A 57,671-nucleotide genomic window follows, 5' to 3' on the forward strand; every position below is an offset into this window, starting at 1 on the left:
GACGGCGCCGACGCCCGGTGCGGAGCCGTTCAGCGGGGCGAGCCCGTGCGGTGCGGCGGCCTCGATGACCTGGCCCCAGGTGACGCCCGCGCCGATGCGTGCGGTGCGGCGCACCGGGTCGATCTCGACGGAGTCCATCCGGCGGGTGCTGATCAGCAGCCCGCCCTCGACGGCCCCGGACAGCCCGTGGCCGGTGGCGTGGACGCGGACGGGCAGGCCGCGCGCGGCGGCGTCGGCCACGGCGGTCCGTACGTCCTCGGCATGGGCGGCCTCGACGACGAGGTCGGGACGGACGGAGAAGCCGGTCTGGAAACCGGTGGGGACGCGGGCGGGGGCGGATGTCATGAGGAGGCTCTCCGGTCGTTCGCTCGGTGGCGTTACGACGGAGAGCCTCCCCGCTATACCTGACATCTGCCGTCAGGTATGGATACGGCCGACGGCCTCAGGCACGTGCCTTCCGCTGACGGACCTCACGCACCAGCGAGATCGCCACCACCAGCGCCGCGACGAGCAGGGAGAGCAGCACCTGCTCGCGTCCGCCGTCGTCGGTCAGCATGTAGACGAGGACGAACGAGATCATCGCGATGGTCGCCCAGGTCAGATACGGGAAGAGCCACATCCGCACGACCAGCTTCTCCGGCGACTCGCGCAGGATCATGCCGCGCATCCGCAGCTGCGTGAAGCAGATGACCAGCCAGACGAACAGGGCGACCGCACCGGAGGAGTTCAGCAGGAACTGGAAGACGGTGTCGGGCCACTGGTAGTTGAAGAACACGGCGACGAAGCCGAAGACGACGGACGAGAGGATCGCCGCCTGCGGCACGCCCCGCTTGTTCACCCGGGCGAAGGCCTTGGGAGCGTCCCCGCGGCCACCGAGCGAGAAGGCCATCCGCGAGGCGGTGTAGAGGCCGGAGTTGAGGCAGGACAGCACGGCGGTGAGGACGATGACGTTCATCACCTGGCCGGCGTGCGGAATGCCGATGGAGTTGAGGGCGGCGACGTAGCTGCCGTCCTTCACGATCGACTTGTCGTTCCACGGCAGCAGGGTGAGCACGATGAAGATCGAGCCCAGGTAGAAGACGGCGATCCGCCAGATCACGCTGTTGGTGGCCTTCTGGACGGCGCGCTGCGGGTTCTCGGACTCGCCGGCCGCCAGCGTGACGATCTCACTGCCCATGAAGGAGAAGACGACCATCAGCACACCGGTGAGGATGGCGCCGGGTCCCTGGGGGAAGAACCCGCCGGTGTCGGTGAGGTGCGCGAGCCCCGCGCCGGGGTTGTCCGAGCCGGGCAGCACCCCGAAGACGGCGAGCAGTCCGACGACCACGAAGGCGCCGATCGCCACGACCTTGATCCCGGCGAACCAGAACTCGAACTCGCCGTACGAGCCGACCGAGACCAGGTTCGTCGCGGTCAGTACGACCATCACGATCAGCGCCCACGCCCACTGCGGGACGCCCGGCACCCAGCCCTCCAGGATCTTGGCACCCGCCGTCGCCTCGACGGCGAGCACCACGACCCAGAAGAACCAGTACAGCCAGCCGATCGAGAAGCCGGCCCAGCGGCCCAGCGCCTGGTCGGCGTAGGCGGAGAAGGAGCCGGAGCTCGGGCGGGCCGCGGCCATCTCGCCGAGCATCCGCATCACGAAGACGACCATCAGGCCGACCAGGGCGTAGGACAGCAGGATGGCCGGTCCCGCGGCGGCGATACCGGCGCCGGAGCCCACGAAGAGGCCCGCGCCGATCACCCCGCCGATGGCGATCATCGAGAGATGGCGGTTCTTGAGGCCTGCCTGGAGTCCGTCGGATGAGCCCGTTGTGTCCGGCCCGTTCGGCCGGTCCGGCTTCTCGGGCTGGTGGCCCGGCTCGGCCAGAGTCGTCTGCGACGTCATGGATCGAATCCTTACGTTCTCGGATCACGCGGTGCGTGACTCGCCGCCGGAGTGGGGTGCGGCGGCAAGTGATGCATTGAAGCCCGCCGGACCGTAAAAGCGGAACCCCTTCTTCCGAATCTGCCCGAGTGGCGTCGGCCACACGGCACCCGCACAGGAGGCCCGCACGCGGCTCCCGCCGCCCGCCGGGGCGGACGGGCCGGAGGGTCCCGACCCCGATGACGGTTACCCGGCGACGCTCGTGCCACACTCGGAACATGCGCGTGTACCTCGGCTCGGACCATGCCGGCTATGAACTCAAGAACCACCTCGTCGAGTGGCTCACGGCCCATGGCCACGAGGCCGTCGACTGTGGCCCCCACATCTACGACGCCCAGGACGACTACCCGCCGTTCTGTCTGCGTGCCGCCGAGAGGACGGCCGCGGACCCGGACAGCCTCGGCATCGTGATCGGCGGCTCCGGCAACGGCGAGCAGATCGCGGCCAACAAGGTCAAGGGAGTGCGCGCGGCACTCGCCTGGAGCGAGCAGACGGCCGCGCTGGGCCGCGAGCACAACAACGCCAATGTGGTCGCCATCGGTGGCCGGATGCACTCGGTGGAGGAGTCCACCAAGTTCGTCGAGGTCTTCCTCGCCACCCCGTACTCGGGTGAGGAGCGTCACACCCGCCGGATCGAGATGCTCACGGCGTACGAGACGACCGGCGAGCTCCCCCCGATCCCGGCCCACCACCCGCAGCAGGGCTGACCGGCTTCCGTCCCTGTGCCGCCGGTACTCCCGGCGGCACAGCCGTTTGCGCACGTCACCACGTCCGCACGCCATCGAGGAGAGCAGCCGTCGTGCCCGAGGGACACACGATCCACCGCCTGGCGGCGGACCACCGGGACAGGTTCGCCGGGCGGCCGGTGCGGGTGAGCAGCCCGCAGGGCAAGTTCTCCGACAGCGCCGCGCTGCTCGACGGCCGGACGTTCACCGGCGTCGACGCCCACGGCAAGCACCTCTTCCTCGGGTTCGAGGACGCCGGCTGGGTCCACATCCACCTGGGCCTCTTCGGCAAGCTCGGCTTCGGTACGGCCCCGGCACCGCCGCCCACCGACACGGTCCGGCTGCGCCTGGTGAACGACGACCACCACGCGGATCTGCGCGGTCCCACCACGTGTGCGCTGATCACCGATCCCGAGAAGCGCGCGATACACGACCGGCTCGGCCCGGACCCTCTGCGGACGGACGAGGACGGTGAGCGGGCGTGGCGGCGGATCTCCCGCAGCCGGATCACCGTCGCGGCCCTGCTGATGGACCAGAAGGTCATCGCGGGGGTCGGCAATGTGTACCGGGCCGAGGTGCTGTTCCGGCACGGGATCGACCCGTACCGGCCGGGCAAGGACCTCGGGCGTGCGCAGTGGGACGCGATCTGGGCCGACCTGGCGATGCTGATGCGCGAGGGCGTGCGGAACAATCGGATCGACACGGTCCGCCCCGAGCACACGCCGGAGGCGATGGGGCGTCCGCCACGGGTCGACGACCACGGCGGCGAGGTGTACGTGTACCGCAGGGCCCGGCAGGCCTGCCACATCTGTGGCGGCGAGATCCGCACCGCCGATCTCGCCGCCCGCAACCTCTTCTGGTGCCCGGGATGCCAGAAGGCCTAGAGAGCCCCTAGAACCCCCGCGGCAGCCACGGCGCCGCGTCCGACGAGAAGGCCAGCGACGCCTCCGCCAGCGCGCCCGCACGCAACTCCCGCACCCGCCCGGCCAGGGCGAGCGAGCTGAGGGATTCGCCGCCCAGATACACCGAGCCCAACTCCCTCACCGAGAGCGCCAGGTCGGCCGCCTCGTCGGTCCGACGGCAGGTCGCCGTCCCCTGCGCGTCGGACGTGAGCCGCCAACGCCCCTCGTTCCAGGGGCAGAACGCGTCCTCGACCTCGAACACCACGTCCACCGGCGCCCGGTACGCCCGCGCCTCCAGCGCCGCCCCCAGCTCCACCAGCCGCACGTGCAGACAGTCCCGGATCAGGATGTTGCACCGTCGCACGTCCGACACCAGGTGCAGCACCGCGTCGTCGACCGGCCGGTTGCGCGCGTCGATCGTCGAGGTCAGATCGATCTCGAAGAGGAACCGCCACAGCGCCGCGTACGCCGCCGGGTCGAGCGCGGCCAGGTCGTTCACCTTCACCTGGCCCTTGGGGCCGGACGGCTCCCACTCGGGCTTGATGTGGTACGTCACATAGCCGACGATCTGCCCGTTCAGCTCCGCCAGCACGCACTGCTGCGCCGAACCGCCCTGCCGTGCACTCACCGGGTCCACCATCGGCTTGCGTTCCCAGCCGGGGCCGTGGGCCGGTGTGCCGGGCCGGCCGGCCACCAGCCGGTCGTACACGGCCTCGCACGCGGCCATCGCCTCGTCCGGCTTCGCGTGACGCAGCCGGACCTCGTCCGTGCCCTCCGGAACCGTCAGCCGCACCCGGTCCGTGTCGATCGTCAACGACATCTGACGCGAGGCCGCGCCGTACCCGAACCGGCCGTAGATCACCGGTTCCGAAGCCGTCAGGACGGCGATCGGCTCACCCAGTGCCCGGAAGTCGTCGAGCTGCCGACGCATCATCGAGGTCAGCAGCCCGCGCCTGCGATGGGTGGACGCGACACTCACCATCGTGACCCCTGCGGCGGGCACCAGCGTCCCGCCGGGCACGGCGAGCCGGAAGCTGAACGCCCCCGCCGTGGCGACGACGTCGGAACCGTCCCAGATCCCGATCGACCGCTCGTGCTCGGTCAGTTGTTCGTCCAGCTCGCGCTGCTCGGGAGGCTCTGCCACACCGCCGAATGCGAGCTCCAGACACTCGAACCATTCGTTCCATTCGGACGGTTGCAACACGCGAAGCTCAGTAGTCATGGGCCATCCCTATCAGGGGCGCGGCGGCCGGTCGACCCGATTTCGAACGCATTGTCACGGGGTCCCCCTGCACCGGAGGCCGTCGGGTGGATAAAGTCCCCGCAATGGCCCGACGTGCAGGAGCAGAGTCGTACCCGGCCCGATTGCGGAAATCGGCGCACCGGGCACGCATCGCGCTGCGCAAGTCCGGTGTCGACTACTTCCGCGGCGACGGTTCGGACTGGATCGCGCTGGCCGGTCTGCTGCTCACCATTCCTGCCATCACCTGCGCGACTCTGTTCGACCCGGTGTGGTGCTCACCGGCCGCGCTCGTCCTGCCCATCGTCGCGGGCGGTCTGCTGCTGCGGCCCGCGAGTCTGCTGGGTCTGTACGCGACCGCGGCCACCGCCCTGATCGTGGAGTCGCTCGCACTCGGTCCGTACGAGGACGGGCCGGCCCGGGTGACCCCCGGCATCGTCCTGGTGGTCGCGGCCTGCGGCTTCTTCGGGCTGGTCCTCGCCCAGTTCCGGGCCAGGGTCGGCGTGCCGTGGCGACGCGGCGGCACCATGCTCTTCGACCTGCGCGAACGCATCAGGGTGCAGAGCGCCCTGCCCCGGCTGCCGCAGGGCTGGCACCGCGAGATGGCGCTGCGCCCGGCGGGCGGGCAGTCCTTCTCCGGTGACTTCGTCGTCGCCGCCCGTACCAACGGCGGACGCACCCTGGAGGCCGTCCTCACCGACGTCTCCGGCAAGGGAATGGACGCGGGCTCCCGCGCCCTGCTGCTGTCCGGTGCCTTCGGCGGGCTCCTCGGCTCGCTGCCCCCGCACGGCTTCCTCCCGGCGGCCAACGGCTATCTGCTGCGCCAGGACTGGGACGAGGGTTTCGCCACCTCGATCCATCTGGTCCTGGACCTCGAATCGGGTGACTACGAACTCCTCTCGGCGGGACACCCGCCGGCCCTGCAACTGCACTCGGGCAGCGGCCAGTGGGAGGAGAAGGTCGCGGAGGGTCCGCTGCTCGGGGTGTACGACGGGGCGCAGTTCGACGCCGTGAAGGGTTCGTTGGCCCCCGGCGACGTGCTGATGCTGTTCACGGACGGCCTGGTGGAGGCGTCCGACCGCGACATCGCGGAGGGCATCGACCGGCTGACCGGTGAGGCCGACCGCTATGTCGCCACCGGTTTCGAGGGCGCGGCCTGGCATCTGATCGAGGCATGCGCCAAGGACGTCAACGACGACCGGGCGCTGCTGCTGCTGTCACGTCGGTCCTGAACCCCGCGCAAGCGGCTCGGACCGGGCGTACGCCGGTGGACGCCGGCCATTCACCGGATCCCGGCCCCCGGCCGGTCCGGGTACCCGGCGTGGTACCGGGACCCGGACCTGCCGGCCGTCGTCTCAGGCAGGCACCGAGATCTGTCCGGCGCCGGTGTCGCTGTCACTGCCCTCACCCCGGCCCCGCCCGCCCGGCAGGACGCGGGCCAGCCAGTGCGACCGTCCGGCGGCCAGCGGTGCGAGGACCGCGAGGAGGAGTACGTATCCGGCGATGAACGGGGAGAGCCGCTCGTCCAGCCCCGCGGCCGCCGCCATCGTGGCGAGGATCAGGGCGAATTCACCGCGGGCCACCAGGGTGGTGGAGATGTTCGCGGTGGCCTGCGGGCCGAACGCGTACACCTTGGCGGCGGCGATCCCGGCGAGGACGTTCATGGCGAGAGTCGCCGCGACGGCGGCCAGCACCGGCCACAGGACGGTCGGCAGGTCGCCCGGGTCGATGGAGAGGCCGAAGGCGAAGAAGAAGATCGCGCCGAAGGCGTCCCGCAGCGGGTGGACCAGCTTGAGGATGCGGGCGCCGGAGGACGTGCTGCCGAGCATCAGGCCGACCATGAAGGCGCCGATCGCGTCCGCGACCCCGAACCACTCCGAGACTCCCGCCACGAGCACCGCGGCACCGAGGAAGGAGATGACGAGGAGTTCGTCGTCACGGGTGTTGATCAGCTTGCCGATGACCCGGGTGCCGTACCGGGCGATCACGGCGAGCAGCAGCAGGAAGCCGAAGGCCTTGCCGCCGTCGACCGCCGCGGCGGAGAGGCTTTCGGCGCCCGACAGGATCGGCTGGAGAGCGGCCAGGTAGAGGGCGAGGAACACGTCCTCGACGACGATGATGCCGAGGATCGGCTTGGTCTCCGGATTGCCGATACGGCCCAGATCGACCAGGACTTTGGTGACGATGGCCGACGACGAGATGCCGAGCACACCGGCGAGGACCAGCGCTTCGGAGGTGCCCCAGCCCAGCGCGAAGCCGAAGCCGAGCCCGGCGCCGACGTTCAGGGCGAGATAGGTGCCGCCGGCGACGGCCATCTTGCGGCCGCCGGCCTTGAGGTCGTCGAGATGGAATTCGAGGCCGAGATAGAAGAGCAGCAGCACCAGGCCGAGCGCGGAGAGCATCTCCAGGTCGTGCGGGTCGGCGACGAGCACGATGCCGGGTGTGTGCGGGCCGAGCAGGATTCCGGCCAGGATGAACAGGGGGATGGTCGGCAGTCCGATGCGGCTGCCGACGCGGGCGAGGACGGCGGCGGCGAGGAAGGCGCCGCCCATGGCGATGAGCGTGTCTGCGTGTCCGATGAGCCTGTTCCTTCGATGAGTCAAGAGAGCGTCAAGGAATCGTCAGTAATTAGTTTACCGAACGATTGACGTTGCAACTATGACTCCGGCAACCCGAGGACCGGTTCCTCCCGCAGTGCCCGGGATCCACCCGCGTACCCCCGACCGCTGTCCCGCCTCCGACAGCGCCCCGAAGCCCGTCCGCCCGTTCGACGGCCCCGGGGCCCGCCCGCCCCCGGCAGCACCCTGGGGTTTCCCCCACCTCCGATCCGCCAGCAGCCGCCATGGTCCCGACCCGCCCGTGATCCGTACGTTCGGGATACCGGCCGGAAGACCGGCCGGGAGCAACCGAAAGGCAGGACACCATGGGGCTGCGACGCACCAGGCAGGGCGCGCAGGACAGGCAGTCGACGGCGGGCATCCCTCACGGGCCCGGCCCCTCGGACCTCGCCGTCGAACTGCGCGGCGTCCGTCGGCAGTACGGCCGCGGCGGCTCCGCCGTCCACGCCCTGAGGGGCATCGACCTCGCCCTCCCGCGCTCCAGCTTCACGGCGGTCATGGGTCCGTCCGGCTCCGGGAAGTCGACCTTCCTGCAGTGCGCGGCGGGACTCGACCGTCCCACCGAAGGCTCCGTACGCCTCGGCGGCACCGAGATCACCGGCATGAGCGAGAACCGCCTCACCGAGCTGCGCCGCACCCGCCTCGGCTTCGTCTTCCAGGCATTCAACCTGCTCCCGTCCCTCACGGTCGAGCAGAACGTCGTCCTGCCCATGCGCCTGGCCGGACAGCGCACCGGCTCCGCCCGCAGCCGCCGCGAAGCCGCCGAGATGCTCGGCCGGGTCGGTCTCGGCGACAAGGGCGACCGCCGCCCCGGCCAGCTCTCCGGCGGCCAGCAGCAGCGCGTCGCCGTCGCCCGCGCCCTGGTCACCCGCCCCGACGTGGTCTTCGCCGACGAACCGACCGGCGCCCTCGACACCACCACCGCCGCCGAGATCCTCGCCCTTCTCCGGCACGCGGTGGACAGCCTCGGCGCCACCGTCGTCATGGTCACCCACGACCCGGTGGCCGCCGCCTATGCCGACCGGGTGCTCTTCCTCGCCGACGGCGCGATCGCGGACAGCCTGCCGCGCGCCGGCGCCGCACAGATCGCGGCCCGGATGACCGCTCTGACCGCCAAGACCGCCCCCGCCCACGCAGGAGCAGCAGCCTGATGTTCAGCCCGCGCGTCCCCAACGGCCTCGCCCGCGCGGCCGTCCGCTTCAAACCCGCGTCGTTCGCCGGGACCTTCGTCGCGCTCCTGCTGGCCGCGGCGATCGTCTCCGCCTGCGGCATCCTGCTGGAGACCGGCCTGCGCGCCTCCGTACCGGCGCAGCGCTACGCGAAGGCGCCCGTGGTCGTCGCCGCCGACCAGCAGGCCCATACGACGGTCGGCAGGGGCGACGGGAAGTACGACGCCGCCACACCCCTACCGGGGACCGCGAGGCTCCCCGAATCCCTGGTGGGCAAGGTCGCCTCGGTCCCCGGCGCCGCAGCCGCGATCGGGGACGTTGGCTACCCCGTACGACAGGACGACACCCTCCTCACCGCACACGGCTGGGGTTCCACCGCCCTCACCGGCACGCGGCTGCTCACCGGCACCGCACCCGGGGCCGACGAAGTCGTCGTCCCCACCGGCACCGGCACCGGCACCGGGGCCCGGGTCGGCGAGAAGATCACCCTCGACACCCCTGCGGGCGTAAGGGAGTTCCGTGTCGCGGGCACCACCGCCACCGAAGCCACCGTCTGGTTCGCCGACCGGCAGGCCGTACAGCTCTCCGGCCACCCCGGCCGGGTCGACGCCATCGCCGTGCTCGCCGCCCGTGGCACCTCCACCGACGCCCTCGCCGAGCAGGTACGCAAGTCCGTCGGCCACACCGCCGGGGCCAAGATCCACACCGGTGACGGCCGGGGAGGCGTCGAGGACGCAGGTCTCGCGGGCGCCCAGGAAGTCCTCGCGGGCCTCGGCGGCTCCTTCGGCGGCGTCGCGACCACGGTCGCCGTCTTCACCGCTGCCGGTACGGTCGCCCTCTCCGTCGGCCAGCGCAGCCGCGAGTTCGCCCTGCTGCGCGCCATCGGCGCCACCCCGCGCCAACTGCGCCGCACCATCGCCACCGAATCCCTGCTCGTCGCACCGCTCGCCGGAGTGCTCGGCTGCCTGCCCGGAATCGCCCTGGCCCACTGGTGGTTCGGGCAGCTCCAGGACAAGGGCGCCATCCCCGAAGCCGTCGCGCTGCGGGTGTCCTGGCTGCCACTGACCGTCACCGCGGCCGCCACGATGCTCACCGCGCTGGGCGCCGGATACTTCGCCGCCCGCCGACCGTCGAAGACCAAGCCGGGGCTGGCCCTCGCCGAGTCCGCGGTGGAACGCCCGCCGTTCGGCTGGATCCGCACCCCGCTCGGCCTCGCCGCTCTCGGCGGCGGCGTGGCCTTCGCGGGCGTCGCCGCGTCCACGAGCGGCGAGGACGCGGCGAACGCCGCACTCGGCGTCGTCATGTTCTTCATGCTCGCGGTCGGCCTGCTCGGCCCGCTGATCGCCCGGATCTGCGCCGCCGTCATCGGCTTCCCACTGCGCGCCGCCGGCGCGTCGGGCTCGCTGGCCGCCGCCAACTCCCGGACGAACTCGCGCCGCCTGGCCTCCGCGATCACCCCGATCGTGCTCGCCATGGCCTTCTCCTGCACGCTCGTCTTCATGCACACCAGCGAGGAGCGGGTGATCGCACACCAGCAGCGCGACGCCATCACCGCCGACCACATCGTCTCCGCGCCGGCCGGACTCGCTTCCGACGCGACCGAGCGGGCCGCCGCAACACCCGGTGTCACGACCGCCGTCGGGCTGCTCCGCGGCTCCGTCCTGGTGCCCACCGGATCGGGCGGGGAACGGCGGCTCCAGACCACCTCCGTCCAGGGGATCATCGGCTCCGGCCGGGACCTCACCGAGGTCCAGGACCTCGACGTCCGGTCCGGATCGCTGACCGGCCTGCGCCCCGGCACCGTCGCCATCGACACCACGCTCGCCGGATCCGCGAAGGTCGGCACCGGCGACCGGCTGGCCCTGCGCCTCCCGGACGGCACCAAGGCGGCTCCGAAGATCGTCGCCGTCTACGGCCGCGGCCTGGGCACCGGTCTGGTCACACTGCCCGCCGCCGACCTCGGCGCCCATGTCACCTCGCCGTACGCCACCGACCTGCTGGTACGGGCCACACCCGCCGCCGCACGGAAGCTCACCGCGCTCGGTACGGTCACCGACCGGACCGGTTACGCCGCCGCGCAGGACCAGAACCGTGAACTCAACGCCTGGGCCAACACCACCATGGCCGCGGTTCTCGGCGGATTCGCCGCCGTCGCCGCGGTCAACACCCTGGTGATGACCGTCCTCGACCGGCGCCGCGAACTGACCATGCTGCGGCTCGTCGGCTCCACCCGCCGCCAGGTCATGGGGATGATCCGCTGGGAGGCGCTGCTCGTCACGGTCGTCGGCGCCGCGCTCGGCACCGCCATCGCACTGGCCACTCTGGTCCCGATGGTGAAGGGACTCACGGGCGAATCGCCTTACATCCCACCGGCGTTGTACATGTCCTTCCTCGCCGCGACCATCGGACTCGGCCTGGCCGCCGTGACGGTCCCGGCCCGGGCCGCCCTGCGCGGGACGGCCGCGCGTCCGTAGAGTCGGGCCATGCCCACACCACGCGCACGGCTGACCTTGGCCGAAATCGAGGCGATCGCCCGCGAGGCCCACGCCGACCAGCGGGACAAAGCGGGACGCCCGTACACCGAGCATCTCGCCGCGGTCGCCGAGGGCGTGCGGATCAGGGGCGGCAGCGACGAACAGATCGCCGCGGCCTGGCTGCACGACGCGGTCGAGGACGACGCGCTGTCGCAGGAGTGGCTGGCCGGTGCCGCGCTGCCGCAGCGGGTCAAGGACATGGTCCTCGCCGTCACCAAACGTGACGGCGAGGACCTCGCTTCCTACACCCGGCGCATCCTCGACACCCCGGGCGCACTGCTGATCAAGGAGTCCGACCTGGCGCACAACGCCGACCCGGACCGCCTCGCCGTGCTGGAACCGGCGACCCGTACCCGGCTGACCGAGAAGTATGCGCAGGTGCGGGGGGCTGCTCGGGCTCACCCCGGGTGGATCGCCCGCCGAGCAATCGGTTCAAGCCAACACGGGGCAGGACTGAGCCACCGGATCAGCGCCGGGCCGCGTCCCGTCGGAACGCCCAGTCCATCTCCGGCTCGGTCACCGGACGCAGCACCCGCCGTACAGGCGGCGTACACATCAGCGTCACCGCCCCGGCCGCGACCAGGGAGACCAGGGCCAGCCCGCCGGGCGCCGAGAGCCAGTCGTAGGTGTCGAACAGCCCGGCGTATTCGGCGCCCTTGATCAGGAACCCGTGCAGCAGATAGCCGCAGATCGTCCCGGCGCCCAGCACGGTGAACCACATGGGGCGCCGAGGCACCCAGGACAGGAACCCGATGGTGAGCAGCAGGGCGCAGCCGAACATGGCCAGCGTCATCACGGCACCGGACCACCACGGGGCGCCCATCTCCTGCGCGCTGTTGCTGCGGTAGAACCAGCCCAGCTGCATCCGCGACGCCGCCCAGTACGCGAACACCAGGGCCCCGGCGAACAGCGGGAGCGCGAGCATCCGCACCTCACGCCGGCGGACCATCTCGAAGTGCTTGGGCCTCAGCCGGAGCCCCAGGACGAAGAACGGCAGGAACTGCAGAACGCGCTGGAGATCGAGATCGTCGCCGATCGTCGGGGAGAAGGAGGCGAACACGGCGATGACGAGCGCCACCGGCAGCGGATGGCGCAGCGACTGCCAGAGCGGTGTGGTGATGCGCCAGATGAACAGCGCGACCAGGAACCAGGTGAGATACCAGGGGTCGATCAGGCTGATCGGATGATCGGGCGAGTCGTCCGCGTACCGCTTGAACAGTGAATACGCAGTCTCGAACACCACGTAGGGCACGGCGACGCCGGTGACCAGGCGTTTTACCTTGGCGGCGGACATGTCGAACGAGCGGGAGAAATAGCCGGAGATGATGATGAAGGCCGGCATGTGAAAGGTGTACGCCACCATGTACAGCGCACGGGCGGTCCGGCTGCCGTCCATCACCGGTTCCCATGAGTGCGCCACCGCGACGAGCACGATGGCCAGATATTTGACGTTGTCGAAGTAGGCGTCCCGCCTCTTCGCCGACGAGGTCGCCGGAGGCTTGTTCGCCACCGTTGCGGGGGGCGCCGCGGTGGTGGTCATCGTCCCTTGGTGTCTGGGCTCCGACTCCCGGGTCGCTGATGGGAGCGGGGCCCTCTGAAATACGTTCGGAGCGGGGAACATCTAAAGCACCCTAGACGCCCCGATTGCAATTCGTAAAACCGCTCACGGATATCTGGTGTTCGCGTCCAATCAAAAGCGAAACCGCCGAGAACCGCCCGCCATGCCCAGATTCATCCCTATTAAATAGGGCATATCGTCGGGTTATTGAGGGGTGCCAATTCTGCCGCACGCTCGTCCTGGAATTGCATGTGAATGAAGTGTGTGGATATGGGAACCGTCACAGTCGCACGCCGTTGTGATTGTTTGATTCACAGCTCGCTCACAGGGTGTGCGGGGCCTTGCCCGGGGTCCGTGGCGCCCCCCTTGTGCGGTTGTGCGCCCCCGGCGCACGTGGGGCGCAAGGATGGCGCGATCCCGTCACTTCGATCCGTCACCTGGCAGCGACCACAGGGGAGTTGGTGGCACGATGGACCGAACGGAGGAGTGCTCGGCCGGACACCTCCGGGCCGGCAAGGCGGACCGACCAAGGGTGTGATCAGTTGTGGCCATTTCACTGTCTGTGGTGCTGATGTTGGCGATCATCCTGGTGGTCCTGATCCGAGGCGGCTCGATCAAGCCCGGTCCCGCGATCGTCGCGGTGCTCTTCGGTTTCTTCCTGGCGTCGACGGGCATGGCGCCGTCGATCAACAGGTTCATGAACTCCATAGCGGAGACCATCAACCAGATCAGCTTCTGATCCGGCCGAACCGGCTGCCCCGCGCCCCGGTGCGGGAGGTCGCCCGGCGGAGCGCGCCCGACGGAACCCGGGCACGACGCAAAGGGCCCGGTCCGACGGGCAATTCGTCGGACCGGGCCCAAGCATGGAGCGGGCGACGGGAATCGAACCCGCGTAGCTAGTTTGGAAGACTAGGGCTCTACCATTGAGCTACGCCCGCAAGCAACGCACCGCAGGTCCGGGGACCGCGGTACGAGAAGCATCGTAGCGGGTCGCGGGCGCTGCCCGCACACCCGATTGCGGCCACCCGGTGTCGCGTTCGGTGCCGCCCGGGCAAAGCGGCCGATGCGCCGCCTTTCTGCATGTACCCTACGTGTCGCACCGACGGGGTGTGGCGCAGCTTGGTAGCGCGTCCGCTTTGGGAGCGGAAGGTCGTCGGTTCGAATCCGGCCACCCCGACCACCGGCACGATCACGGACCACTCGCGGGACCGCGGACCACCGGCACGATCGCATTGTGGGAGTCCGTCTCCTTGCCGTTACTATGCAAAATGCGTGCCCGTGTGTCTGATGTACCGGGCTCGGTCCGCGAAGCCGCCTCCCGTGCGGCGGAGCAGAACCCCAAGAAGTCAGCCACAAGGAGACCGAACCGTGAAGAGCGCCGTGGAGACCCTGAACCCGACCCGGGTTCGGCTCACTGTCGAGGTGCCCTTCGAGGAGCTCAAGGACAGCCTCGACGCGGCGTACAAGAAGATCAACCAGCAGGTCACGGTGAAGGGCTTCCGCAAGGGCAAGATCCCTGCCCGGGTCATCGACCAGCGCTTCGGCCGCGGTGCGGTGCTGGAGGAGGCCGTCAACGACGCCCTCCCGAAGTTCTACACCGAGGCCGTCAACGAGGGTGAGCTCAACGTCCTCGGTCAGCCCGAGGTCGACATCACCGAGCTGAAGGACGGCGAACTGCTGGCCTTCACCGCCGAGGTTGACGTACGCCCCGAGATCGAGATCCCGGACTACTCCGGCATCGAGGTCACCGTCGACGCCCTCGAGGTCAGCGACGAGGACGTCGAGAAGGCCGTGGAGCAGCTCCGTGAGCGCTTCGCCTCCACCAACCCGGTCGAGCGCGCCGCCGCCGAGGGCGACGTCGTGACGATCGACCTGCAGGCCAAGGTCGACGGCGAGGTCCTGGAGGACGGCGTGGCCGAGGGTGTCTCGTACACCATCGGTTCCGGCGAGCTCCTCGACGGCATCGACGCCGCCGTCACCGGCCTGGAGGCGGGTGGCGAGGCCACCTTCACCTCCGAGCTGAAGGGCGGCTCGGCCGAGGGCAAGGAGGCCGAGGTCACCGTCAAGGTCACCGCGGTCGCCGCCCGCGAGCTCCCCGAGCTGGACGACGAGTTCGCCCAGATGGCGAGCGAGTTCGACACCCTCGACGAGCTGAAGGCGGACAGCCGCAAGCGCCTGGAGACCACCAAGCAGTACGACCAGGCGACCCAGGCCCAGGAGCGTGTCCTGGACGAGCTGCTCAAGCTCGCCGAGGTCCCGATCCCGGAGAAGCTGCTCGCGGACGAGGTCCAGACCCGCAAGCACAACCTGGAGCACCACCAGCTCGGTCAGATGGGTCTGACCCTCGACAAGTACCTGGAGATCCAGGGCAAGACGGTCGAGGAGTTCGAGGCCGAGACCTCCGAGCAGGCGATCAAGGGCATCAAGACCCAGTTCATCCTGGACGAGCTCGTCAACAAGGAGAAGCTGAACGTCAACCAGGAGGAGCTCACCGAGCACCTCATGCGGCGTGCTGCTTCCTCCGGCATGAGCCCCGACCAGTTCGCCCAGGCAGTCGTCGAGGGCGGCCAGGTGCCGATGCTCGTCGGCGAGGTCGCCCGCGGCAAGGCGCTGGCCGTGGTCGTCGAGGCCGCCAAGGTCGTCGACACCAACGGTGAGGTCGTCGATCTGGAGGACGACGAGGAGGAGGCCATCGAGACGGTCGAGGCCGCCGAGGGCACCACCGAGGCAGCGGCCGACGCCGCCGAGGAGAAGAACGAGGCCTGAGCCTCGCGCTGAACCCGCACGACGGGCTCCGGACGCTGTGCGTTCGGAGCCCGTCGTCGTATGGCGTACGGTGCCCCACAACCCTTGTGCGGACTGCGGACCTTGCGCTCCCAGCGAACAGTTGCGGAAGCGGGATGGCGTTGTCCTACCTGCGCGTTAGGGTCCATGAATAGGAAGGGCAGGGGAGTCCCCGCCCACCCGGTACGAAGACGCTGAGACGGCCGGAGCCGTCAGAGACGAGCAGGTGGATACGTGACGAATCTGATGCCCTACGCCGCCGGAGAGCCGTCCCTCGGTGGAGGCCTCGGTGACCAGGTCTACAGCCGACTGCTCGGCGAGCGCATCATCTTCCTCGGTCAGCAGGTCGACGATGAGATCGCCAACAAGATCACGGCGCAGCTGCTTCTCCTCGCCGCCGAGCCGGACAAGGACATCTACCTCTACATCAACAGCCCCGGCGGCTCGGTGACGGCCGGCATGGCGGTCTACGACACCATGCAGTACATCCCGAACGACGTGGTCACCATCGGTATGGGCATGGCGGCCTCGATGGGCCAGTTCCTGCTCACCGGCGGCACCGCGGGCAAGCGCTTCGCGCTCCCGAACACCGACATCCTCATGCACCAGGGTTCGGCCGGCATCGGCGGTACGGCCTCGGACATCAAGATCCAGGCTCAGTACCTGCTGCGCACCAAGCAGCGGATGGCGGAGATCACCGCCCGCCACTCCGGCCAGACGGTCGAGACGATCATCCGCGACGGCGACCGCGACCGCTGGTACACCGCGGAGGAGGCCAAGGAGTACGGCCTCATCGACGAGATCATCACGATCGCATCGGGCGTTCCGGGCGGCGGCGGCACCGGCGCCTGATCCGGTACCCACCGGTTCGGGCTCCACAGCCCCGCGCACCTCTCGTACGCCGAGACACCCAGCCACAGAACGCCACCAGGATGGTGAACACCCACATGAACAACTTCCCCGGCGCCTCCGCGAGCGGCCTCTACACCGGCCCGCAGGTGGACAACCGCTACATCGTGCCGCGCTTCGTGGAGCGCACCTCGCAGGGCGTGCGTGAGTACGACCCGTACGCGAAGCTCTTCGAGGAGCGCGTGATCTTCCTCGGCGTGCAGATCGACGACGCCTCGGCCAACGACGTCATGGCGCAGCTGCTGTGCCTGGAGTCGATGGACCCGGACCGGGACATCTCGATCTACATCAACAGCCCCGGCGGCTCGTTCACCGCGCTCACCGCGATCTACGACACGATGCAGTTCGTGAAGCCGGACATCCAGACGGTCTGCATGGGCCAGGCGGCCTCCGCCGCGGCCGTGCTGCTCGCCGCGGGTACGCCCGGCAAGCGGATGGCGCTGCCCAACGCCCGTGTACTGATCCACCAGCCGTCCTCGCAGACCGGCCGTGAGCAGCTCTCCGACCTGGAGATCGCGGCCAACGAGATCCTGCGGATGCGTACTCAGCTGGAGGAGATGCTGGCCAAGCACTCCACCACGCCGCTGGAGAAGATCCGCGACGACATCGAGCGCGACAAGATCCTGACCGCCGAGGACGCCCTCGCCTACGGTCTCGTCGACCAGATCGTGTCGACCCGCAAGCAGGCGGCCACGGCCGTCTGACGTCGGCCTTCACCCCTTGGCACGGCGGGTTCGCACCGCATCGGCGGTGTGAACCGTGCCAAGGGGGGCCCGAACGGGGGGCAAGGCAAGGTACCGTCGGATAGAGGCACCAGGAGCCGCTGAACCAGGCTGCTCCCAGGCGAAGGGGAAGCACCTCGTGGCACGCATCGGTGATGGCGGCGATCTGCTCAAGTGCTCGTTCTGCGGAAAGAGCCAGAAGCAGGTGAAGAAGCTCATCGCGGGACCCGGTGTGTACATCTGCGACGAGTGCATCGATCTCTGCAACGAGATCATCGAGGAGGAGCTCGCGGAGACCTCCGAAGTGCGGTGGGAGGAACTCCCCAAGCCGCGCGAGATCTACGAGTTCCTCGAGGGCTACGTGGTCGGGCAGGAGCCCGCCAAGAAGGCTCTCTCAGTCGCTGTGTACAACCACTACAAGCGGGTCCAGGCCGGCGAGAACGGCGGCGCGCAGGGCCGGGACGACGCCATCGAGCTGGCCAAGTCCAACATTCTGCTGCTGGGCCCCACGGGCTCCGGCAAGACGCTTCTCGCGCAGACCCTGGCCCGCATGCTCAACGTCCCGTTCGCCATCGCCGACGCGACCGCGCTGACGGAGGCCGGCTATGTCGGCGAGGACGTCGAGAACATCCTGCTGAAGCTGATCCAGGCCGCGGACTACGACGTCAAGAAGGCCGAGACCGGGATCATCTACATCGACGAGATCGACAAGGTCGCCCGCAAGAGCGAGAACCCGTCGATCACCCGCGATGTCTCCGGCGAGGGCGTCCAGCAGGCCCTGTTGAAGATCCTGGAGGGCACCACGGCCTCCGTACCGCCGCAGGGCGGCCGGAAGCACCCGCACCAGGAGTTCATCCAGATCGACACGACGAACGTGCTGTTCATCGTGGGCGGTGCCTTCTCCGGTCTGGAGAAGATCATCGAGTCGCGGGCGGGCGCCAAGGGCATCGGCTTCGGCGCGACGATCCGCTCCAAGCGCGAGATCGAGGCGAGCGACCAGTTCCAGGAGGTCATGCCGGAGGACCTGGTGAAGTTCGGGATGATCCCGGAGTTCATCGGCCGGCTGCCCGTCCTCACCTCGGTCCACAACCTGGACCGTGAGGCGCTGCTGCAGATCCTCGTCGAGCCGCGCAACGCGCTGGTGAAGCAGTACCAACGACTGTTCGAACTCGACGGTGTGGAACTGGACTTCGACCGCCCGGCGCTGGAGGCCATCGCCGACCAGGCGATCCTGCGCGGCACCGGCGCGCGTGGCCTGCGGGCCATCATGGAAGAGGTCCTCCAGTCCGTGATGTACGAGGTGCCGTCCCGCAAGGACGTCGCCCGGGTGGTCATCACGGCGGACGTCGTCCGCAACAACGTGAACCCGACGCTGGTCCCGCGCGAGCCGCGGACGATCGGGAACAGCGACGGCGGGCGGCACGAGAAGTCCGCGTAGCGGCATGTGAACACAGACGGAAGGGGCGCCCGGCCAGGTGGACTGGCGGGGCGCCCCTTCCGACGTCGTGACGCGATCAGATCTTGGTGCGGGACGTGTTGTAGAGCTTGGCGGTCAGGGCGGCCACGTCGTCCTGGTTCATGCCTTTGCCGGCCACGGACTGCGCCACGTCGATTCCGACGAGCACACCGACCGTGCTGTAGTCGGCCCATACGCAGATGGGCGCCGTGAACTCCTTGGGGCCGCCCTTCACGGTGCCGTCGCCCTTGCTGTTGGTGATCTTCATGTCCTGACACTTCATCAGCGCCCCCTTGAACCCGGACGGTGTCACTGCCCTGGGGCTGCCGACGAGGGAGTACTCCATGCCCTCGTTGTTCTTCTGCATGCTGTTCTCGGTGTTCGTGAACGAGTTGTCGATGACCTTCGCGGGGTCGGTGACATCGCCCCAGATGCCCTCGAACGTCAGGGTCTTCACGGTGAGCGGGTTCTCCTGGGAGCCCGAGTTGTACACGGCCGCGGTCTGCTGGGGATCCTTGATCCCCAGCTTTTCGGCCTCCGCCTTGCCGCTGCCGGTCAACGGCGCCGACGGAGTGGAGCCCGCCGAGTTGCTCTTGTACTCGTCCACCGAGGCGGCCGGCGTCAGCTTGTACCCCTTGGTGGAGTCCGCCACGTCGCTGTTGCTGGCACCCCCGCCCGACGTCAGGAAGTACACCCCGCCCGCGATGACCGCCAGTGCCACGACCGCGCCGCCGATGATCAGGCCCGTCTTCTTCTTCGGCTGGGCCGGGGGCATCGGCATCTGGCCGCCGTACTGCGGGCCGCCGTACGGGGGAGGGGGCGGCTGCTGGCCGTAGGGGCCCGGCTGCTGGCCCTGCGGGTAGCCGTAGCCCGGCTGGGGCTGCTGCGGCGGGACACCCTGGGGGGCCTGCTGCGGGTACCCGTAACCGGGCTGGCCCTGCGGCGGCTGACCGCCGTACGGGCCCGGCTGCTGGCCGTACGGGCCGGGTTGACCCTGGGGCGGCTGGCCACCGTACGGTCCGGGCTGGCCCTGCGGAGGCTGGCCGCCGTACGGGCCCGGCTGGTTGTAGCTCATCTGCGGTGTCCCCTGTTCGGAAGCGCTCATCGGAATGCTTATGCGTTCCGAACATCCTGACGGAAGGTCCACCCGCGTGGACCACCGGGAGGCACACCGTTACTCAACAATCCCGTTTCAGTGCACGACTGTGACGGCCCTAAACTGTCCCCCGTGACCGAGAACACTCAGCAGACGCCAGCCAGCAACCCCGAACTGCCGACCCAGTACGCACCGGCCGAGGTGGAGGGGAAGCTGTATGAGCGCTGGGTAGAACGTGGTTACTTCGAGGCCGACGAGCACAGCGAGAAGCCGCCGTACTCCATCGTCATCCCGCCGCCCAACGTCACCGGCAGCCTGCACCTGGGCCACGCCTTCGAGCACACGCTGATCGACGCCCTCGTCCGCCGCAAGCGCATGCAGGGCTTCGAGGCGCTGTACCAGCCGGGCATGGACCACGCCGGCATCGCCACCCAGAACGTCGTCGAGCGCGAGCTCGGCAAGGAGGGCAAGTCCCGCCACGACCTGGGCCGCGAGGCGTTCGTCGAGCGCGTCTGGAAGTGGAAGAACGAGTCCGGCGGCCAGATCTCCGGCCAGATGCGCCGGCTCGGCGAGGGCGTCGCATGGTCCCGTGAGCGCTTCACCATGGACGAGGGGCTGTCCACCGCCGTCCAGACCGTCTTCAAGAAGATGTACGACGACGGGCTGATCTACCGCGCCGAGCGCATCATCAACTGGTGCCCGCGCTGCCTGACCGCGATCTCGGACATCGAGGTCGAGTACCAGGACGACGACGGCGAGCTCGTCTCCATGACGTACGGGGACGGCGACGACACCATCGTCGTCGCCACGACCCGCGCCGAGACGATGCTCGGTGACACCGCCGTCGCCGTCCACCCCGACGACGAGCGCTACAAGCACCTGGTCGGCAAGCAGATCAAGCTGCCGCTGACCGACCGCACGATCCCCGTCGTCGCCGACCACCACGTCGACCCGGAGTTCGGTACCGGCGCCGTGAAGGTCACGCCCGCCCACGACCCGAACGACTTCGAGATCGGCAAGCGCCACGACCTGCCGTTCCTCACGGTCATGGACGAGCGCGCAGTCATCACGGTGCCCGGCCCCTTCGAGGGCCTCGACCGCCTGGAGGCCAGGTCCGCCATCGTCGGCGCGCTGCGGGCCGAGGGCCGGATCGTCGCCGAGAAGCGTCCGTACATCCACTCCGTCGGCCACTGCTCGCGCTGCAAGACCACCATCGAGCCGCGTCTGTCACTCCAGTGGTGGGTCAAGGTCGCGCCGCTCGCCAAGGCGGCCGGTGACGCCGTCCGCGACGGCAGCGTCAAGATCCACCCGCAGGAGATGGAGAAGCGCTACTTCGACTGGGTCGACAACCTCCACGACTGGACGATCTCGCGCCAGCTCTGGTGGGGCCACCGGATCCCCGTCTGGTACGGCCCGAACGGCGAGGTCGTCTGCGTCGGACCGGACGACGAGGCCCCCACGGGCGAGGGCTGGACGCAGGACAGCGACGTCCTGGACACCTGGTTCTCCTCCGGCCTCTGGCCGTTCTCCACGCTCGGCTGGCCGGAGCGGACCGACAGCCTCGCGAAGTTCTATCCGAACTCCGTCCTGGTCACCGGCTACGACATCCTCTTCTTCTGGGTCGCCCGGATGATGATGTTCGGCCTGTACGTCAACGACGGCGTCCCGCCGTTCCACACCATCGTCCTGCACGGCATGGTCCGCGACGAGTTCGGCAAGAAGATGTCGAAGTCCTTCGGCAATGTCGTCAACCCGCTCGACTGGATGGACAAGTACGGCTCCGACGCGCTGCGCTTCACCCTGGCGCGCGGCGCCAACCCGGGCGTCGACGTCCCGATCGGTGAGGACTGGGTCCAGGGCTCCCGCAACTTCGCCAACAAGATCTGGAACGCCACGCGCTTCGCGCTGATGAACGGCGCGACGGTGGAGGGCGAACTGCCGCCCGTCGACCAGCTGTCGGTGACCGACCGGTGGATCCTGTCGCGGCTCAACAAGACGGTCGCCGAAGTCGACGCGTTCTACGACGACTTCCAGTTCGCCAAGCTCAGCGAGGCGCTCTACCACTTCGCGTGGGACGAGGTCTTCGACTGGTACGTCGAGCTGTCCAAGACGACGTTCTTCGCGGGCGGCGAGCAGGCCAGGGTCTCCGGCCGGGTCCTCGGCGAGGTCCTCGACGTGATGCTGCGACTGCTCCACCCGGTGGTCCCGTTCGTCACCGAGACCCTCTGGACCACGCTGACCGGCAAGGAGTCCGTCGTCGTCGCCGACTGGCCGACCGCTGTGTCCGTTCCCGGGGCCGACGCCCCGGGCGGCTTCCGCGACGACGCCGCGGAGCGGGAGATCGCGCTCGTCCAGCAGGTCGTCACCGAGGTCCGACGGTTCCGTTCCGACCAGGGTCTGCAGCCCGGCCAGAAGGTCCCGGCCGAGCTCACCCTGACGGGCACCGCCCTCGCCCCGCACGAGGCGGCCATCCGTCAGGTGCTGCGCCTGCAGCCCGCCGAGGAGGGCTTCCACGCCACCGCGTCGCTTCCGGTCGCCGGGGCCACGGTCGCCCTCGACCTGTCCGGCACGATCGACGTCAAGGCCGAGCGCAAGCGCCTGACGAAGGACCTGGGCGCCGCCGAGAAGGAGAAGGCCCAGGCCAACGGCAAGCTCTCCAACGAGGCGTTCCTCGGCAAGGCACCGGACAACGTGGTCGACAAGATCCGTGGCCGGCTCGCCAAGGCCGAGGCGGACATCGAGCGGATCACCAACCAGCTGGCGAACCTGCCGAAGGCCTGATCACTCGCTGACGGCCAGGCCCCCGTACCCCGCTGCCGGGCGTACGGGGGCTTCGCCGTTCCGCGCACGATCGAGGTCGGGGCTCCCGCACCGCCGGGCGCCGCGCACGATGTCCGTGCCCATCCGTAGACTGGCCCCGTGAGTGAGCCCCGCCCTTCCGACCGGCACGACGACTCCGATCCCGACGAGACCTTCGCGGAGATCGTCGACGAAGCGACCCAGCGCGACCCCGACCTGGCGGTGATCGAGGCCGGGAGCCGTACGCTGCGCACCAGCTCGGGGCCGCCGCAGGGCCAGGAGGTCCCGGCCCGCCCCGCCGACCCCGAGGTGGACAAGGCGCTCCGCGCGGTGGAGCAGGAGCTCGCCGGCCGCTGGGGCGAGACGAAGCTGGAGCCGTCCGTCGCGCGGATCGCCGCGCTGATGGACGTGCTCGGCGAGCCGCAGCACGCCTACCCCTCGATCCACATCACCGGGACCAACGGCAAGACGAGCACGGCCCGCATGATCGAGGCGCTGCTCGGCGCCTTCGATCTGCGTACCGGCCGTTACACCTCGCCGCACGTCCAGTCGATCACCGAGCGGATCAGCCTCGACGGCTCGCCGATCGACCCCGAGCGGTTCATCGAGGCGTACCAGGACATCAAGCCGTACGTGGAGATGGTCGACGCCCAGCAGCCGTACCGGCTCTCCTTCTTCGAGGTGCTGACGGGCATGGCGTACGCGGCCTTCGCCGACGCGCCGGTCGATGTCGCCGTCGTCGAGGTCGGCATGGGCGGCAGCTGGGACGCGACGAACGTGATCGACTCCTCGGTCGCCGTCGTCACCCCCATCTCGCTGGACCACACCGACCGGCTCGGCGCCACGCCCGCCGAGATCGCCGGTGAGAAGTCCGGGATCATCAAGCAGGGGGCCACGGTCGTCCTGGCGCAGCAGCCGGTCGACGCCGCGCAGGTCATGCTGAAGAAGGCCGTCGAGGTCGACGCCACGGTCGCCCGCGAGGGCATGGAGTTCGGTGTCCTCTCCCGCGAGATCGCCGTCGGCGGACAGCTGTTGACGCTGCGCGGTCTCGGCGGTGAGTACGAGGAGGTCTTCCTCCCGCTGTACGGCGCCCACCAGGCGCACAACGCGGCGGTGGCGCTCTGTGCCGTGGAGGCGTTCTTCGGGATCGGCGCCGAGCAGCCCGGCGCACTCGACATCGACACGGTCCGCCGGGCCTTCGCCTCGGTGATCTCGCCCGGTCGCCTCGAAGTGGTCCGCTCCAGCCCGACCGTCGTCCTGGACGCGGCCCACAACCCGGCGGGCGCCCGCGCCACCGCCGACGGGATCTCCGAGGCGTTCGGTTTCTCCCGGCTGATCGGTGTGGTCGGCGCCAGCGGCGACAAGGACGTCAAGGGGCTCCTCGAAGCCTTCGAGCCGATCTTCGCCGAGGTCGTCGTCACCCAGAACTCCAGCGGCCGCGCGATGGACGCCGACGAGCTGGCCGCCGTCGCGGTCGAGGTCTTCGGTCACGACCGCGTCCAGGTCGAACCGCGTCTGGACGACGCGCTGGAGGCGGCGATCACCCTCGCCGAGGAAGAGGACGAATACGCGGGCGCCGGAGTCCTGGTGACCGGTTCCGTGATCACGGTCGGCGAGGCCCGGCTGCTCCTGGGGAGGCACTGACCGACGTGCGTACGCTCTGTGCATCGACGCTGATCGGCGAGTTCTTCGTGATCGGCTTCGCCGGTCTCGTCGCGATGAAGTCCGACGACCTGACGAACACCACGGTCTGGACGGTCTGCGGCATCGGCATGCTGCTCTCCGTGCTGCTCTGCGGGATGATCACCCGCCCCGGCGGGATACAGCTCGGCTGGGCGCTGCAGATCGCCCTGGTGCTGAGCGGCTTCGTCGTCCCGATGATGTTCATCCTCGGCCTGGTCTTCGGGGGCCTGTGGTGGGCCTCGGTCCACTACGGCCGCAAGGTCGACGAGGCGAAGGCCCGCTGGGCGGCCGCGCAGGAGGCCGCCGAGGCCGCGGCCGGTGGCTGATCTCGTACCCCGTGGCCTTGGACCGACCCGCGATTGAGGGGCCCCGATCGCCGGTCGGTCCAACCCGGCCGTGGGACTGTTCCCGTACCCCTGTAGCCTCGCCTCACCGCACCCGCATGCCTGCAAGGAGCCGCACACCATGACCCAGCGCACCCTCGTTCTGCTCAAGCCCGACGCCGTCCGGCGCGGACTGGTCGGCGAGATCGTCGGGCGGATCGAGCGCAAGGCCGGCTGGCGGATCACCGCGCTGGAGCTGCGTACCCTCGACCGCGCCACGCTGGAGCAGCACTACGCCGAACACGTCGGCCGCCCCTTCTACGAGCCGCTCGTCGAGTTCATGCAGTCCGGCCCGATCGTGGCACTGGTCGCCGAGGGCGAGCGGGTCATCGAGGGCATCCGTACGCTCGCCGGACCCACCGACCCGATCGCCGCCGCGCCCGGCTCCATCCGTGGTGACTTCGGCACGATCACCCGGGAGAACCTCATCCACGCCTCGGACTCCGAGGAGTCCGCGGAGCGAGAACTGAAGCTTTTCTTCCCGGGCCTTTCCTGACCTCGGATCAGCCGAACAGCGCTCATGACCTGGGGCGACCGAATTAATTCGGTCGCCCTTCGGCATAGGGTTCCGGATCGCGGGAACGCATCACCCCGACGTAACGTCACCATGAGTGGAACGGCCACCCGTTCCGCCCACAAAGGCGAAGGACCCTCGCGCGGTGTCCGTGCATACGGCACTACGATGGAATCTTCCACGCCCGCAGCGCCCACCTCGCCGACCAGAACAAGCCATCATCGCTTGTCCGGAAGGCCCGACGCATCCTCATGGGGAACAAGGGGAACTCAATGTCGTTCATCGGCCGTGACATGGCTATCGACCTCGGGACTGCCAACACGCTGGTGTACGTCAGGGGGCGCGGCATCGTTCTCAACGAGCCGTCCGTCGTGGCCATCAACACCAACACCGGCGGCATTCTCGCGGTCGGCTCCGAGGCCAAGAAGATGATCGGCCGCACACCGGGCAACATCGTTGCCGTGCGGCCACTGAAGGACGGCGTGATCGCCGACTTCGAGATCACCGAGCGGATGCTCCGCTACTTCATTCTGAAGATCCACAAGCGCCGCTACCTGGCCCGCCCGCGGGTCGTCGTCTGTGTGCCCTCCGGCATCACCGGGGTCGAGCGACGCGCCGTCATCGAGGCGTCGACGCAGGCCGGCGCGCGCCAGGTGCACATCATCGAGGAGCCCATGGCGGCGGCCATCGGTTCCGGGCTGCCGGTCCACGAGGCCACCGGCAACATGGTCGTCGACATCGGTGGCGGCACCACCGAGGTCGCGGTCATCTCGCTCGGCGGAATCGTCACTGCCCAGTCGATCCGGGTCGCCGGTGACGAGCTGGACAACGCGATCATCCAGCACATCAAGAAGGAGTACTCGCTCCTCCTCGGTGAGCGCACCGCCGAACAGATCAAGATCACGATCGGTTCGGCGTACGACATGGACAAGGACGAGCACACCGAGATCCGCGGCCGGGACCTGGTCTCCGGGCTGCCCAAGACCGTGGTCGTCTCGGCCGCCGAGGTCCGCAAGGCCATCGAGGAGCCGGTCAACGCGATCGTCGACGCGGTGAAGACCACGCTCGACAAGTGCCCGCCGGAGCTCTCCGGCGACGTCATGGACCGCGGCATCGTCCTCACCGGCGGCGGTGCGCTGCTGCGCGGACTGGACGAGCGGCTGCGCCGCGAGACCGGGATGCCGATCCATATCGCCGAGGACCCGCTGGACTCGGTGGCGCTCGGGTCGGGCAAGTGCGTCGAGGAGTTCGAGGCACTCCAGCAGGTGCTGGACGCCCAGCCCCGCCGGTAGCGGGCACGGGCCGGCCCGCAGAACACATCAGTCCGCTGTACGGACCACTGCGGCTCCGTACGCCGGATCGTTGATATACAGGCACGAACATTCCGACGAGGAAGGCACGGCCGCCGCACGTGAGGGACACACGAGAGAGCCGGCTGCTCCTGGTGCTGCTGATCGCCATCGCATTCGCACTGATCACGGTGGACATCCGCGGCGGCGAGGAGTCACCGGTGGACGGCGCCCGGCGGGCCGCCGCCACGGTCTTCGGGCCGGTCGAGAACGGCGTCGCGGCGGCCGTCGACCCGGTGGGCAACGCCATAGGAGCGGTACGCGACTCCGGCACCCGGCACAACCGGATCGCTGAACTGGAGCAGCAGAACACCGCGCTCAAGACGAGGCTCGGCAGCGACGACCGGAACCGCAACCGGGTGCGTGAACTGGACCGGATGCTGAAGAAGTCGGCCGCCGGACAGTACGGCATCAAGGGCGCCGAGGTCATCGCCATAGGAGCGGCCCAGGGCTTCTCCTGGACGGTCACCATCGACGCGGGCTCCAACGACGGCATCAAGCGCGACATGACCGTCATCAACGGCGACGGGCTCGTCGGCCGGGTCACCACAGTCGGCCCGGACACCGCCACGGTGCTCCTCGCCAACGACCCCGACTTCACCGTCGGCACCCGTATGGAGAAGACCGACGAACTGGGCTTCGCCACCGGCCAGGGCTCCCGACCGCTGTCCGTCCAGTTCCTCAACGGCAAGGCCAAGGTGAAGAAGGGCGACCGTCTGGTCACCTTCGGCTCCAGCAAGGACAAGCCGTTCGTGCCCGGCGTCCCGGTCGGCGAGGTCGTCCGCGTCGACCCGTCGGGCGGCGGCCTGACCCGTACCGTCTACGTCCGCCCGTACGTCGGTTTCACCAAGCTGGACATCGTCGGCGTCGTCGTCCAGGCCCCGCGCGAGGACCCCCGCGACATGGTCCTGCCGAAGGCGCCGGCCAAGCCCGCCAAACCGAAGCCCACTCCGACCGTGACCGTGACCATCTCGCCCAACGGAGACATCGTCGACACCAACGGCAACGTCGTCGGGAACATCCACGAGAGTCCGGACCCCAGCGGAAGCCCGAACCCGAACGGCAGTCCGGGCGCCACACCGAACACCGGCACCGCGGTCAACGAGCAGAGGTAGAGCTGATTCCCATGCGTCTGAACCGGATTCTGCTCTCCGTCGTGCTGGTCGTGGTCGCCCTGGTCGTCCAGGTCTCGGTCCTCGCCCGGCTCCAACTCCCCGGCGCCGTGCCCGACCTGCTGCTCCTCGTCGTCCTCGCCCTCGCGTTCGTGTACGGGCACGTCAGCGGCGCACTCATCGGCTTCGGCGCGGGACTGCTGGCCGACCTGGCGCCGCCGGCCGACCACGCCGCCGGGCGCTACGCCCTGGTGCTCTGCGTCATCGGCTACCTCGCCGGACTCGTCAAGCCGGAGACCGGGCAGCTCAAGTCGGCGTTCGTCCCGATGGTCGCGGTCGTGGCCGCGGCGATCGGATCGACCCTGCTGTACGCGCTCGTCGGCGCGCTCGTCGGGGACACGGCGGCCCGTCATGTCGGGCTCGGCAGCCTGCTGTTCACGGCCGCCGTCTACGACCTGCTCCTCGCGCCGTTCGTCGTGCCCCTGGTCATGGCGGTCGCCAGACGCACGGTGAACGACCCGCTCGCCGAATCGTCCGGCGGCGGCGACGTCGCCGCGGGCTGGCTGTCCTCCGGCACCGGACTGCGGATCGGCGGCCAGCGCGGCGGACTGCGCGTCAAGGTCGCCCGCAACCGGGCCGCACGCGCTGGACGGATCAAGGGAGTCAAGCGACTGTGAGGCCGCATCACCGGGAGGACATCCCCCGTACCTCCGGCCCGACCACCACCGGGGGCGCCCTGTGAGCAACATCCCCGAGACCGGCCGGACCCAACGGGTCCAGATCCGTCTCGTCGTCATCCAGGTCCTCGTCTTCTCCCTGCTGCTCACGCTCGGCGGGCGCCTGTGGTACCTCCAGATCCGCAATGGCCAGGAGTACAGCGACGAGGCGAGGAACAACCATGTCCAGCAGGTCGTCCAGCCCGCCGTCCGCGGCTCCATCCTCGACGCGCGCGGCGTGCCTCTCGCCGACAACGAGACGCGCCTGGTCGTCTCCGCCAGCCGCACCGAGCTGCTGAAGATGAAGGACGACGGCAAGGGCGTCCTGACCCGGCTCGCCGACGTCCTCGGCATGGAGCCCAAGGAGGTCCTCGACAAGGTCCGGCTCTGCGACGCGAAGACGCCGCAGCCCTGCTGGAACGGTTCGCCGTACCAGCCGATCCCGGTCACCGACGAGGCCACCACCCAGCAGGCCCTCCAGATCCGCGAACGTGCCGAGGACTTCCCCGGCATCACCGCCGAGCCCACCGCCGTACGCCGCTACGCCGCGCCCGGCAAGGCCAACACCGCCCAGGTCCTCGGCTACCTCTCGCCCGTCACCGACGAAGAGATCACCAAGGCCCAGGACTCCGACTCGCCGTACCTGCGCTCCGACCAGGTCGGCCGCTCCGGGCTGGAGCGCACCTACGACAAGGAACTGCGCGGCAAGGCCGGTGTCACCCGCTACGAGGTCGACAACCTCGGCCGGGTCATCGGCGAGGCGAAGAACGACGAGGCGGAGCCCGGATCCAGCGTCGTCACCTCCATCGACGCGAGGGTCCAGGCCGTCGCCGAGTACGAGCTCAACGAGGCGATGAAGACGGCCCGCCAGTCGTTCGACAAGAACACCGGTGAGAACTACAAGGCCGACTCCGGCGCCGTCGTCGTCATGGAGGCAAAGACGGGCCGGGTCGTCGCGATGGCGTCCCTGCCGAACTACGACCCCAATGCCTGGGTCGGCGGCATCTCCGCCAAGGACTACGCCAAGCTCACCGGCAAGAAGTCCAACTTCCCGCTGCTGAACCGGGCCATCCAGGGCCAGGCCGCCCCCGGCTCGATCTTCAAGGTCATCTCCTCGACCGCGGCGGTCAACGCCGGCTACCCCTTCGACGGCCACTACCCCTGCCCCAGCTCGTACAACGTCGGCGGGCAGACCTTCAAGAACTTCGAGTCCCAGGGCTACGGGGACATCACGATCGGCCGGGCCCTCGAAGTCTCCTGCGACACCGTCTACTACGGCATCGCGCACAAGGAGTGGCTGAAGGACGGCGGCATGAACCCGAAGAAGCACGCCAAGGACTGGTTCTACAAGACCGCCCACCAGTTCGGCCTCGGCAAGGAGACCGGCATCGACCTCCCCAACGAGGTCAGCGGCCGCGTCCCCGACCGCAAGTGGAAGCAGGACTTCTACAAGGCGAACAAGGACGCCTGGTGCAAGCAGGGCAAGAAGGACGGCTCGTACGTCGAGAAGATCGCGTACGAGAACTGCCTCGAAGGCGACAAGATGCGCGCCGGTGACTCCGTCAACTACTCCATCGGCCAGGGCGACACCCTCGTCACCCCGATCCAGATGGCCACCATCTACGCCGCGATCTCCAACGGCGGCACCCTCTACAACCCCACCGTCGGCAAGGCGATCGTCAGCGGCGACGGCAAGAGCGTCAAGGAGATCGCGCCCAAGTCGCACGGCAAGCTGCCGTTCTCCCGCAAGACCCGCAACGAGATCGACGGCGCCCTCGCGGGAGTCGCGACCCGCGGTTCGGCGGCCTGGCGGTTCGGGGGCTGGCCGCAGGACAAGATCCCGATGCACGCCAAGACGGGCACGGCGGAGGTCTACGGCAAGCAGACGACCTCCTGGTTCGCCACGTACACCAAGGACTACTCGATCGTCATGACGATCTCTCAGGGCGGTACGGGCTCCGGCGCGTCCGGGCCCGCCGTGCGCAACATCTACGACGCCCTCTACGGTCTCGACGACTCCGGCAAGCAGGATCTGAAGAAGGCGCTGCTGCCCACCCCGCAGAAGTCCCTGCCGAAGATCCAGCGCGACGGCTCGATCGACGCCCCGGAGATCAAGCCGTACGACCCGAACTCGCAGAAGACCCCGGAGGAGCAGACCCTCGCGGCGGCCCTGGGGAGGCGCGACTGATGGCCGGCTTCTCCGTCTCGCGGTACGCCCCCGAGCGCTCCGCCTGGGGCAAACTCATCGCCCGCGACTCCGTCGTGCGCAGACTCGACTGGCCGCTGCTCGGGTCCGCGATCGCGCTCTCCTTCATCGGCTCGCTGCTGGTCTACTCCGCGACCCGGGGCCGTGACTCGCTCACCCACGGCGACCCGTACTACTTCCTCTTCCGGCACGTACTCAACTCCGGCATCGGCTTCGCCCTGATGATCGGCACGATCTGGGTCGGCCACCGCACCCTGCGCGGCGCCGTCCCGATCCTCTACGGCCTCTCGGTGATCCTCGTGCTGGCGGTCCTCACCCCGCTCGGCGCCACCGTCAACGGCGCGCACGCCTGGATCATCATCGGCGGCGGCTTCTCGCTCCAGCCGTCCGAGTTCACCAAGATCACCATCATCCTGATCATGGCGATGCTCCTCGCCGAGCGCGTCGACGCGGGTGACCAGCTCCACCCCGACCACCGGACCGTCGCCAAGGCGCTGGGCCTGGCGGCGGTGCCGATGGCCGTCGTCATGGGGATGCCGGACCTCGGCTCCGTGATGGTCATGGTCGTCATCGTCCTCGGTGTGCTCCTCGCCTCCGGCGCTTCGAACCGGTGGATCCTCGGCCTGCTCGGTGCGGGCGTGGCGGGCGCCGTGGCCGTCTGGCAGCTCGGTCTGCTCGACGAATACCAGATCGCCCGCTTCGCCGCCTTCGCCAACCCCGCGCTCGACCCGGCGGGCGTCGGCTACAACACCAACCAGGCCCGCATCGCGATCGGCTCCGGCGGCCTCACCGGAACCGGCCTCTTCCAGGGCACACAGACCACCGGCCAGTTCGTCCCCGAGCAGCAGACCGACTTCGTCTTCACCGTCGCGGGCGAGGAGCTCGGCTTCCTCGGTGCCGGGCTGATCCTCGTCCTGCTCGGCGTCGTCCTGTGGCGCGCCTGCCGGATCGCCCGCGAGACGACCGAGCTGTACGGCACGATCGTCGCCGCCGGAATCATCGCCTGGTTCGCCTTCCAGTCCTTCGAGAACATCGGGATGACGCTCGGCATCATGCCGGTCGCCGGGCTTCCGCTGCCGTTCGTGTCGTACGGAGGGTCCTCGATGTTCGCCGTCTGGGTGGCCGTCGGACTGCTCCAGTCGATCAGGGTGCAACGGCCGATAAGCGCCTGAGCCGGTGCGGGAGCACTGCCCATCCTCGGACAACACGTCTAGATTCGGTTCATGACGGACTCGAAGCGTGAGATCGAGCGGAAGTACGAAGCCACCGCTCAGACCCGGCTCCCGGATCTGAGCCGCGTGGCCGGGGTCTCGGCCGTCGTCCACCGGGGCGTCGGCGAGCTGGACGCCGTCTACCACGACACCGAGGACCTGCGGCTGGCCGCCGGCTCCCTCACCCTGCGCCGCCGCACCGGGGGGAGCGACGCCGGCTGGCACCTCAAGTTCCCCGTCGCCTCCGGTATCCGGGACGAGCTCCAGGAACCGCTCTCCGACACCCTGCCGCGCTCCTTCGCCGGTCTGCTCCGGTCCCGGCTCCGGGGGAGCGAGCTCGTCCCCGTCGTCCGGCTGCGCACCGCCCGCGACGTCCACCACCTGGTCGACGCCGAAGGCGCGACGCTCGCCGAGGTCGCCGTCGACACCGTGCGGGCCGAACGGCTGACGGGCGGCGACGGCACGGCCGCCTGGACCGAGATCGAGGTGGAGCTCGCCGAGAACGGCGACCCCGCCCTCCTGGACGCCGTCGAACGACGGCTGCGCAAAGCAGGTGTCCGCCCGTCCGCACTGCCGTCCAAGCTGGCCAGGGCGCTCGCCGAGACCGCGCCGGAGCGGAACCGGAAGGAAGGGACCGGCGGGACCACCGCACGGCGCACCGCGGGCGACCACGTCCTCGCGTACATCCGCCGGCAGGCCGAGGCGATCGTCGCCCTCGACCCCGCCGTACGCCGTGACCTCCCCGACTCCGTGCATCAGATGCGGGTCGCCACCCGCCGGCTCCGCAGCGCGCTGCGGACGTACCGCAGGATCCTCGACCGGAGCGTCACCGACCCGGTCGGCGACGAGCTGAAGTGGCTGGCCGCCGAACTCGGCATCGACCGCGACCAGGAGGTTCTCGACACCCGTCTGCTCGCCCGCCTCGCCGCTCTGCCCCGCACCCTGGTCCTCGGGCCCGTCCACAGCCGGCTCCGGATCTGGTCGGTGACCCGCCGGGGCGGCTCCCGGCACCGGACCGTCGCCGTGCTCGACGGGGAGCGGTACCTGGCCCTCCTGGAGTGCCTCGACACCCTGCTCGCCGCCCCGCCGCTGCTGCCCGACGCGTCCCGCGCCCCCGAGCGGGCACTGCCCCGCGCCGTGCTGAAGGAGTACGCGCGCCTGGCGGCCCGCGTCGGCCGCGCCCTGGAGCTCCCTCCCGGTCACGACCGCGATCTCGCCCTGCACGACGCCCGCAAGGCCGCCAAGCGCGCCCGTTACGCGGCGGAGGCGGCCCGGCCCGCGCTCGGGAAGCCCGCCAAGCGGTTCGCCGCACGGATGAAGGCCGTGCAGACCCTCCTCGGCGACCACCAGGACAGCGTGGTGGCCCGCGACGCCCTGCGCACCCTGGCCGCCCAGGCAGACGCGGCGGGGGAGTCCGCGTTCACCTGGGGACTGCTGTACGGGCGCGAGGAGGCGGCGGCCGCCGCCGGTGAGCAGGAGCTGCCGGGGGTCTGGGAGCGGGCGTCCCGGCCGCGGGTGCGGGCGGCGCTGGAAGGCTGAGCGCCGGGGTACGCTGGATGGTCACCCTTGCCGGCTCTCGAAAGTTCGCGATGTCTGTCGATTCGGTCTTCCCACAGCTCGAAGCTCTGCTCCCGCATGTGCAGAAGCCCATCCAGTACGTCGGCGGTGAGCTGAACTCCACCGTCAAGCCGTGGGACGAATGCGATGTCCGCTGGGCGCTGATGTACCCCGACGCGTACGAGGTCGGACTCCCCAACCAGGGCGTCATGATCCTCTACGAGGTGCTCAACGAGCGCCAGGGCGTCCTCGCCGAGCGCACCTACAGCGTGTGGCCGGACCTCGAAGAGCTGATGCGCGAGCACCAGGTCCCGCAGTTCACCGTGGACAGCCACCGCCCGGTCAAGGCGTTCGACGTCTTCGGACTGAGCTTCTCCACCGAGCTCGGCTACACCAACATGCTCACCGCTCTGGATCTCGCGGGCATTCCGCTGGACGCCAGGGACCGCACCGTCGACGACCCGATCGTGCTGGCCGGCGGCCACGCGGCGTTCAACCCCGAGCCCATCGCGGAGTTCATCGACTGCGCGGTCATCGGCGACGGCGAGCAGGCCGTCCTGGAGATCACCGAGATCATCCGAGCCTGGAAGGCCGAGGGCCGGCCCGGCGGCCGTGAGGAGCTGCTCCTCCGCCTCGCGAAGACCGGCGGCGTCTACGTCCCGGGCTTCTACGACGTCGAGTACCTCCCGGACGGTCGCATCGGCCGTGTCGTGCCCAACAAGTCGGGCGTGCCGTGGCGGGTGTCCAAGCACACGGTGATGGACCTCGACGAGTGGCCGTACCCGAAGCAGCCCCTCGTGCCCCTCGCCGAGACCGTCCACGAGCGGATGTCCGTCGAGATCTTCCGCGGCTGCACCCGCGGCTGCCGTTTCTGCCAGGCCGGCATGATCACGCGCCCCGTGCGGGAGCGAAGCATCACCGGCATCGGCGAGATGGTCGAGAAGGGTCTCAAGGCGACCGGCTTCGAGGAGGTCGGCCTGCTCTCGCTCTCCTCCGCGGACCACACCGAGATCGGCGAGATCGCCAAGGGCCTCGCCGACCGGTACACCGAGGACAAGATCGGCCTCTCGCTGCCCTCCACCCGCGTCGACGCGTTCAACGTGGACCTGGCCAACGAGCTGACCCGCAACGGCCGTCGCTCCGGTCTCACCTTCGCCCCCGAGGGCGGCTCCGAGCGCATGCGCAAGGTCATCAACAAGATGGTCTCGGAAGAGGACCTCATCCGTACCGTCGCGACCGCGTACGGCAACGGATGGCGCCAGGTGAAGCTGTACTTCATGTGCGGTCTGCCCACCGAGACCGACGAGGACGTCCTCCAGATCGGTGACATGGCGGTCAACGTGATCGCCAAGGGCCGTGAGGTCTCCGGGCAGAACGACATCCGCTGCACCGTCTCGATCGGCGGCTTCGTGCCCAAGCCGCACACGCCGTTCCAGTGGGCCCCGCAGCTCGGCGCCGAGGAGACCGACGCGCGGCTGGCCAAGCTCCGCGACAAGATCCGCGGCGACAAGAAGTACGGCCGTTCCATCGGCTTCCGGTACCACGACGGCAAGCCCGGCATCGTCGAGGGCCTGCTCTCGCGCGGCGACCGCCGTGTCGGCTCCGTCATCCGGGCGGTCTACGAGTCCGGCGGCCGCTTCGACGGCTGGCGCGAGCACTTCAGCTACGACCGCTGGATGACCGCCGCCGAGAAGACGCTGCCCGAGTACGGCGTGGACGTCGACTGGTACACCACCCGCGAGCGGACCTACGAGGAGGTCCTGCCCTGGGACCACCTGGACTCCGGTCTCGACAAGGACTGGCTCTGGGAGGACTGGCAGGACTCGCTCGACGAGACCGAGGTCGAGGACTGCCGCTGGACCCCGTGCTTCGACTGCGGCGTCTGCCCGCAGATGGACACCAGCATCCAGATCGGCCCGACCGGCAAGAAGCTGTTGCCGTTGTCGGTCGTGAAGTAGCCGCCTCGGGTGAGTCCGTCCGGGTGACAGCTCGGTGACGAAGGCCCGGACCGGGAAACCCCGGTCCGGGCCTTCGCGTCGTGCACGGCATGGAGTACGGCAAGCATCAGGCCCCCGCGCGGTACGAAGCCGGAGAGGGCTGTCCGACCACCCTGATCAGGATCCCGGTACGGATCGTGGTGCTGGTGATCGTCCTGCCCGTGTGGTTGGTCCGGGACGCCCTGGTGGCGGGCGCCCGCGCCGCCGACCGCGTTCTGCTGCGTCCCCTGGGCCGGGCCGTGTCCCGGCTGTTCCGGACCGCGGTGCTGATCCCCGCGGCGTGGCTGTACGGGGCGGTGCTCACCCCGCTGGGCCGTGCCCTGCTGTGGCTGGCCGCGGCCGGTCCTCGTGCGGCCGTGGGTCGCGCTCTGGCGGCATGTGCTGGTATCGGCGGTGCGCCACGGGCTCGTGGTGCCGGTGGCGTGGCCGTACGGGGCGGTGCTCACCCCGATCGGTCACGGGCTGCGCCGGGTGTACCGGGAGTTGCTCGTCCCGGCCGGGCGGGGGATCGGCGTCGCGGTCGGCCGGGTGCTCACCGCCGTGCTGGTCCGTGGCCGGCCGTCGGTCTGTGGCGGTACGTCCTGACGCCCCTTGCGCTCGCCGCCTCACGGCTGGTGGAACACCTGCTCGTACGGCCGTCGGTCTGGACGTACCGGCACCTGCTCACCCCGCTCGGCCACGGGATCAGCCGGCTGCTCGAAGGGACGGCGCGCGCAATCGCGGCCCTGGGGAGCGGACTGTGGGCGGCGGTGGTGTGGCTGGTTCTGACGCTGATCGTCGCACCGCTCGGATGGTTGTACCGGCGGGTCCTCGCCCTGGTCGGCCGGGAGGTCGCCGCCGCGTTCGGTGTCGCCCGGCGCATCGCGGGATTCATCTCGCGGGCCGTCGGCAGAGCCGTCGCCTGGCTGGCGTGGCACCTCGTCGGGGCGCCGGTGACCTGGGTCTGGCGCACGGTGTGCACGCCGGTGGGGCATTTCGTGCGTGACGCCGTATGGGCTCCCGCCGGGCGGGCCGCGGTCGGGACGGGACGCGCGGTCCGGGCGGCGCTGCGCTCGGCACGCGAGACGGTGGCCCAGGCGCGCCGTGACGTCCGGCGGACACTGGTCGGCGGGCCGGGGGCGCCCGAGCCCCGGGAACCGGGAAGCCCCCTTGCGCGTACTCTGGGTGTTACGCAACAACCGACGACTGTGCCCTGTGCGGCGCCCGAACCAGAGATCTCCTCGCTCGGAGAGAAGAACGCCGAGCGGGGGTGAGCCGGACCGGACACCCCGGGCCACCCGCATTTCGAGGGCGGCGTGCCACCGCGTCCGCCCCGCACCGAGGAGAAGAACCACTGGGCAAGCGACAGCCCGAAGGCCCGCCGCCCGCACCGGCGGTGCAGCGCATCCGACTGCGCTACACCAAGCGCGGCCGCCTCCGGTTCACCAGCCACCGTGACTTCCAGCGTGCCTTCGAGCGGGCACTGCGCCGCTCCGAGGTGCCGATGGCCTACTCGGCCGGCTTCACCCCGCACCCGAAGGTGTCGTACGCCAATGCCGCCCCCACCGGCACGGGCAGTGAGGCCGAGTTCCTGGAGATCGCCCTCACCGAGGCCCGGGATCCGGGCGTCCTGCGCGAGCTGCTCAACGACTCGCTGCCGGACGGTCTCGACATCACCGACGCCGTCGAGGCCCGCACCTCGGGCCTCGCCGAGCGGCTGACCGCCTCCGTCTGGGAGCTGTGTCTCGACGGAGTCACCGCCGAGGAGGCCGTCAAGGCCGTGGCCGCCTTCAACGGGGCCGAGACCGTCGAGGTCCAGCGCCGTGCGAAGAACGGCATGCGGACCTTCGACGCCCGTGCCGCCGTGGTGGACCTGCAGGCCCTTGATCCGCAGGCTGATAGGCCCGAGGACGAGCCCTGTGCGATACTGCGGCTGGTTGTTCGGCACGTGACACCTGCCGTGCGACCTGACGACGTCCTGTCCGGTCTCCGCGTTGTGGCCGACCTGGCGCCGCCGGTCCCCGCAGCGGTGACCAGGCTGGCGCAGGGGCTCTTCGACGAGGAGTCCGGCACGGTGACCGACCCGCTCGCGCCCGACCGCGAGGCAGCCCCGGCCGCTCCACCCACGGCCGTCGGGACCGCCGTCGCGACGGCGCCGGAAGGTGCAGGTTCCGCGTAAGGCGGTCGTTGCAGCGCAGCCCTCCGACTCGGGAGCCACCTGGGCCGGGCCGCGCGATGACCCATAAGACTTTCGCCAGGCCGTACGCACGGAGCGTACGGAACCGGCGAGCCAGACATTGAGTTCCCGTGCGGCGCCCGCGCCCCGGACGGCGGTCCCGCGTACATCACGCGGACCGTGCCGGACCGGAATCAGACGCGGCGCCCGGGAGCCTGACGGGAGAACCGCCCGCATGCCCCAGTCCAACGAACCCGGCACGACCGGGAACGGTGAAGAGAACAACGCACCCGGCGACAAGCTGCCGCCGCGCCGCAGGCGTCGCGCCGCGTCCCGCCCGGCCGGTCCGCCGGTGGCGGAGGTCCAGGGTGCCGTCGCGCCGGCCATACCGGCCGTTGACGCCGCAGTGTCCGACAGCCCCGTTGCCGAAGCCGGCAGTGCCCCGGAGGCGGAGGCCGCGCCGCCCGCGCGTACGCGTCGCCGTGCGGTCCGCAAGGCGACCGCTCCGGCGGGTGCGCCGAAGGCCGCCGAGGCCGTGGAGGTCGTGGAGCCCGCCGCCGAGGCCGTAGCCGCCGCCGAGGCGGAGGCCGAGGTCGTGGAGGCGCCGCCCGCGCGTACGCGTCGTCGTGCGGTCCGCAAGGCGACCGCTCCGGCCGGTGCGCCGAAGGCCGCCGAGCCCGTCGAGATCGTCGAGCCCGTGGCCGAGGTCGAGGCCGAAGTCGTCGAGACGCCGCCCGCGCGTACGCGTCGTCGTGCGGTCCGCAAGGCGACCGCTCCGGCCGGTGCGCCGAAGGCCGCCGAGCCCGTCGAGATCGTCGAGGAAGCCACGGCCGTGGTCGAGCCCGAGCCGACCGTGGTCGAGCCCGAGCCCGAGCCCGCCGCGCCGCGCGGTCGCGCCCGGCGCAAGGCGACCGCTCCGGCGGGTGCGCCGAAGGCCGCCGAGGCCGTGGAGATCGTGGAGCCCGTGGCCGAGGTCGAGGTGGAGGCCGAGGTCGTGGAGGCGCCGCCCGCGCGTACGCGTCGTCGTGCGGTCCGCAAGGCGACCGCTCCGGCGGGTGCGCCGAAGGCCGCCGAGACGGTTGTCGAGGCCGAGGAACCGGTTGCCGAAACCGCCGAGGCCGTCGAGTCGGCCGAGACCGTCGAGCCCACCGAGGCCGAGGACACCGCGCCGCGTGGTCGCCAGCGCCGCCGGGCCACCGCAGCCGCCGGCCGGCCCGAGTTCACCGGCAAGGTCGAGGAGCCCGTACGCAAGAGCCGTCGCGCGATGCGCCCCGCCGTGGCCGTGTTCCAGGCGCCGGTCTTCGCCGAGCCGATGTTCCAGACCCCGGAGACCGCAGCCGCCGCCGCTGCCGCCTCGCGTCGCGAGGAGATCGAGGAAGAGCCCGAGACGGTCGAGGAGCCGACCGCCACGACCGAGGCCCCTGCCGCCGAGGCCGCGACGCAGGCGGGTTCGCGTCGCCGTCGCCGTCGCCGCGGTGAGGCCGCCGAGCCCGAGCAGGCCGCCGCTCCCGCGGTGGAGGAGCACGTCGAGGACGAGCACGAGCCCGAGAGCGAGGCCGAGCACGAGGGCGAGGAGACGGACGAGTACGGGGACCGGCCCTCGCGCCGTCGCCGTCGGGGTGGCCGTCGCCGCCGTCGTGGCGAGACCAGCGAGGGCGACGAGGGCGCCGAGCAGCACGGTGACGACGAGGCCGCCGCCGACCTTTCCGAGGACGACCTGGAGCGCGCCGAGGAGCCCGAGGAGGAGGACGAGGAGCACGAGGCGTCCGCCGCGGGATCCAGCAGCAGCCGACGTCGTCGTCGCCGTCGCCGTCGCAGCGGTGATGTCGCGGCCGACGCCGAGAGCGGTGCGGACGACCCGGAGCGTACGGTCGTCAAGGTCCGCGAGCCCCGCCGGAAGGAGGAGCGGGAGGCCGGCACCGGCTTCGACGAGGTCCAGTCGATCAAGGGCTCGACCCGTATGGAGGCGAAGAAGCAGCGCCGCCGCGAGGGCCGTGAGCAGGGTCGCCGCCGAGTCCCGATCATCACCGAGGCCGAGTTCCTGGCGCGCCGCGAGGCCGTCGAGCGGGTCATGGTCGTCCGCCAGAACGGCGAGCGCACCCAGATCGGTGTCCTCGAGGACAACGTGCTCGTCGAGCACTACGTCAACAAGGAGCAGGCCACCAGCTACGTCGGCAACGTCTACCTGGGCAAGGTGCAGAACGTACTGCCGTCCATGGAGGCCGCCTTCGTCGACATCGGCAAGGGCCGCAACGCGGTCCTGTACGCCGGCGAGGTGAACTTCGAGGCGCTCGGCATGGCCCACGGGCCGCGTCGTATCGAGACCGCGCTCAAGTCCGGCCAGTCCGTCCTCGTCCAGGTGACCAAGGACCCGATCGGCCACAAGGGCGCCCGCCTGACCAGCCAGGTCTCGCTGCCCGGCCGCTACCTGGTCTATGTGCCCGAGGGCTCGATGACCGGTATCAGCCGTAAGCTCCCCGACACCGAGCGGGCCCGGCTGAAGACCATCCTCAAGAAGATCGTTCCCGAGGACGCGGGCGTCATCGTCCGCACCGCGGCGGAGGGCGCGAGCGAGGACGAGCTGCGCCGCGACGTCGAGCGGCTGCAGCAGCAGTGGGAGGACATCCAGAAGAAGTCCAAGAGCACCGGCAGCTCCAACGCGCCGACGCTGCTCTACGGCGAGCCGGACATGACCGTCCGGGTCGTCCGCGACATCTTCAACGAGGACTTCTCCAAGGTCATCGTCAGTGGCGACGGCGCGTGGGAGACCATCCACGGCTACGTCTCGCACGTGGCGCCCGACCTGACGGACCGTCTGTCGCGATGGACCTCCGAGGTCGACATCTTCGCGACGTACCGGATCGACGAACAGCTGATGAAGGCGCTGGACCGGAAGGTCTATCTGCCGAGCGGCGGTTCGCTGGTGATCGACAAGACCGAGGCGATGGTCGTCGTCGACGTCAACACCGGCAAGTTCACCGGTCAGGGCGGCAACCTCGAAGAGACCGTCACCAAGAACAACCTGGAGGCGGCCGAGGAGATCGTGCGCCAGCTGCGGCTGCGCGACCTCGGCGGGATCGTCGTCGTCGACTTCATCGACATGGTGCTGGAGTCCAACCGGGACCTGGTGCTGCGCCGTCTGCTGGAGTGCCTGGGACGCGACCGTACGAAGCACCAGGTCGCCGAGGTCACCTCGCTGGGCCTGGTCCAGATGACCCGCAAGCGGGTGGGCCAGGGTCTGCTGGAGTCCTTCTCCGAGACCTGTGTCCACTGCAACGGGCGCGGCGTGATCGTGCACATGGAGCAGCCGACCTCGGTCGGTGGCGGCGGCAACGGCAAGCGTTCCAAGAAGCGCGGCCGGGGCGGCGTCGACCACGAGCACGAGCAGATCGTCGAGCTGGACCACGCGCACATCGCGGAGAGCGAGACCGAGGCCGAGGTGGCCGCGGAGGTGGCCGCCCCGGTGGCGCTGCCCGAGCCGGAGTTCGTCCCGGACGAGGAGCTGTACAGCAGCCCGGCCGAGGCCGAGGCAGCCGCTTCGCGTGGCCGTGGCAGGCGCCGTGCGACCCGTAAGGCATCGGCTCCGGCCGGCGCCCCGAAGGCCACAGCCGCCGCCCCGGTCGTCGAGCCGGAGCCGGTGGTGGAGACCGTGGAGCCGGAACCGGTGGTGGAGCCCGAGGCGGCTGCCGAGGCCCCTCAGGGCCGTACGCGCCGTCGTGCGACCCGTAAGGCCACCGCCCCGGCGGGCTCGCCGGCCCCGGTCGAGCAGGTCGGGGAGCCGGTGCCGGCTGCGGCCCCGGTCGTCGAGGCGGCCCCTGCCGCCGAGGCCGCGCAGCCCGAGGCGGCACCCGAGGAGGTGGTCCCCGAGGCCGCCCCGCCGCGTGCCCGCCGCCGGGTGACCCGCAAGGTCACCGCCCCCGCGGGTTCGCCCGCCGGTGCGGACGCGGCGGAGGTCGTCGTGGTGACCGGCTCCACCGAGCCGAAGCCCGAGGCCGAGCCGGCCGAGACCGCCGAAGCCCCGGAAGCCCCGGAAGCCTCGAAGGAGGAGGAGGCCCCGGCCAAGAAGGCGGCCCGCAAGACGGCCAAGAAGGCCACCGCCAAGAAGGCAGCCACCAAGAAGACGGTTGCCAAGAAGACGGCTGCCAAGAAGACCGTCGCGAAGAAGACGACGGCCAAGAAGGCGGCGGCGAAGAAGACGGTCGCCGCGGAGAAGTCGGCGCAGGCCTCCGTCTCGGCCGGTGCCGAGGCGTAGGCGGCAGCGAGGTGCGGCCGCGGAGGGACTTTCTCCGCAGCCGTACAGCATGACACGACGGCCGGTGGGCCGCACCTCGACAAGGGGGCGGCTCACCGGCCGTCGTGCGTGAGCCCGGTGACTGCTCAGGACCGCCCGTCGGCCCGACCCGGCCCGATCGGCCCACCGGCCCGGTGTACGGCCCTTCGGGCGCCCAGGGAGTCTGCGGCGTCCCACCCCCGCCGACGCCGGTCAGGGGGCCGTCAGCGGCTTCGGCGGGCCGTTCGTGGCCGGGCAGGGGCGAGCCGATGGACCCGGGAAGGAACGAGCCGGAGAACGCGGGGTGGGACATGGGGCCCGGTTTGACCCTCCGGTCGGCGGCCCGTAATCTTGCCCATCGGCGTGTTTCCGTATGCGCCTGTCCCTGAGCAACCCCCTCCCGTCATCGGTGAGAGGCCGCTCGTCCACTCGGATCACCTCGGGCCCCGGCCCGTGTGAGCGGCTGGCATCAGGGGCTCCGTTCCGAGCGAGAGAGAGATCCGCGTGTACGCCATCGTGCGCAGCGGTGGCCGCCAGCACAAGGTTGCTGTCGGTGACATCGTTGAGGTTGACAAGATTTCCACTGCCCAGGTTGGCGACACGGTCGAGCTCTCGACCCTGCTCGTGGTCGACGGCGACGCCGTGACCAGCGACCCGTGGGTGCTGGCCGGGATCAAGGTCCAGGCCGAGGTCGTGGACCACCACAAGGGCGCGAAGATCGACATCCTTCGCTACAAGAACAAGACCGGCTACCGCCGTCGCCAGGGTCACCGTCAGCAGTACACGGCGATCAAGGTCACCGGCATCCCCGCGGCTGCGAAGTAAGGGACTGAGGAGACATGGCACACAAGAAGGGCGCATCGTCCACCCGGAACGGGCGCGATTCCAATGCTCAGCGGCTCGGCGTGAAGCGCTTCGGCGGTCAGGCCGTCAACGCCGGTGAGATCCTGGTCCGCCAGCGCGGCACCCACTTCCACCCGGGCACGGGCGTCGGCCGTGGCGGCGACGACACGCTGTTCGCTCTCGCCGCCGGTGCGGTCGAGTTCGGCACGCACCGTGGCCGCAAGGTCGTGAACATCGTTCCGATCGCCGGCTGATTTTCGGCGCTCGTCGAGCGGTTTCTGCGGAGGCGGACCTCACTTCCCGTACGGGAAGCGGGTCCGCCTTTCGCGTGTTTCTCCCATGAGAGACGGCTTTCTCCGCCATGGGGACAGCACGAGTGAGACATTTCTGCATGTATGTAACTGGAGGTTCCCACCATGACCACCTTCGTGGACCGCGTCGAGCTGCATGTCGCCGCGGGTAACGGGGGCCACGGCTGTGCCTCCGTACACCGTGAGAAGTTCAAACCGCTCGGCGGTCCGGACGGCGGCAACGGCGGCCGCGGCGGCGATGTGACCCTGGTCGTAGACCAGGACATCACCACGCTCCTCGACTACCACCACAGCCCCCACCGCAAGGCGACCAACGGCCAGCCCGGCGCGGGCGACCACCGCTCCGGCAAGGACGGCCAGGACCTCGTCCTGCCGGTGCCCGACGGCACGGTCGTGCTCGACCGGAACGGCAACGTGCTGGCCGACCTGGTCGGTCAGGGCACCACGTTCGTCGCCGGCCAGGGCGGCCGCGGCGGCCTCGGCAACGCCGCGCTCGCCTCCGCCCGGCGCAAGGCCCCCGGCTTCGCGCTGCTCGGCGAGCCCGGTGAGGCCCGGGACATCGTCCTGGAGCTCAAGACCGTCGCCGATGTCGCGCTGGTGGGTTACCCGAGCGCCGGGAAGTCCTCGCTGATCTCCGTCCTGTCCGCGGCCAGGCCGAAGATCGCCGACTACCCCTTCACGACCCTCGTCCCGAACCTCGGTGTGGTCACCGCGGGCAGCACCGTCTACACCATCGCCGACGTCCCGGGCCTGATCCCCGGCGCCAGCCAGGGCCGCGGTCTCGGCCTGGAGTTCCTGCGGCACGTGGAGCGCTGCTCGGTGCTCGTGCACGTGCTGGACACCGCGACGCTGGAGTCCGACCGCGACCCCGTCTCCGACCTCGACATGATCGAGGAGGAGCTGAAGCAGTACGGCGGACTGGAGGACCGGCCCCGCATCGTCGTCCTCAACAAGATCGACATCCCGGACGGTCAGGACCTGTCCGACATGATCCGCCCGGACCTGGAGGCGCGCGGCTACCAGGTCTTCGAGGTGTCCGCGGTCGCCCGTACCGGATTGAAGGAGCTCTCCTTCGCGCTCGCGGGGGTCGTCGCCGAGGCGCGTGCGGCCAAGCCCGTGGAAGTGGCGACCCGTATCGTGATCCGCCCCAAGGCCGTCGACGACGCCGGCTTCACCGTCACCAAGGAGGAGGACGGCCTCTACCGGGTGCGCGGCGAGAAGCCCGAACGCTGGGTCAGGCAGACCGACTTCAACAACGACGAGGCCGTCGGCTACCTGGCGGACCGGCTCAACCGTCTCGGTGTCGAGGACGAGTTGGTGAAGACCGGTGCCCGTGCGGGCGACGGTGTGGCCATCGGTGCCGAGGACAACGCGGTCGTCTTCGACTGGGAGCCCACCTTGGCGGCGGGCGCGGAGATGCTCGGCCGACGCGGCGAGGACCACCGTCTCGAAGCGCCGCGCCCGGCGGCGCAGCGCCGCCGCGACCGTGAGGCCGAACGCGACGAGGCGCAGCGCGAGTTCGACGACTTCAACCCGTTCTAGTGCCCCTCCCGGCGCGGCACCGGACCGTTCCGTCGCGGCAGTCGCTCTCGGGCTGTCCGCCGTGGTCGACCCTGTCGGACGGGCCTGCTCCACCGGCCCGTCCGGCGGTCCGGCATGCCCTCCGCGTCGCGCAAACGGGGGATCCGAACCCGCTCAAGGGTGATTCATGCCGCTCAACCGTGTGGTGTCGGTCACCCGGTCGGGACGGATCAATTCGGGTATTCGCCCTGATCGCAAGGCACCACAAGGTTTCGACAGGGCATGCGGCGGCCGACGTCCACCTTGCGAGACGGTAACGGAGAGTGCAACCATCGCTGTATCTCCCAGCCCTCGCAAGGTAGGTCGTCTGTGTCTGCTCAGCACATAGCCAAAGCCCGAACCACAGCAGTCGTGCTCGCCGGCGGTACCGGCCAGCGCGTGGGACTGTCCATCCCCAAGCAGCTGCTGAAGATCGCAGGCAAGGCTGTCATCGAGCACACGCTGTCGATCTTCCAGCAGGCCGACTCCATCGACGACGTCATCGTGCTGATGGCTCCGGGCTATGTGCCCGACGTGGAGAAGATCGTCGCGAAGGCCGGACTCACCAAGGTCACCAAGGTGATCGAGGGCGGCTCCACCCGTAACGAGACCACCGAGCGCGCCATCGCGGCCCTCGGTGAGGGCCTGGCCGAGGGGGAGGACCGCAACGTCCTGTTCCACGACGCCGTGCGCCCCCTGCTCTCGCAGCGGGTCATCAAGGACTGCGTCGACGCCCTCGACCGCTACCAGGCGGTCGACGTCGCCATCCCCTCCGCGGACACGATCATCGTGACCCGTACCCACGGCGGCGACGGCGAGTTCATCACCGACGTGCCCGACCGTTCCCGGCTGCGCCGGGGCCAGACGCCACAGGCCTTCAAGCTGTCCACGATCCGCCGGGCCTACGAGGTCGCCGCGGGCGACCCGAACTTCCAGGCCACCGACGACTGCTCGGTCGTCCTGAAGTACCTCCCCGACGTGCCGATCTACGTCGTCGCGGGCGACGAGTACAACATGAAGGTCACTCAGCCGGTCGACGTCTTCATCGCGGACAAGCTCTTCCAGCTGGCGTCGACGGCCGTCCCGCAGCCGACGGACGACGCCGCCTACCGCGAGCTGCTGACGGGCAAGACCCTCGTCGTCTTCGGCGGCTCGTACGGCATCGGCGCGGACATCGCGGCGCTCGCCGAGTCCTACGGCGCCACCGTCTACGCCCTGGGCCGCTCCACCACCGGTACCCACGTGGAGAACCCGGAGCACGTCGACGACGCGCTCTCCAAGGCGTACGCGGACACCGGCCGCATCGACTACGTGATCAACACCGCGGGCGTGCTCCGCATCGGCAAACTGGCCGAGACGGACAACACGACCATCCAGGAAGCGCTGAACGTCAACTACCTGGCACCCGTGCAGATCGCCCGCGCTTCCTACAAGTACCTCGCCGAGACCAAGGGCCAGCTGCTCCTCTACACCTCCAGCAGCTACACCCGGGGTCGCGCGGAGTACAGCCTCTACTCGTCCACCAAGGCCGCCATGGTGAACCTCACCCAGGCGCTCTCGGACGAGTGGGCGGGCGACGGAGTGCGGGTGAACTGCGTGAATCCGGAGCGCACCGCCACCCCGATGCGCACCAAGGCGTTCGGCGACGAGCCCGCGGGCACGCTGCTCTCCTCCGAGGCGGTCGCCAGGACCTCCCTCGACGTCCTGCTCTCCGAGATGACCGGCCATGTCATCGACGTGCGGCAGCAGGACCCGACCCGCGGCGCCTCCGAGGCGTCGGGCTTCGAGCAGGCGCTGGCCGCTGTCCTGGACCGACAGGCCGATGTGTAATACTTCTTGGTAATCGACTATTCGGACCCCTGCAGTTCGCCGTGTGCGAACTGCAGGGGTCCGAATTCGTGAAGCTCTGGCTTCACATTTCCCTCGCAAGGTAATCAGTCGGCACCCTCGGAAGCGGTACTTCGTGATTTCGAAAGCCATGCGCTTGGCTCGGGTGGGCAGTGGTTCGGAACTGGCCGCCGCTCTCCTGGTGGCTGTGGGGTTCCCGTGCGTCATGCTCGCGGCGATAATCCCCAATCTCTGGTTCTTTGCCGCGGCGACCGCGGTCACCTATCTGGCGGACCGATATCTGCACCACTGCGGCAGCTATCTGATCAACCGGCTCGCCGCAGTCCGTGCCGGACTGTCGATCCGCTTCCTCGTCCGTCAGCTGCTGCTCATCCTGCTGCTCTCCCGCATGGGATACGGCGAGCAGACGCTGTTCTACGTGACGGTCGCCTGCCTGCTGGCCTTCTACGGACTCCAGGCGCCGCAGAGCGCGATGGTCACCCTCATCCGGCTGCGTCGCAAGCTTCCGGTGGTCACCCGCAACATCGACCTCGGGTCGGTGCGGATAGGGGACGCGCCGCCGCAGATCCTGATGAGCAGGCCCGCGGAGAAGATGCTGCACCTGGACATCTTCTCGATGGTGGGGGTGCTGCTCGCGGTCGAGACCGGCAAGTACGTCATCGCCTATGCAGGCCTGGGCCTCACGCTCGTCCTCGCGGTCGGCTATCTGGCGGCGCTCCTGCCGTACGTCCGGCCGAGCCGGCTCGTACCGCCGGAGACCAAGGTCCTCAACGCGGTGGGCGACTGGCTCGCCGAGTACCGGCCGACCGTGATGCTGTACTTCTCCGGCTCCAAGGACTCGGCCTACCAGGTCAACATGTGGCTGGAGACGATGGCCCGGCTCGGCGGTCGGCCGCTGATCTGTCTGCGTGAGCGCAACATCGTCCCGCAGCTCGCCGGCACATCGGTGCCCGTGCTCTGCGTGCCCGGTGGTGTGCACCTCATGAATCTGGACCTCTCGTCGGTACGGGTCGCGCTTTACGCGGCCAACGTCGGCAAGAACATCCATCTGCTCCGGGTGCCGACGATGAAGCACGTCTTCATCGGCCACGGCGACAGCGACAAGCTCGCCAGCGTCAACCCGTACAGCAAGGCCTACGACGAGGTCTGGACCGCGGGCCGGGCCGGCCGCGACCGTTACGCCCTGGCCGACGTCGGCGTGCGCGACGAGGACATCGTCGAGGTGGGCCGCCCGCAGCTGGCCGCCATCCAGCCGTGGTCCGGTGCGCCGAGGAACCCGATTCCGACCGTGCTGTACGCCCCCACCTGGGAGGGCTGGGACGACAACCCGGGCAACACCTCGCTGCTGCTGGCCGGCGAGAACATCGTCAAGAGGCTGCTGGACTCCGAGCAGCCGATCCGCCTGCTCTACAAGCCGCACCCCTTCACCGGCACCCGCAGCGCCAAGGCCAAGGCCGTGCACCTGCGCATCACCGAGATGATCGAGCGGGCCGCCGCCGAGCGCGCCACCGACCCCCGCTGGGCGGCGGAATCGTCCGCTCTGCGGGGCGAGCAGGCCGAGGCGCGGGCCGAGATGGCCCGTATCGAGGCGCGGCTGGCCGAACTCTCCAGTGGCGGTCGCATCGCCCGGGACGAGGCGGAACTGTCCCGGGACTCGCTGGCCGACCCGGCGCGCGAGGCCGAGACCGCACGGCTCAAGGACGAGTGGAACGCCGCGTCCTGGCGTGCCCAGGGCTGGTGGGAGCACCGGGTCATCACCGGCGCCCAGATGCGGCTGTACGACTGCTTCAACGAGTCGGACGCCATGGTCTCGGACATCTCCAGCGTGGTGTCGGACTTCATCGCGAGCGGCAAGCCGTACGCGGTCACGGACTCGGCGGAGCTGGGCGTGGAGGAGTTCCGCCGGCAGAACACCGCGGTGCGCGCCGCGGTGATCCTCTCCAACTCGGCGGTCGAGCTGGACGCCCTGCTCGCCGCAGTGAAGGACCCCGGTGCGGACACCCTCGCCGAGGACCGGCGCGAGCTCAAGCGGTACCTCCTCGGCCCGGACGAGCCCACGTCGCTCATGCAGTTCGACGCCGCCGTGAAGGCGCTCGCGGCCAAGTCGGAGGCGCGGAACGCCGGGGTGGCGAAGAGCCTGGGCGAGCCCGTCGGAGGCTGAGATTCCGGTACCCGCATTACATGATCGAAAAAGGCCCGGCATACCCCGCAAAGGGTTGTGCCGGGCCTTTGTGATGAGTGTCACTATTTAGGCGTGCGGCGGTAGACAACCAACGCAGCGGTCCGCCTGTCTTCTGTTTGTGTGAACGAGACGCAAATTCCTGACGTAACCGTGGTTGTCGGTGCGTATGAGGCGATGCCCTACCTCATTCGCTGTCTCGAATCCGTGGAGGCGCAGACCATAGGCGCCGATCGGATCGAAATTGTCGCAGTCGACGACGGTTCCACCGACGGCACAGGTGAGTATCTGGAGGAGTTCGCAGCCCGGTCCAGGGTCCCGACCAGAGTGATCAGACAGAAGAACTCCGGTGGCCCCAGCGGCCCGCGCAATGTGGGCCTCGGCATGGCGCGCGGACGTTATGTGTTCTTCCTCGACGCGGACGACTACTTCGGCGACGAGGCCCTGGAACGGATGGTGGCCATGGCCGACCGCGCGGGCACCGATGTGGTGCTGGGCAAGGTGGTCGGTGTGAACAGGGGTGCGCCGCAGTCGATGTGGGGAGCCACCAGGACACGCGTCGACGTCTACAACTCCAAGGTCATATACACGCTGAGTGCACAGAAGCTCTTTCGGCGGGAATTGCTGGAGCGTCTCTCCCTGAGATTCGACGAGAGTCTCAGGACCGGTGAGGACGCCCTCTTCACCATGGAGGCGTATCTGCGCGGTGCGGGAGTCTCCGTGATATCCAACTACGTCTGCTATTACCTGGTGGGTCGCGATGACGGGAAGCACGTCACGAAGAGCGGCACCTACGAATGGCGTTTCGAATCGATGCGCGCCATGATGGCGCTCATTCACCGGATCGAGCCGGCGGGGCCGAAGCGTGACTTCCTCATGGTCCGGCCTTTCACGGTCGGTATGCTGCAACAGTTCGGACCGGGCGTGCTGAAGGATTCCGAGAAAGTCCGGCGACACAAGATGGAACTCGCGGCTCCGCTTATGGATGCCTACTGGGACGACGGAGTGGCCCGGCTGATCAAGGTGGGCGAGCGGCTGCGGCTCGCCTGCGTGGCACGGGGCCGCATGGACCTGCTGGTCGACGTACTGCGGTACCTCCGGGCGAAGAAGGTCCCGGATGTGGTCGCCTCGCGCTCCGGCGACAAGCTCTACCTCGCGTACCCGCACTTCCGTGACAGGTCGGCCGGTCTGGCCGACTCCTCCTACGAGGTCACCGTGCCCGACTGGCGCGACGGCAAGCGCATCGAGCGGCCGGAGGTCGCGGCCCGCCGGGCCTCCCTGCCCAGGCGCGTGGCGCGCAGGATGCGCCGGGACGTACGCCGCTGGAAGGCGCGGCTGAGCATGGGATAGCCGGCACTCCCACACCGTGCGGATCCCCACGCCGGGCCCGCACGAGTGATTCACCGAAGAACAAACCGAGAAACTCAGTAAAATTCGTCCGGACGTCGCGCTCCCGCGACGGGACCGACATCTCACCATGGGGACTGGTCACGTGAAGGCTCTCGTACTATCCGGAGGGGCCGGCACCCGCCTGCGTCCCATCACCCACACCTCGGCCAAGCAACTGGTGCCCGTGGCGAACAAGCCCGTGCTGTTCTACGGCCTGGAAGCCATCGCCGAAGCGGGCATCACGGAGGTCGGCATCATCGTGGGCGACACGGCCCAGGAGATCCGCGAGGCGGTCGGCGACGGATCCCGGCTCGGTATCGAGGTCACGTACATCCCGCAGGACGAGCCGCTCGGCCTTGCCCATGCGGTGCTGATCGCCCGTGACTTCCTGGGGGACGACGACTTCGTCATGTACCTCGGTGACAACTTCATCGTCGGTGGGATCACCGGGCTGGTGGAGGAGTTCCGCACGGACAGGCCCGATGCGCAGATCCTGCTGACCCAGGTGCCCAACCCGACCTCCTTCGGGGTCGCGGAGCTCGACGCCGACGGCCGGGTCGCGGCCCTGGAGGAGAAGCCGAAGGAGCCCAAGAGCGATCTGGCGCTCGTCGGCGTCTACCTCTTCACCCCCGCGGTCCACGAGGCCGTCCGCTCGATCGAGCCCTCCTGGCGCGGTGAGCTGGAGATCACGCACGCCATCCAGTGGCTCATCGACCAGAAGCGCGACGTCCGCTCCACCACGATCCGCGGCTACTGGAAGGACACCGGCAACGTCACCGACATGCTGGAGGTCAACCGGACCGTCCTGGAGACCATCGAGCCGTCCCACGAGGAGGCCGAGGTCGACGAGGAGAGCGAGATCATCGGCCGGGTACGCATCGAGGCGGGGGCCAAGGTCAGCGGCAGCCGCATCGTCGGGCCGGCGATCATCGGCGCCCGGTCGGTGATCAGTGGCGCGTACGTCGGTCCGTTCACCTCGGTCTCCGAGGACTGCCGGATCGAGGACAGCGAGATCGAGTACTCCATCGTCCTGCGGGGCGCCTCCATCGCCGGTGTCCGCCGCGTGGAGGCCTCGCTGATCGGCCGTGACGTCGAAGTGACCCCCGCGCCCCGTTCCCCGTCCGCCCACCGACTCGTGCTCGGCGACCACAGCAAGGTGCAGATCTCTTCATGACCACCGACATCCTGGTGACCGGCGGCGCCGGCTTCATCGGCTCGCACTACGTCCGTACGGTGCTCGGCCCCGAGGGCCCCGGCGACGTCGCCGTCACCGTCCTCGACAAGCTCACCTACGCGGGCAACCCGGCCAACCTCGACGAGGTGCGCGACCACCCCGGCTTCAGGTTCGTGCAGGGCGACATCTGCGACCCCGAGCTGGTCTCCAAGCTGATGGCCGAGCACGACCAGGTGGTGCACTTCGCCGCCGAGTCCCACGTGGACCGCTCCATCGACGGTGGCGCCGAGTTCGTCCGTACGAACGTCGTGGGCACCCACACCCTGATCCACGCCGCGCACCTGGCCGGCATCAAGACCTTCGTGCACATCTCCACCGACGAGGTCTACGGCTCCATCGACGAGGGCTCCTGGCCCGAGACCGACCCGCTCGCGCCCAACTCGCCGTACTCCGCGGCCAAGGCGTCCAGCGACCTGATCGCGTTGTCGTACCACCGCACCCACGGGCTCGACGTGCGGGTGACCCGCTGCTCCAACAACTACGGGCACCACCACTTCCCCGAGAAGGTCATCCCGCTCTTCGTCACCAACCTGCTGGACGGCAAGACGGTCCCGCTGTACGGCGACGGCGCCAACGTCCGTGACTGGCTGCACATCGACGACCACGTCCAGGGCATCGAGCTGGTCCGCACGAAGGGCCGGGCGGGCGAGGTGTACAACATCGGCGGCGGCACCGAGCTGTCCAACAAGGAACTCACCGGCCTGCTGCTGGACGCCTGCGGCGCCGACTGGGACACCAGCGTCACCTACGTCGAGGACCGCAAGGGCCACGACCGCCGCTACTCGGTCGACTGCACCAAGATCCGCGAGGAGCTCGGCTACGAGCCCCGCAAGGACTTCCGCACCGGCCTCGCCGAGACCGTGCAGTGGTACCGCGACAACCGCTCCTGGTGGGAGCCGCTGAAGGACCGGGCCGCGCTGTGAGCGCCGTCTGGCTCGTCACCGGAGCCGCCGGGATGCTGGGCCAGGACGTCCTGGCGCGGCTCGCCGGTGAGGACGTCACCGCGGTCGCCGCGGACCGGGCGGCCATGGACATCGCGGACCCGGGGTCGGTGCGCGCCGGTTTCGAGAAGCACCGCCCCGCCGTCGTGGTGAACTGTGCCGCCTGGACCGCTGTCGACGACGCGGAGTCCCAGGAGGACGCCGCGCTGCGGGTCAACGGCACGGGCCCCGAGGTCCTCGCCACGGCCTGCCGCGAACACGGGGCCGTCCTCCTCCAGGTCTCCACCGACTACGTCTTCGCCGGGGACGGCGAGAAGCCGTACGCCGAGGACGACCCCACCGGACCGCGCAGCGCCTACGGCCGCACCAAACTGGCCGGGGAGCGGGCCGTGCTGGACACCCTTCCGGAGACCGGTTACGTGGTGCGTACCGCCTGGCTGTACGGCGCTGGCGGAGGCAACTTCGTCCGTACGATGATCAAGCTGGAGGGTGTCAAGGACACCCTCGACGTGGTGGACGACCAGCGCGGACAGCCCACCTGGACCGTCGATCTGGCCGACCGGCTGGTCCGGCTCGGACAGGCCGCCCTCGCGGGCAGCGCCCCCGCGGGCGTCTACCACGGCACCAGCGGCGGCGAGACGACATGGTTCGGTTTCACCCGGGAGATCTTCCGGCTGCTCGGCGCCGACCCGGAGCGCGTCCGCCCCACGAACAGCGAGGCCTTCGTGCGGCCGGCCCCCCGGCCCGCATTCAGCGTGCTGGGGCACGACCGCTGGGCGACGGCCGGGATCGAACCGATCCGGGACTGGCGGGCGGGGCTGGAAGAGGCATTTCCGGCCCTCAGGGCTGCACAGCGATCATGATCGTCGAATGATCGTATTGAGGGTCGAATCCAATCGAATTCCAAAGAAGTGAAAAGCGGGGGTTCACATACGGGAGAACGCTTACATCACAGTGCGGTCATGCGGTAACTTCGCCGGGGACCAGACCAGTTGGTTTTCTCCGAAGGGCTGCTCCACGTGAACCGCCATGACTTTCTGCGTCATTTGCACCGTGTCTACCGTCCTCGCAACTATTTGGAGATCGGGGTCAACGACGGCAGGAGCCTGGCCCTCTCGCGAGTGCCCTCCGTCGCCGTCGACCCCGCCTTCAAAGTGGTGACGGACATCAGTTGCGACGTCCACCTGGTCAAGGCGACGAGCGACGACTTCTTCGCCCGCAAGGACCCGCTGCTGCACCTGCGCAACGGCCGCAACCCGTTCCGCGCCCTGGCCCGCCGCGATCCGTTCAATGTGCTCGGCGGCGACCCGAAGCTGGAGCTCGCCTTCATCGACGGCATGCACCTCTTCGAGTACGCCCTGCGCGACTTCATGAACGTCGAGAAGCACTCCCGCTGGTCGAGCGTGATAGTGCTGGACGACATGCTGCCGCGCGATGTCGACGAGGCGGCCCGCGACCGGCACACCAAGTACTGGACCGGTGACGTGTACAAGGTGGTGCAGGTGCTGCGCCGCTTCCGCCCCGATCTGGTCGTCGTCGAGGTGGACACGGCGCCGACCGGAGTCGTGGCCGTGTTCGGCGCCAACCCGGAGAGCGACGTCCTGAAGAACGCGTACGACAAGATCATCGAGGAATACGTCGTTCCCGATCCGCAGGACGTTCCCGACGAGGTGCTGGTGCGCAAGAACGCCGTCCAGCCCGAGACGCTGCTCGGCGCCGACTTCTGGCCGGCTCTGGCACGCGCACGCAATCTGCGCCGTCCCCGTTCGGCGTTCGCACCGCTGCGTGGACGCATCGAGGCCGTGACGGGCTGACCGGCCCGGACAGCACGAAGCCCCCGTGGATCCGTACGGAACCACGGGGGCTTCGTGCTGTCCGGGCCGGTCAGCCGCGGGCGCGCAGCTCGGCGTAGTAGGCCTGGCAGTCCTCGTAGGACGGCAGCAGGCCCTGCGCCTCGGCCTCGGCCAGCGAGGGGGCCGCGGCGTCCTTCTCGGACAGCAGCGGAGTGATCCCCTGCGGCCACTCGATGCCGAGCTCGGGATCGAGCGGATCGATGCCGTGCTCGCGACCGGGGGCGTAGCCCTCGGAACAGAGATAGACGACCGTCGCGTCGTCCGTCAGGGCCATGAAGGCGTGGCCGAGCCCTTCGGAGAGATAGACGGCGTGATGGTCCGCGTCGTCGAGGCGGACCGCCTCCCACTGCTTGTACGTGGGGGAGCCGACCCGGATGTCCACGATGACGTCGAGCACCGCGCCGCGTACGCACTTGACGTACTTCGCCTGGCTCGGCGGCACATCGGCGAAGTGGACACCCCGCAGGGTTCCCCGGCTGGAGACGGAGCAGTTGGCCTGCGCGAGCCGCAGTGCGTGTCCGGCCGCCTCGTTGAGCTCCGACGCCTTGAACCACTCGTGGAAGCTGCCGCGGCTGTCCGGGAAGACCTTGGGCTCGTGCACCCAGGCCCCTGCGATGGAGAGCTGCCGCATGCGATCACGTCCTTGTTCTGTTGCTCGTGGCCGAGGTTCTCGGCCGATGTCTGCTGATGGGTGCCGGCGCGTGCCGGTGTCCGCCGATGGGAAGCGTACGGCGGTACGCGGACGGTTCAGCCGGTGAACCGGGCGGCGAGGCGACGCGCCCGCTTGCGACCCTTGGCCGGCAGCCTGCGCACGATCGGACCGCCGACGGCACGCAGTGCCCGGCGGAGCCTGGCCTTCCTGCGCTTGGTGGTGATCCCGAGCATGATCCCGGGTTCGACCGCGGGCAGCTCGGAGGCGACGCTGATCCGGCCGCCCCTGCCGACGGCGACGTCACAGAGGTGAAGCGGGGGGTTCTTGTCGCCGTCCAGCCGCACCGAGAGCTTCCAGGTGCCGGGTAGGACGCCGGGCGCTCGGTCGGGCACGGTGAGGTGGGCCCGGCCCTCGGTGGGACGCAGCACGGTTCGCAGCTGGTGCGAGGTCCCGTCCGCCCCGTCCGCCGGGCTCAGCACGAGCGTGGTCGTGGAGGCCTCGGTGGTGGGGGTCGTGAAGAGGTCCAGCCGGAGCTCGGTGCGGCCACCGGGGGTCCGCCGGAGCGGACGGCCTTCGAGATAGTCGGCCAGCTTCTTGCTGCGCCGGGCGACATCGAGGGTGAGGTTGCCGTGCGGGTCGGTGAAGTACGGGATCACCGCGCGGGCCGGGGAGCCCAGCGAGGCCGGCACGCAGGCCGCGTCCACCTCCGGCGCCCGGTCGGCACCGAGTCGGGCCTTGCGGACCAGGCCGAGGCCGCGCAGCGGCACCCACACGTCCCAGAAGCCGCGCGATACCCGGCCGCGCCCCTTGACCGCCTCCGAGGAGATCTGGCCGCTGCCGTGCAGGACGACCTCGCAGACGTCGTCGCCGAGCTCCTCGACCCGGGCCGTGAAGGTCGCGGGGCAGGACCACTCCACGGCCGTTTCGCGGTTGCGCATCGCCAGTTCGGCGGAGAACCCGTCCATGTCGTCGGTGACGTCCAGGAGCTCGCCGTCCGGCAGCAGGCCCTCGGTGATGTCGGGGTGCAGGAAGTAGCGCCCGTCGCGGCGCAGCAGGGTCAGCGGGGCCTGGTCGTCGCCGTGGACCAGTCGGCCGCTGATGGTGAGGGTGATCCTGCCGTTCGGCTGCCAGGCGAAGTCCTCCAGGCGGGCCGCGGCCTTGACGGACGCGGCGAAGCGGGAGATCCGGACGAGGCCCTGGCGGTCGTCGTCGCGCAGCAGCGTGGAGCGCAGCCGGAGCACCGGGCCGAGCCCGTTGTGCACACCGTCGTCCATGAAGTCCGCGGCCAGGCCCCGGACGGCGTCGCACATCTCGTCGAGGTAGTCCGGCTCGTACTTGAGGACCGCGGGCTCGCTGAGGCGGCCGAGCATCTCGACGCGGTAGAAGCGGCGCAGCAGCCTGTCCCGGAACTCACCGGGCTCGGTGTTGTCCACGACGACGTCGAGGACCTCACGGAGGTTGCCGTAGTAGCCGGACGGGACGATCTTCGCGGAGCCGGCGTTCTGGCCGTCGTCCCGCCGGGAGTAGTAGTAGCAGGTGTAGCTGCCGAGGATCGAGACGACCTTGGCGGGGAAGTACGCCTGCATCATGTAGAGCTGGTCCTCGAGCCGGCGCTTGCCCTCGGGGTAGGCGATGCCGTTCTCGCGGAGGAACTCCGTACGGAACATCTTGTGCGGGGTGAGGCTGTCGTACAGGGGCGCGTCGTGCAGGGTGCACTTCTCGCGGTCCGTCTTGAAGACGCCGTGCGGCACACCGCGGAAGTTGCTGGCCACCTTGCCGATGACGATGTCCGACCCGTTGCGGTGGCCCATGTCGTACAGACGCTGCAGGGCGCCGGAGGCGAGGTAGTCGTCCTGGTCGACGAACTGGACGTACTCGCCCTTCGCCTCGGCCACACCGATGTTGCGGGGCTTTCCGGGCCAGCCGGAATTCGGGATGGTGATGACACGGAAATGCGGGTGCTCCACGGCCAGCTTCTCAAGCCGTTCACGAGTGTCGTCCGTCGAGCCATCGTTGACGAAGAGAACTTCGAAATCCCCTGCAGGGAGGGTCTGCTTCAGAAGTGAGTCGATGCAGGGGTCGATGTACTTGCCCGGGTTGTATACAGGAATGACGACACTTACTTTGACTGGCATCGCTGCTGTCCCATGTCTGGTAGAGGTCCCTCTGGCTGGCGGCGGGTGCGGGGCCTGCGCTGCTGAGAATGGGCAGAGGAAGTCGCCCGCCGTGCACCCTATCGGCTATTAGATGACCGGGACGCCCGGATGGTTGCCCGGTCGCGCGCACAGTGATTCTTCCGACAGTGCGCGGATGCCGCCCAAGGCTCTGAAGATTTAATCGATATTTACATTCGATCGCCGAATGGGGGGCGGGCGCCCGGATCCGGGAGTACTACTTTCGGAATATGTGATTCCGGTAGCTTGGTTGCGCTGCCGGGATCCGGCGGTCGGGGAGGCTCGGATCCCAGGGCGCGGGCCCGGAGGTTCGGCTGCCGGGACCCGGGCCCGGTGGTGCGGGGCTCCGGTCCGGTGGCGCGGGTTCCGGGGCTCCGTTCCGGAGGCCTCGGTCCAGAGGGCGAAACGCACGGGCGCCCCTTCCTCCGCTCGCGTAGATTGCGAGGGCTGGGCGAGGCCGAACCATTGGGGATGTACGTGTCAGGGGCAAGGCAGGGCGTCACAGAGGCCCGCAGGATCGTGGTCAAGGTCGGATCCTCATCCCTCACGACCGCGTCGGGCGGCCTCGACGCGGACCGCGTCGACGCGCTCGTGGACGTACTGGCCAAGGTGCGCAGCGGTGGGGAGCGCGAGATCGTGCTCGTCTCCAGCGGCGCCATCGCGGCCGGACTCGCCCCGCTCGGCCTGCACCGCCGGCCCAAGGACCTGGCGAGACAGCAGGCCGCGGCCAGCGTCGGCCAGGGGCTGCTCGTCGCCCGCTACACCGCCTCCTTCGCACGTTACGGCGTACGCGTCGGCCAGGTGCTGCTCACCAGCAACGACACCAGCCGCCGCGCCCACTACCGCAACGCCTACCGCACCCTCGACCAGCTGCTGGACATGGGTGCGCTGCCGATCGTCAACGAGAACGACACCGTTGCCACGGACGAGATCCGGTTCGGCGACAACGACCGGCTCGCCGCGCTCGTCGCCCATCTCGTCCGCGCCGATCTGCTGGTCCTCCTCTCGGACGTGGACGGCCTGTACGACGGCGACCCCAGCAGGCCGGGCACGTCGCGGGTCGCCGAGGTGGCCGGTCCCGAGGACCTCGCG

43 protein-coding genes, 2 tRNA genes and 1 pseudogene (2 of these 46 running past the window's edge) are annotated in these 57,671 nt (G+C 69.7%); 37 read left to right on the forward strand and 9 right to left on the reverse strand.

The window, feature by feature from the left end; genetic code table 11:
* On the reverse strand, nt 1–345 hold the 5' portion of the coding sequence (locus ACIOHC_RS02095; protein WP_351078382.1) for an FAD-binding oxidoreductase. The gene continues 987 nt to the left of window position 1, outside the view; the window shows 345 of its 1,332 coding nt (coding positions 1–345); it begins with the start codon at nt 343–345; its stop codon lies beyond the left edge, outside the window.
* 97 nt (nt 346–442) lie between these two features.
* Nucleotides 443–1,891, reverse strand: a complete 1,449-nt coding sequence (locus ACIOHC_RS02100; protein ID WP_351078383.1) for an amino acid permease — start codon at nt 1,889–1,891, stop codon at nt 443–445.
* Nucleotides 1,892–2,148: 257 nt separating this feature from the next.
* Here ACIOHC_RS02100 and ACIOHC_RS02105 point away from each other — a divergent pair, with 257 nt between their 5' ends.
* Both ACIOHC_RS02105 and ACIOHC_RS02110 read left to right on the forward strand, forming a co-directional pair.
* Nucleotides 2,149–2,637, forward strand: coding sequence for a ribose-5-phosphate isomerase (locus tag ACIOHC_RS02105; protein ID WP_351078384.1), 489 nt, complete (start codon nt 2,149–2,151; stop codon nt 2,635–2,637).
* A 92-nt stretch (nt 2,638–2,729) separates the two neighbouring features.
* On the forward strand, nt 2,730–3,539 hold the full coding sequence (locus ACIOHC_RS02110) for a DNA-formamidopyrimidine glycosylase family protein (RefSeq protein WP_351078387.1): 810 nt from the start codon (nt 2,730–2,732) through the stop codon (nt 3,537–3,539).
* A gap of 7 nt (nt 3,540–3,546) precedes the next feature.
* Here the strand turns inward: ACIOHC_RS02110 and ACIOHC_RS02115 are convergent, their stop codons facing one another.
* On the reverse strand, nt 3,547–4,779 hold the full coding sequence (locus ACIOHC_RS02115) for a GNAT family N-acetyltransferase (protein WP_351078388.1): 1,233 nt from the start codon (nt 4,777–4,779) through the stop codon (nt 3,547–3,549).
* Between the two features lie 104 nt (nt 4,780–4,883).
* Here ACIOHC_RS02115 and ACIOHC_RS02120 point away from each other — a divergent pair, with 104 nt between their 5' ends.
* Nucleotides 4,884–6,029 carry a PP2C family protein-serine/threonine phosphatase gene (locus tag ACIOHC_RS02120; RefSeq protein WP_351078391.1) on the forward strand — a complete coding sequence of 382 codons (1,146 nt, stop codon included), beginning with the start codon at nt 4,884–4,886 and terminating at the stop codon, nt 6,027–6,029.
* A 123-nt stretch (nt 6,030–6,152) separates the two neighbouring features.
* Here ACIOHC_RS02120 and ACIOHC_RS02125 read toward each other — a convergent pair whose 3' ends face one another.
* Nucleotides 6,153–7,349 carry a cation:proton antiporter gene (locus ACIOHC_RS02125; protein WP_365689532.1) on the reverse strand — a complete coding sequence of 399 codons (1,197 nt, stop codon included), beginning with the start codon at nt 7,347–7,349 and terminating at the stop codon, nt 6,153–6,155.
* A 371-nt stretch (nt 7,350–7,720) separates the two neighbouring features.
* Between ACIOHC_RS02125 and ACIOHC_RS02130 the strand changes: the two genes are divergently transcribed.
* The 3 genes and pseudogenes from ACIOHC_RS02130 (at nt 7,721) to ACIOHC_RS02140 (ending at nt 11,575) form a co-directional block, all read left to right on the forward strand.
* Complete coding sequence (locus ACIOHC_RS02130; RefSeq protein WP_401840983.1) at nt 7,721–8,566, forward strand: ABC transporter ATP-binding protein; 846 nt, start codon at nt 7,721–7,723, stop codon at nt 8,564–8,566.
* Nucleotides 8,566–11,058, forward strand: a complete 2,493-nt coding sequence (locus tag ACIOHC_RS02135; protein WP_401840986.1) for an ABC transporter permease — start codon at nt 8,566–8,568, stop codon at nt 11,056–11,058. Before ACIOHC_RS02130 ends, ACIOHC_RS02135 begins: the two co-directional genes overlap by 1 nt.
* Before the next feature lie 9 nt (nt 11,059–11,067).
* Nucleotides 11,068–11,575: pseudogene (locus ACIOHC_RS02140) on the forward strand (HD domain-containing protein).
* A gap of 9 nt (nt 11,576–11,584) precedes the next feature.
* Here ACIOHC_RS02140 and ACIOHC_RS02145 read toward each other — a convergent pair.
* Complete coding sequence (locus tag ACIOHC_RS02145; RefSeq protein WP_401840989.1) at nt 11,585–12,739, reverse strand: acyltransferase family protein; 1,155 nt, start codon at nt 12,737–12,739, stop codon at nt 11,585–11,587.
* 481 nt (nt 12,740–13,220) lie between these two features.
* On the opposite strand from ACIOHC_RS02145, the gene ACIOHC_RS02150 reads away from it, so the two are divergent.
* On the forward strand, nt 13,221–13,415 hold the full coding sequence (locus ACIOHC_RS02150; RefSeq protein WP_351078408.1) for a hypothetical protein: 195 nt from the start codon (nt 13,221–13,223) through the stop codon (nt 13,413–13,415).
* A 125-nt stretch (nt 13,416–13,540) separates the two neighbouring features.
* On the opposite strand, the gene ACIOHC_RS02155 is transcribed toward ACIOHC_RS02150, so the two are convergent.
* A tRNA-Gly gene (locus ACIOHC_RS02155) sits at nt 13,541–13,614 on the reverse strand.
* A 165-nt stretch (nt 13,615–13,779) separates the two neighbouring features.
* On the opposite strand from ACIOHC_RS02155, the gene ACIOHC_RS02160 reads away from it, so the two are divergent.
* From ACIOHC_RS02160 to clpX, 5 genes are all read left to right on the forward strand, one after another.
* Nucleotides 13,780–13,856, forward strand: a tRNA-Pro gene (locus tag ACIOHC_RS02160).
* Nucleotides 13,857–14,044: 188 nt separating this feature from the next.
* Entirely contained in the window at nt 14,045–15,442 is a 1,398-nt protein-coding gene (gene tig, locus ACIOHC_RS02165; protein WP_351078411.1) for a trigger factor, read from the forward strand.
* Between the two features lie 264 nt (nt 15,443–15,706).
* Nucleotides 15,707–16,312: an ATP-dependent Clp protease proteolytic subunit gene (locus ACIOHC_RS02170; RefSeq protein ID WP_176729207.1), complete on the forward strand. Its 606-nt coding sequence runs from the start codon at nt 15,707–15,709 to the stop codon at nt 16,310–16,312.
* Nucleotides 16,313–16,392: 80 nt separating this feature from the next.
* Nucleotides 16,393–17,073 (forward strand): ATP-dependent Clp protease proteolytic subunit, encoded by a 681-nt coding sequence (locus ACIOHC_RS02175; RefSeq protein WP_351078414.1) that lies wholly within the window; start codon nt 16,393–16,395, stop codon nt 17,071–17,073.
* A gap of 157 nt (nt 17,074–17,230) precedes the next feature.
* Entirely contained in the window at nt 17,231–18,529 is a 1,299-nt protein-coding gene (gene clpX / locus ACIOHC_RS02180) for an ATP-dependent Clp protease ATP-binding subunit ClpX (protein WP_351078417.1), read from the forward strand.
* Nucleotides 18,530–18,605: 76 nt separating this feature from the next.
* Here clpX and ACIOHC_RS02185 read toward each other — a convergent pair whose 3' ends face one another.
* A complete protein-coding gene (locus tag ACIOHC_RS02185; RefSeq protein WP_351078455.1) occupies nt 18,606–19,622 on the reverse strand; it encodes a hypothetical protein in 1,017 nt (338 codons plus the stop codon).
* Nucleotides 19,623–19,775: 153 nt separating this feature from the next.
* On the opposite strand from ACIOHC_RS02185, the gene ACIOHC_RS02190 reads away from it, so the two are divergent.
* The 24 genes from ACIOHC_RS02190 (at nt 19,776) to ACIOHC_RS02305 (ending at nt 53,714) form a co-directional block, all read left to right on the forward strand.
* On the forward strand, nt 19,776–22,424 hold the full coding sequence (locus tag ACIOHC_RS02190) for a valine--tRNA ligase (RefSeq protein WP_401840993.1): 2,649 nt from the start codon (nt 19,776–19,778) through the stop codon (nt 22,422–22,424).
* Between the two features lie 138 nt (nt 22,425–22,562).
* Nucleotides 22,563–24,086, forward strand: coding sequence for a bifunctional folylpolyglutamate synthase/dihydrofolate synthase (locus ACIOHC_RS02195; RefSeq protein WP_401840996.1), 1,524 nt, complete (start codon nt 22,563–22,565; stop codon nt 24,084–24,086).
* Between the two features lie 5 nt (nt 24,087–24,091).
* The gene (locus tag ACIOHC_RS02200) at nt 24,092–24,451 is read left to right on the forward strand and encodes a DUF4233 domain-containing protein (protein WP_351078426.1); all 360 of its coding nucleotides are present in this window, start codon (nt 24,092–24,094) and stop codon (nt 24,449–24,451) included.
* Between the two features lie 139 nt (nt 24,452–24,590).
* Entirely contained in the window at nt 24,591–25,004 is a 414-nt protein-coding gene (ndk, locus tag ACIOHC_RS02205; protein WP_093898216.1) for a nucleoside-diphosphate kinase, read from the forward strand.
* 290 nt (nt 25,005–25,294) lie between these two features.
* Complete coding sequence (locus tag ACIOHC_RS02210; protein ID WP_037698738.1) at nt 25,295–26,314, forward strand: rod shape-determining protein; 1,020 nt, start codon at nt 25,295–25,297, stop codon at nt 26,312–26,314.
* Between the two features lie 119 nt (nt 26,315–26,433).
* Complete coding sequence (gene mreC / locus ACIOHC_RS02215; RefSeq protein WP_351078430.1) at nt 26,434–27,486, forward strand: rod shape-determining protein MreC; 1,053 nt, start codon at nt 26,434–26,436, stop codon at nt 27,484–27,486.
* Nucleotides 27,487–27,497: 11 nt separating this feature from the next.
* Nucleotides 27,498–28,160, forward strand: a complete 663-nt coding sequence (gene mreD / locus ACIOHC_RS02220; protein ID WP_365689521.1) for a rod shape-determining protein MreD — start codon at nt 27,498–27,500, stop codon at nt 28,158–28,160.
* A gap of 61 nt (nt 28,161–28,221) precedes the next feature.
* Entirely contained in the window at nt 28,222–30,387 is a 2,166-nt protein-coding gene (mrdA, locus tag ACIOHC_RS02225; RefSeq protein WP_351078435.1) for a penicillin-binding protein 2, read from the forward strand.
* Complete coding sequence (rodA, locus tag ACIOHC_RS02230) at nt 30,387–31,577, forward strand: rod shape-determining protein RodA (protein WP_351078438.1); 1,191 nt, start codon at nt 30,387–30,389, stop codon at nt 31,575–31,577. Before mrdA ends, rodA begins: the two co-directional genes overlap by 1 nt.
* A 51-nt stretch (nt 31,578–31,628) precedes the next feature.
* Entirely contained in the window at nt 31,629–33,155 is a 1,527-nt protein-coding gene (locus ACIOHC_RS02235; protein WP_401841002.1) for a CHAD domain-containing protein, read from the forward strand.
* Between the two features lie 50 nt (nt 33,156–33,205).
* Entirely contained in the window at nt 33,206–35,131 is a 1,926-nt protein-coding gene (locus ACIOHC_RS02240; RefSeq protein WP_351078443.1) for a TIGR03960 family B12-binding radical SAM protein, read from the forward strand.
* Nucleotides 35,132–35,220: 89 nt separating this feature from the next.
* Nucleotides 35,221–36,423, forward strand: coding sequence for a hypothetical protein (locus ACIOHC_RS02245; RefSeq protein WP_365689517.1), 1,203 nt, complete (start codon nt 35,221–35,223; stop codon nt 36,421–36,423).
* Between the two features lie 122 nt (nt 36,424–36,545).
* Nucleotides 36,546–37,328: a TIGR03936 family radical SAM-associated protein gene (locus ACIOHC_RS02250; RefSeq protein WP_401841005.1), complete on the forward strand. Its 783-nt coding sequence runs from the start codon at nt 36,546–36,548 to the stop codon at nt 37,326–37,328.
* Nucleotides 37,329–37,560: 232 nt separating this feature from the next.
* Nucleotides 37,561–41,577 carry an Rne/Rng family ribonuclease gene (locus tag ACIOHC_RS02255; protein ID WP_401841008.1) on the forward strand — a complete coding sequence of 1,339 codons (4,017 nt, stop codon included), beginning with the start codon at nt 37,561–37,563 and terminating at the stop codon, nt 41,575–41,577.
* Between the two features lie 522 nt (nt 41,578–42,099).
* The gene (rplU, locus tag ACIOHC_RS02260; protein ID WP_030921216.1) at nt 42,100–42,420 is read left to right on the forward strand and encodes a 50S ribosomal protein L21; all 321 of its coding nucleotides are present in this window, start codon (nt 42,100–42,102) and stop codon (nt 42,418–42,420) included.
* 14 nt (nt 42,421–42,434) lie between these two features.
* Complete coding sequence (rpmA, locus tag ACIOHC_RS02265; protein WP_018103204.1) at nt 42,435–42,692, forward strand: 50S ribosomal protein L27; 258 nt, start codon at nt 42,435–42,437, stop codon at nt 42,690–42,692.
* Between the two features lie 162 nt (nt 42,693–42,854).
* A complete protein-coding gene (gene obgE / locus ACIOHC_RS02270) occupies nt 42,855–44,291 on the forward strand; it encodes a GTPase ObgE (protein WP_389635629.1) in 1,437 nt (478 codons plus the stop codon).
* A 348-nt stretch (nt 44,292–44,639) separates the two neighbouring features.
* Nucleotides 44,640–46,139: a bifunctional cytidylyltransferase/SDR family oxidoreductase gene (locus tag ACIOHC_RS02275; RefSeq protein ID WP_351086810.1), complete on the forward strand. Its 1,500-nt coding sequence runs from the start codon at nt 44,640–44,642 to the stop codon at nt 46,137–46,139.
* Nucleotides 46,140–46,287: 148 nt separating this feature from the next.
* The gene (locus tag ACIOHC_RS02280) at nt 46,288–48,318 is read left to right on the forward strand and encodes a hypothetical protein (protein WP_351086816.1); all 2,031 of its coding nucleotides are present in this window, start codon (nt 46,288–46,290) and stop codon (nt 48,316–48,318) included.
* A 141-nt stretch (nt 48,319–48,459) separates the two neighbouring features.
* Nucleotides 48,460–49,686, forward strand: coding sequence for a glycosyltransferase family 2 protein (locus ACIOHC_RS02285; protein WP_351086808.1), 1,227 nt, complete (start codon nt 48,460–48,462; stop codon nt 49,684–49,686).
* A 142-nt stretch (nt 49,687–49,828) separates the two neighbouring features.
* Nucleotides 49,829–50,899 (forward strand): glucose-1-phosphate thymidylyltransferase, encoded by a 1,071-nt coding sequence (locus ACIOHC_RS02290; RefSeq protein WP_351086814.1) that lies wholly within the window; start codon nt 49,829–49,831, stop codon nt 50,897–50,899.
* Nucleotides 50,896–51,882 carry a dTDP-glucose 4,6-dehydratase gene (gene rfbB / locus ACIOHC_RS02295; RefSeq protein WP_351086806.1) on the forward strand — a complete coding sequence of 329 codons (987 nt, stop codon included), beginning with the start codon at nt 50,896–50,898 and terminating at the stop codon, nt 51,880–51,882. Before ACIOHC_RS02290 ends, rfbB begins: the two co-directional genes overlap by 4 nt.
* Nucleotides 51,879–52,763 (forward strand): dTDP-4-dehydrorhamnose reductase, encoded by an 885-nt coding sequence (rfbD, locus tag ACIOHC_RS02300; protein ID WP_351086804.1) that lies wholly within the window; start codon nt 51,879–51,881, stop codon nt 52,761–52,763. The genes rfbB and rfbD overlap by 4 nt, the downstream gene beginning before the upstream one ends.
* A 156-nt stretch (nt 52,764–52,919) precedes the next feature.
* On the forward strand, nt 52,920–53,714 hold the full coding sequence (locus ACIOHC_RS02305; RefSeq protein WP_401841014.1) for a class I SAM-dependent methyltransferase: 795 nt from the start codon (nt 52,920–52,922) through the stop codon (nt 53,712–53,714).
* 70 nt (nt 53,715–53,784) lie between these two features.
* On the opposite strand, the gene rfbC is transcribed toward ACIOHC_RS02305, so the two are convergent.
* Nucleotides 53,785–54,384 carry a dTDP-4-dehydrorhamnose 3,5-epimerase gene (rfbC, locus tag ACIOHC_RS02310; RefSeq protein ID WP_365692343.1) on the reverse strand — a complete coding sequence of 200 codons (600 nt, stop codon included), beginning with the start codon at nt 54,382–54,384 and terminating at the stop codon, nt 53,785–53,787.
* Between the two features lie 116 nt (nt 54,385–54,500).
* Entirely contained in the window at nt 54,501–56,540 is a 2,040-nt protein-coding gene (locus ACIOHC_RS02315) for a glycosyltransferase family A protein (protein WP_351079028.1), read from the reverse strand.
* A 558-nt stretch (nt 56,541–57,098) separates the two neighbouring features.
* Between ACIOHC_RS02315 and proB the strand changes: the two genes are divergently transcribed.
* Nucleotides 57,099–57,671, forward strand: partial view of a glutamate 5-kinase gene (gene proB / locus ACIOHC_RS02320; protein WP_351079166.1) — the 5' portion only. The gene runs 513 nt beyond the window's last position; the window shows 573 of its 1,086 coding nt (coding positions 1–573); the start codon lies at nt 57,099–57,101; the stop codon falls past the right edge of the window.

Origin of the sequence: Streptomyces sp. NPDC088252 (genome assembly GCF_044740965.1) — a bacterium.
GTDB lineage: Bacteria > Actinomycetota > Actinomycetes > Streptomycetales > Streptomycetaceae > Streptomyces.

What these genes read in the sequence shown, in the direction of transcription:
- ACIOHC_RS02100 (WP_351078383.1), bottom strand. Translation starts at nt 1,891, where the DNA reads ATGACGTCGCAGACGACTCTGGCCGAGCCGGGCCACCAGCCCGAGAAG.
- ACIOHC_RS02105 (WP_351078384.1), top strand. Translation starts at nt 2,149, where the DNA reads ATGCGCGTGTACCTCGGCTCGGACCATGCCGGCTATGAACTCAAGAAC.
- ACIOHC_RS02115 (WP_351078388.1), bottom strand. Translation starts at nt 4,779, where the DNA reads ATGACTACTGAGCTTCGCGTGTTGCAACCGTCCGAATGGAACGAATGG.
- ACIOHC_RS02120 (WP_351078391.1), top strand. Translation starts at nt 4,884, where the DNA reads ATGGCCCGACGTGCAGGAGCAGAGTCGTACCCGGCCCGATTGCGGAAA.
- ACIOHC_RS02125 (WP_365689532.1), bottom strand. Translation starts at nt 7,349, where the DNA reads ATGGGCGGCGCCTTCCTCGCCGCCGCCGTCCTCGCCCGCGTCGGCAGC.
- ACIOHC_RS02130 (WP_401840983.1), top strand. Translation starts at nt 7,721, where the DNA reads ATGGGGCTGCGACGCACCAGGCAGGGCGCGCAGGACAGGCAGTCGACG.
- ACIOHC_RS02135 (WP_401840986.1), top strand. Translation starts at nt 8,566, where the DNA reads ATGTTCAGCCCGCGCGTCCCCAACGGCCTCGCCCGCGCGGCCGTCCGC.
- ACIOHC_RS02145 (WP_401840989.1), bottom strand. Translation starts at nt 12,739, where the DNA reads ATGTTCCCCGCTCCGAACGTATTTCAGAGGGCCCCGCTCCCATCAGCG.
- ACIOHC_RS02170 (WP_176729207.1), top strand. Translation starts at nt 15,707, where the DNA reads ATGCCCTACGCCGCCGGAGAGCCGTCCCTCGGTGGAGGCCTCGGTGAC.
- ACIOHC_RS02175 (WP_351078414.1), top strand. Translation starts at nt 16,393, where the DNA reads ATGGTGAACACCCACATGAACAACTTCCCCGGCGCCTCCGCGAGCGGC.
- ACIOHC_RS02185 (WP_351078455.1), bottom strand. Translation starts at nt 19,622, where the DNA reads ATGAGCTACAACCAGCCGGGCCCGTACGGCGGCCAGCCTCCGCAGGGC.
- ndk (WP_093898216.1), top strand. Translation starts at nt 24,591, where the DNA reads ATGACCCAGCGCACCCTCGTTCTGCTCAAGCCCGACGCCGTCCGGCGC.
- ACIOHC_RS02210 (WP_037698738.1), top strand. Translation starts at nt 25,295, where the DNA reads ATGTCGTTCATCGGCCGTGACATGGCTATCGACCTCGGGACTGCCAAC.
- mreD (WP_365689521.1), top strand. Translation starts at nt 27,498, where the DNA reads ATGCGTCTGAACCGGATTCTGCTCTCCGTCGTGCTGGTCGTGGTCGCC.
- rodA (WP_351078438.1), top strand. Translation starts at nt 30,387, where the DNA reads ATGGCCGGCTTCTCCGTCTCGCGGTACGCCCCCGAGCGCTCCGCCTGG.
- ACIOHC_RS02235 (WP_401841002.1), top strand. Translation starts at nt 31,629, where the DNA reads ATGACGGACTCGAAGCGTGAGATCGAGCGGAAGTACGAAGCCACCGCT.
- ACIOHC_RS02240 (WP_351078443.1), top strand. Translation starts at nt 33,206, where the DNA reads ATGTCTGTCGATTCGGTCTTCCCACAGCTCGAAGCTCTGCTCCCGCAT.
- ACIOHC_RS02245 (WP_365689517.1), top strand. Translation starts at nt 35,221, where the DNA reads ATGGAGTACGGCAAGCATCAGGCCCCCGCGCGGTACGAAGCCGGAGAG.
- ACIOHC_RS02255 (WP_401841008.1), top strand. Translation starts at nt 37,561, where the DNA reads ATGCCCCAGTCCAACGAACCCGGCACGACCGGGAACGGTGAAGAGAAC.
- rpmA (WP_018103204.1), top strand. Translation starts at nt 42,435, where the DNA reads ATGGCACACAAGAAGGGCGCATCGTCCACCCGGAACGGGCGCGATTCC.
- obgE (WP_389635629.1), top strand. Translation starts at nt 42,855, where the DNA reads ATGACCACCTTCGTGGACCGCGTCGAGCTGCATGTCGCCGCGGGTAAC.
- ACIOHC_RS02280 (WP_351086816.1), top strand. Translation starts at nt 46,288, where the DNA reads ATGCGCTTGGCTCGGGTGGGCAGTGGTTCGGAACTGGCCGCCGCTCTC.
- rfbB (WP_351086806.1), top strand. Translation starts at nt 50,896, where the DNA reads ATGACCACCGACATCCTGGTGACCGGCGGCGCCGGCTTCATCGGCTCG.
- rfbC (WP_365692343.1), bottom strand. Translation starts at nt 54,384, where the DNA reads ATGCGGCAGCTCTCCATCGCAGGGGCCTGGGTGCACGAGCCCAAGGTC.
- ACIOHC_RS02315 (WP_351079028.1), bottom strand. Translation starts at nt 56,540, where the DNA reads ATGCCAGTCAAAGTAAGTGTCGTCATTCCTGTATACAACCCGGGCAAG.